Below are 56,652 nucleotides of genomic sequence, written 5' to 3' on the forward strand. Positions count from 1 at the left end.
GCGGACCTCGCGTCCGGCGCCTGCAACCCGATCGACGACGTGCGCGGCACCGCGAAGTACCGCCGCCACGCGGTCGGCATCATGGCCCGCCGCACGCTGGGCTGGACCTGGGAGCAGTACCGCGGCACCGGCCGCACGCTTGAAGGAGCTGCATAGCAATGCGCGTGAATTTCACGGTCAACGGCCGTAAGCAGGAAGCGGACGACGTCTGGGAGGGCGAGAGCCTGCTTTACGTCCTGCGCGAGCGCATGGGCCTGCCGGGCTCCAAGAACGCGTGCGAGCAGGGCGAGTGCGGCTCCTGTACGGTCCGCCTCGACGGCCTCCCTGTGTGTGCGTGCCTCGTCGCCGCCGGCCAGGTCGAAGGCCGCGAGGTCGTCACGGTCGAGGGCCTCGCCGACTTCGCCAAGCAGCGCGAAGAGGGCTGCGCCGGCGGTGCCTGCGGCTCCGGTGGTACGTCCCTCCAGGAAGCCCAGCAGTGGCAGGCCAAGGGGACCGACTCGCAGACCGGTGAGGGCGAGGAGCTGGCCCCCATCCAGCAGGCGTTCATCGACGCCGGCGCGGTGCAGTGCGGTTTCTGCACGCCGGGTCTGCTGGTCGCCGCCGACGAGCTCCTTGAGCGCAACGCCGAGCCGTCCGACGGAGACATCCGCGAGGCGCTCTCGGGCAACCTGTGCCGCTGCACCGGTTACGAGAAGATCCTGGACGCGGTGCGCCTTGCCGCCGCTCGCCAGGAGCGCCAGGAAGAGCAGGTCTGATCATGGGTGTTACCGGTACCCCCACCAACATCAACCAGGGCACGAAGACCAAGGGCGGCATCGGCGAGTCCACGCTCCGCCCCGACGGCACCCTGAAGGTCACCGGCGAGTTCGCGTACTCCTCGGACATGTGGCACGAGGACATGCTCTGGGGCCACACGCTGCGCTCCACCACCGCGCACGCCGAGATCCGGTCGATCGACACGTCCGAGGCCCTGGCCATGCCCGGCGTCTACGCCGTGCTGACGTACGACGACCTGCCCACCGAGGTGAAGAACTACGGCCTGGAGATCCAGGACACCCCGGTTCTCGCCAACGGCAAGGTCCGCCACCACGGTGAGCCGGTGGCCATCGTCGCCGCCGACCACCCGGAGACGGCCCGCCGCGCCGCCGCCAAGATCAAGATCGACTACGTCGAGCTCCCCGTCATCACCGACGAGGCCTCGGCGACCGCGCCCGACGCGCTGCTGATCCACGAAGGCCGCGACGACCACCACATCGGTCACGTCCCGCACCCGAACATCGTGCACCGCCAGCCGATCATCCGCGGCGACGCCGACGAGGCCGCCAAGCGCGCCGACGTCATCGTCTCCGGCGAGTACGTCTTCGGTATGCAGGACCAGGCCTTCCTCGGCCCCGAGTCCGGCATGGCCGTACCCGGCGAGGACGGCGGCGTCGACCTGTACGTCGCCACCCAGTGGCTGCACTCGGACCTCAAGCAGATCGCCCCCGTCCTCGGCCTGCCCGAGGAGAAGGTGCGCATGACGCTCTCCGGCGTCGGCGGTGCCTTCGGCGGTCGCGAGGACATCTCGATGCAGATCCACGCCTGCCTGCTGGCGCTGCGTACGGGCAAGCCGGTCAAGATCGTCTACAACCGGTTCGAGTCCTTCTTCGGTCACGTCCACCGCCACCCGGCGAAGCTCTGGTACGAGCACGGCGCGACCAAGGACGGCAAGCTCACGCACATGAAGTGCCGGATCGTCCTGGACGGCGGCGCCTACGCGTCGGCCTCCCCGGCGGTCGTCGGCAACGCGTCGTCGCTCTCCGTCGGCCCGTACGTCGTCGAGGACGTCGACATCGAGGCCATCGCGCTCTACACGAACAACCCGCCCTGCGGCGCCATGCGCGGCTTCGGCGCGGTCCAGGCGTGCTTCGCGTACGAGGCGCAGATGGACAAGCTCGCGGCGAAGCTGGACATCGACCCGGTGAAGTTCCGCCAGATCAACGCCATGGAGCAGGGCACGCTCCTGCCGACCGGCCAGCCGTGCGACTCCCCGGCGCCCGTCGCCGAGCTGCTGCGCCGCATCAAGGCCATGCCGTTGCCGCCCGAGCAGCAGTGGCTGGCGGCCGGCGAGCAGGCCGACGTACGCGCGCTGCCCGGCGGTCTGTCGAACACCACGCACGGCGAAGGTGTCGTACGCGGCATCGGCTACGCGGTCGGCATAAAGAACGTCGGCTTCTCCGAGGGCTTCGACGACTACTCGACCGCGCGGGTGCGCATGGAGGTCATCAACGGTGAGCCGGTCGCGACCGTGCACACCGCGATGGCGGAGGTCGGCCAGGGCGGTGTCACCGTCCACGCGCAGATCGCCCGTACCGAGCTGGGTGTCACGCAGGTGACGATCCACCCGGCGGACACCCAGGTCGGCTCGGCGGGCTCCACGTCCGCGTCCCGCCAGACGTACGTCACGGGTGGCGCGGTCAAGAACACCTGCGAGAACGTCCGCGAGAAGGTCCTGGAGATCGGACGGGCCAAGTTCGGCTCGTACCACCCGGCCTGGGCGACGGCCGAGCTGCTGCTCGAAGGCGGCAAGGTCGTCACCGACGGCGGAGAGGTGCTGGCCGACCTGGTCGACGTACTCGAAGGCGAGTCGGTCGACCTGGAACTCGAGTGGCGTCACCGCCCGACCGAGGCGTTCGACCTGCGTACGGGACAGGGCAACGGCCACGTCCAGTACTCCTTCGCCGCGCACCGCGCGGTCGTGGAGGTCGACACCGAGCTCGGCCTGGTCAAGGTCATCGAGCTGGCCTGCGCGCAGGACGTCGGCAAGGCGCTCAACCCGCTGTCCGTCGTCGGCCAGATCCAGGGTGGAACCACCCAGGGCCTGGGCGTCGCGGTCATGGAAGAGATCATCGTCGACCCGAAGACCGCGAAGGTGCGCAACCCCTCCTTCACGGACTACCTGATCCCCACCATCCTCGACACGCCGACGATCCCCGTCGACGTACTCGAGCTCGCCGATGAGAACGCGCCGTACGGTCTGCGTGGCATCGGCGAGGCCCCCACTCTCTCGTCGACTCCGGCCGTCCTCGCGGCGATCCGGAACGCGACGGGTCTGGAACTCAACAGGACCCCGGTACGCCCCGAGCACCTCACGGGCACCTGAGTCACCCGAGTTCCAACTGAAGCTCCCCGGGCGGTGCCGTGCCTCCAAGGAACGTCACACTTCCCCCGCCTGACACCGCCCGGGGTCTCCAAGTACCGCACCGCTCGCGGTTCTGGCAGTACCCGCAGTACCCCGCTTTTCCGCTCAGCCAGTTTTGCCCCAGTTCGTCTCGGGCCGTCCCCCGGGTCGTGCAGCCAACGCAGCATCCCAAATCCCGCGTTTCCAATCTCCATGCGGGTGCCCCTTTGAACCTTGGGAGACAGGCACCATGACCCAGCAGTCCACAGAGCCGACGACCACGGCGGAGGACGCCGGCGCGGGAACGCGCCAGCCCGCCGGCCGGTCCTGGCTCGACCGGTACTTCCACATAACCGACAGAGGATCCACGGTCGCGACCGAGGTTCGCGGCGGCATCACCACCTTCATGGCGATGGCGTACATCCTCCTGCTCAACCCGCTGATCCTCAACGGCAAGGACGTGGCCGGCAACAGCCTCAGCCAGCCCGCCCTCATCACCGCGACTGCTATCGCCGCCGCTGTGACCACCCTGCTCATGGGCTTCTGGGGCAAGGTCCCGCTCGCCCTCGCGGCCGGTCTCAGCGTCTCCGGTGTGCTCGCCTCTCAGGTCATCCAGGTGATGACCTGGCCGCAGGCCATGGCCATGTGTGTGGCCTACGGTGCGGTGATCTGCCTCCTGGTGCTCACCGGCCTGCGTGAGCTGATCATGAACGCGATCCCGCTCGCGCTCAAGCACGGCATCACCATGGGCATCGGCCTCTTCATCGCGCTGATCGGCCTGGTCAAGGCCGGCTTCGTGCACGAGAACCCGGCCCTTGGTGGCGGCCCCGTGACCCTCGGCCCGGCCGGAGAGCTGGCCGGCTGGCCCGTACTGATCTTCGCAGTCACCCTGCTGCTGATCTTCGCGCTGCAGGCCCGCAACATTCCCGGCGCCATCCTCATCGGGATCGTCGTGGGCACCGTTGTCGCGGTGGTCATCAACGCGGTCGTCGGCATCCCGGGCAAGGCCTGGTCCTCGGGCGCCCCTGAGCTGGGTGGCAGTGCGGTCTCCACCCCGGACTTCTCATTGTTCGGCGAAGTGTCCTTCAGCGGCTTCGGAGAAGTCGGCTACATCACCGTCACCATGATCGTCTTCACCCTGGTGCTGGCCGGCTTCTTCGACGCCATGGCCACCATCATCGGTGTCGGCAGCGAGGCCAAGCTCGCCGACGACAAGGGCCGCATGCCGGGCCTGTCCAAGGCGCTCTTCATCGACGGCGCCGGCGGTGTCATCGGTGGTGTCGGCGGTGCGTCCGGCCAGACGGTCTTCGTCGAGTCGGCCACCGGCGTGGGCGAGGGCGCCCGTACGGGTCTCTCCTCCGTGGTCACCGGCGCGTTCTTCGCAGCCTGCCTCTTCTTCACCCCGCTCACCGCGATCGTGCCGGCCGAAGTCGCCTCCGCGGCCCTGGTCGTCATCGGCGCGATGATGATGCAGAACGCCAGGCACGTCGACTGGAGCGACCGCGCCACCGCGATCCCGGTGTTCCTGACCGTGGTCCTGATGCCGTTCACCTACACCATCACCACGGGTGTGGCTGCCGGTGTCATCTCCTGGGTCGTCATCAAGGTGGCGCAGGGCAAGGCCCGCGAAGTGGGCGCCTTCATGTGGGGTCTGACCGCGATCTTCGTCGTGTACTTCGCGATTCACCCCATCGAGTCCTGGCTGGGCGTCGGATAGCCCTCCGAGCCCGCCCTCCACACCTCGTAAGGAGACAGTCATGCTGGACATCGCCGAAGAGCTCAACCGGTGGGTCGAGCAGGGACGCGACTTCGCCGTCGCCACGGTCGTGGCCACGCACGGCAGCTCGCCCCGGCAGCCGGGAGCGGCCCTCGCGGTCGACTCCGAAGGCACGGCGATCGGCTCTGTCTCCGGCGGGTGTGTGGAGGGCGCGGTCTACGAACTGTGCCAGCAGGCTCTGGAGGACGGCGAGACCGTCCTGGAGAGCTTCGGCTACAGCGACGAGGACGCGTTCGCCGTGGGTCTGACCTGCGGCGGCGTGATCGACATACTCGTCACTCCGGTACGCGCGGACTCTCCCGGCGGGGAGGTGTTCGCGGCAGCGCTGGCCACCGCCGCACGTGGGGATGCGGCGGCGGTCGCGCGGATCACCGACGGGCCGGCCGAAGTCATGGGCCGCGCTCTGCTCGTCCGCGCCGACGGTTCGTACGAGGGCGCCCTGGGAGGGCACCCCGAACTGGACCGTACGGCGGCGGGCGAGGCCCGCGCCATGCTCGACGCCGGACGGACCGGCACCGTCCTCATCGGCGAGGACGGCTCACGCTGCGGCCGCCCGCTGACGCTCCTCGTCGAGTCGAGCGTCCCGGCGCCCCGCATGATCGTCTTCGGCGCCATCGACTTCGCCTCCGCGCTGGTGCGCGTCGGCAAATTCCTGAACTACCACGTCACCGTGTGCGACGCCCGCCCCGTCTTCGCCACCGCCGCACGCTTCCCCGAGGCCGACGAGATCGTCGTCGAGTGGCCGCACCGCTACCTGGAGTCGACCGAGACCGACGGCCGTACGGTGCTCTGCGTCCTCACCCACGACGCGAAGTTCGACGTGCCCCTGCTGAAGCACGCCCTGCGTCTGCCGGTCGCGTACGTCGGCGCGATGGGCTCCCGGCGCACTCACGAGGACCGCAACACGCGGCTGCGCGATGTCGGCGTCACCGAGCTCGAACTCGCCCGCCTGCGCAGCCCCATCGGCCTCGACCTCGGCGCGCGTACGCCCGAGGAGACGGCTCTGTCGATCGCCGCGGAGATCGTCGCGGCGCGGCGCGGCGGCAGCGGCGTGTCCCTGACCGGCGCGCACACCCCGATCCACCATGAGGGTCCTCAGGCACCGGCCGGACGGATAGGTTCCGTCGCCTGACGGTGGTATGGACGTACAGTGTCCGCCGTGAGTGACCCACTGCACCGAGCCCGCGCCCGGACCCGCGTTCTCGCGGCCGTGGCGGCGGGCTCGACGCTGTGTGCGGGGCTCGGCGTCCGGGCTGTGGCGGGTGGCGATTTCGCCAAGTACGCGGGGGACGCGCTCTACACCGTCCTCTTGTGCACGCTCGTGTTGCTGCTCGCACCCCGGACCCGTCCGCCGTGGGCCGCCGGTGTCGCTCTCGCTCTGAGCTGGGCGATCGAATGCGTCCAGCTCACCGGCGTACCCGCCGAACTGGCCGAGCGCAGCGTCCTCGCGCGGCTGGTGCTCGGCTCGACCTTCAACGCTCCCGACCTGCTCTGGTACGCCGTCGGGGCGGGCCTCTTCCTCCTCATATGCACCGCGGTGCCCCGGTCGGGCGGCCTGCGCCACGCGTAGAGGCGGCCACCCCCGGACGCACTGCGGGCCGGCGGGCGGGGTGGAGCCCCGGTTTCGCCGGACACGCCTTGGACCACCGAATTCGACGGGGCCGCGCGGGCTGTGGGAGCGCTCCCACAGCCGTCGCCGCCCGCGACCCAGGAGTGAACCTGTGCGCAACAGAAGACCGATCCTCCGTACCGCCCTTCCCCTCACCCTGACCACCGGCCTGGCCTCGGCGTTGCTTCTCGGCGCGCCGCCCGCCACCGCCACCGAAGACCCGGTCGACGCCGCCTCCACCAGCCTCTACGCCCCCGACGCCAACCCGGCGGCGTACCGTCAGGCCGACGAGCTCGAGGGCGCCAAGCAGCCGCGCGAGGCCGCCGGACTGCGGGCCATGGCCCGTACCCCGCACGCCGTCTGGCTCGCCGGGCGCACCCCGGACGAGGTCCGCGACGAGACGCGCGGCGTCGTCCGCGACGCCGCCCGGCGCAAGGCGACGCCCACGCTGGTGCTCTACAACGTGCCCGGCCGCGACTGCTCCCTGTACTCGGCGGGCGGCCTGCGCGACACCGCCGCGTACCGGGCCTGGGTCGGCGCGGTGGCGGAGGGCATCGGCGACAGCCGCGCGCTTGTCGTCGTAGAACCGGACGCGCTGGCGCTGATCCCGGCCGACTGTCCGAGTGGCGACGCGAAGGACAAGAAGGACAAGAAGGACAAGAAGAAGGACGCGAAGGACACCGAGGCGGCCAGGGCCGCCGCGACCGCCGCACGCTACGACCAGGTCTCCGACGCCGTCACCACGCTCGGCGCGCTGCCCCGCACGAAGGTGTACGTCGATGCCGGGCACCCCGCCTGGCACACCGTGGACAGCATCGTGCCCCGGCTGGTCAAGGGCGGGATCGGGCGCGCCACGGGCTTCGCCGTGAACGTGTCCAACTACAGCACCGACGCTGCCAACGCCTGGTACGGCAAGCTCATCTCGTCCTGCCTCGCATACGTCGACAAGGGCGGGAAGGCCTCCGCCTGCCCCACCCAGAAGTGGAAGCGTGCCGACGCCCAGCGCTGGCTGGACCGGCAGGTGGGTCTCTCCCCGGACCGTATGAAGCACTTCGTCACCGACACCAGCCGTAACGGCCAGGGCCCGTGGACCCCGCCCGCCGGCAAGTACCGCGACGCGCAGGACTGGTGCAACCCGCCGGGACGCGGCCTCGGCGCCCGTCCCACCACGCGCACCGGTGACCCGCTCAACGACGCCAACCTGTGGATCAAGACCCCGGGGGAGTCGGACGGCGAGTGCCTGCGCGGCACGAAGGGCCCCAAGGACCCCGAGCGCGGCACGCTCGACCCGAAGGCGGGCGTCTGGTTCCCCCAGCAGGCGCTGGAGCTGGTCCGGCACGCGAGTCCGGCGATCATGCCCACGGAAAACCGGTTGCCCGGACACGGGCGCGGAGGTTTGATCGGAGGGTCCTGACCTGAAGACAAAGGTGGTGTTGTATGCCCCGGGCCCAGCGGAACCGTTCTCGCGACCGAGGAAGGTCTTCCGCACCGGCGACGCCTGCCAGGCGCCGCTGACCCGGTACGAGCTCCCTTGATGCGAGACGGCGTTCGAGCCGACCGCCCTTCCACGCATCACAGCAGGAGTCCTCTCCAACGATGTCTCACAAGACCCGTGACACCCGCAACACCTCCAGGCGGGCGCGCACCGAAGTGCGCGCCCAGTCCTTCCGCTGCCTCAACTGCGGCCTCGACGTACCCATGGCCGCAGTGGGCACCAGCCACCGCAATCACTGCCCGAACTGCCTGTGGAGCCGTCACCTCGACGACTCCCCGGGCGACCGGGCGGCCGACTGCGGTGCCCGGATGGAGCCGCTCGCCATCTCCGTGCGCGGGGACGGCGAGTGGGTGCTCGTCCACCGCTGCACCGGTTGCGGCGTACTCCACGCCAACCGCACGGCAGGCGACGACAACGTCCTGTCGCTGACCCGGCTCGCCGTAGGTCCACTGGCCAGACCGCCGTTCCCCCTGGAACGGCTGGGCAGTATCTGACCTGCTCACCGACCGCCGCCCCGCTCCCCGACCACACAGGGGAGCGGGGCGGCGGGCTGTGGTCACAGCCGTGAACGGCTTCCGTGTCCTGCCGGTACGCGTGAGGTGAGTTCCCGTCGCAACCGCATGAAAGCGCGTGGGCGGTTCAGGGCGAGGGCGCCGGTGGCGGTGCCGTCGGGGCGCTCGTAGACGGCGAGGAAGCTGCGCTCCTCGGGTGAGCCGTCGGTGATCCGCGCGGTGCTGTCCGGCAGCCGGCGGCCGGCGAACTGGATGCGTACGCCGTACTGGTCGGACCAGAAGTACGGCAGCGCGCCGGCCGTCTCGACCGTGCGCCCCGCGAGCAGGTTGCGTACGGCTACGGAGGGCTGCTCGGTCGCGCCGGTCCAGTGTTCGGCGCGGGTGCCGCCCACCCGCGCCACGTCGCCCACCGCGACCACCTGCGGCAGTGTGGTGACACCACCGTCGTCGCACAGCACGCCGTCGTCGAGGGCGAGCGCCGAGCCTTTCAGCCAGTGGGTGCTCGGTACGGCGCCGATGCCGACGACGACCACGTCGGCGGGCAGGAGGCGGCCGTCGGTGAGCTGTACGCCGGTCACCGCGCCGGCACCGCGCAGAGCGGCGACTCCGGTGCCGGTCACGAGCCGGGCTCCCCGGTCGGCGTGCAGCGAGGCGCAGACCCTCGCCATGGCTTCGCCGAGTTGGGGCAGGAGTGGCAGTGGCGCGGCCTCCACGACGGTCACGTGATGGCCGAGCGCGACGCAGGAGGAGGCGACCTCGGAGCCGATGAAGCCCCCGCCGACGACCACGACACGTACCGGCTGCCGCCCGGTCAGTACGGTGCGCAGCGTCCGCGCGTCGTCGAGGGTCCGCAGGGTGTGTACGCCGCTCGGCGCGGCGGCGCCAGGCAGCCGGCGCGGGGTGGCTCCGGTGGCGATGACCACGCCGTCGGCGGTGACCGTACGTCCGCTGTCCAGGCGGAGGGTGCGCCCCCTGGGGTCGAGTCCTTGGGCGCGTACGCCGAGCAGCCACTCGGCGTCCAGTTCCGCCTCCTCCTCGGCGTCGGACAGGGCGAGTTGGTCCTCGTCCATGGCGCCGGTCAGGAACTCCTTGGAGAGCGGAGGCCGGTCGTACGGCCGGTGGATCTCGTCGCCGATGATCACCAGCCTGCCGTCGTACCCCTCGGTGCGCAGGGCCCGTGCCGCGTACAGCCCGGCGAGCGAGGCGCCCACGACGGCGATCGTCTTCACGCGGCGCTTCCTTCCCTGGTGGCCGCTTCGGCCTCGGCTGCCACCAGGACGTGGACGAAGCCGCCGTCGTCGACCGAGACCCGGTGGGTGCGGACCGGGCGGCGGGCGGGCAGGCAGGTGGGCTGCCCGGTGCGCAGGTCGAAGTTGGCGGCGTGCAGCGGGCATTCGACGAAGCATCCCTCCAGCCAGCCCTCCGACAGTGAGGCGTCCTGGTGGGAGCAGGTGTCGTCGATCGCGTAGAGCGCGCCCTCGGTGCGGAACACGGCGATCGGCGGCTCGGTGGAGAGACGGACGGACTCGCCCTCGGGCAGGTCGTCGAGGTGGCAGACAGGAATCACCAGAGCCCCCAGAGTTCGCTCTTCGGTAACATGATGTTCCAGATGGCGCATCGAAGCGCGTGATGCGCAACAGATGCGGAACAGAATCCGGATCGGGGGCCGCTGCGTCAAGGCCCCCTTCGAAGACGGCCGTGAACCGGCCGCCAGGTGGTGAGAGCGGACACATGGCGAGCAAGGGCAACACACTCAAAACGGAGAAGCCCGAGGAGCCCGACGAGGCGAAGCGGGCCAAGGGAGGCGCGAGTTCCGTTCAGTCGGTGGACCGCGCGGTGAGTGTGCTGGAGATTCTGGCGAGGCTCGGCGAGGCAGGGGTCACGGAGATCGCCGACGAGCTGGACGTGCACAAGTCGACCGCGTTCCGGCTGCTCGGCGTGCTGGAGAACCGCGGTCTGGTCGGGCAGGCGAAGGACCGGGGCAAGTACTACCTGGGCGCCGGGGTGCTCAGACTCGCGGGCGCCGCCGCCGGGCGGCTGGACATCTCGCAGGAGAGCGCCCCCGTCGTGCGGGAACTCGCCGACGAGGCGGGCGAGACGGTCAACATCGCCGTCCTCGACGACGACGCGGCGGTCAACGTGATGCAGGCGCGCGGCGCGGCGTCCGTCACCGCGCAGAACTGGCTCGGCCGGCGTACTCCACTGCATGCCACGTCCAGCGGGAAGGTGCTGCTCGCGGGGCTGCCGACGGCGATGCAGGAGATCTTCCTGGCCCGCCGGCTGCCGAGGTTCACGGAGCGCACCGTGACCTCGGCCGCCGGGTTGCGGGAGCAGCTTGCGGAGATCTCGTCCGAGGGGTACGCCGTCGTGGCCGAGGAGATGGAGGTCGGGCTGAGCGCGGTCGCGGCGCCCGTGCGGGCCCACGACGGGAAGGTGATCGGAGCCGTCAGCGTGTCGGGGCCGGTGTACCGGATGGGTGAGGCGCGGCTGGTGGAGCTGGCGAAGCTGGCGGTCGACGCGGCGGGTGAGCTGTCGTACCGGATGGGGTACCGGACGTGACGCGGCGTCACCCCTGTCGGCCGTCACCCCTGGCGGGGCTTTTCCCCACCGCGCCCCTTCCCGAACCGGGGCGCTGACCCGGGCCCCGCTCCTCAATCGCCGGAGGGGCTTGATTCTGGCCGGATTGGATTTCCGAGTGCGGCCTCCGTCCCGACTCCCCCTTGACGGGCCCTCGATCGCGTTCCCACTATGTCTCTCATCGCGCAACCAGTCGTGCAATGCGCAACAAGAGAGGGGTCGGATCGTGCCTCATGAGGTCCGTGCGGTCGTCGCCACCAAGAGGGGCGCACCCGTGGAGATACAGACGATCACCGTCCCCGACCCCGGCCCGGGAGAGGTCCTGATCGGCGTCCAGGCCTGCGGGGTCTGCCACACCGATCTGCACTACCGGGAGGGGGCGATCAACGACGACTTCCCCTTCCTGCTCGGCCATGAGGCCGCCGGCACGGTCGAGGCCGTCGGCGAGGGCGTGAGTGACCTGACCATCGGCGACTACGTCGTCATCGCCTGGCGCGCGCCCTGCGGCGACTGCCGTTCCTGCCGACGCGGCCGCCCCTGGTACTGCTTCGACAGCCTCAACGCCACCCGGCCGATGACGCTGATCGACGGCACCCCGCTCACCCCCGCCCTCGGTATCGGCGCCTTCGCCGAGAAGACCCTCGTCGCCGCCGGCCAGGCCGTGAAGGTCAGCCCCGCCGCCCGCCCCGAGGCCGCCGGCCTCATCGGCTGCGGCGTCATGGCCGGGTACGGAGCCGCCGTCAACACCGGCGGGGTCGGCCGCGGCGACACCGCCGCCGTCATCGGCTGCGGCGGCGTCGGCAACGCCGCCATCGCCGGAGCCGCGCTCGCCGGAGCCCGCCGCGTCATCGCCGTCGACATCGACGACGCCAAGCTCGACGGCGCCACCCGCTTCGGCGCCACCCACACCGTCAACTCCCGTGGCACGGACGCGATCGAGGCCGTACGCGAACTCACCGGCGGCTTCGGTGTCGACGTCGCCATCGACGCGGTGGGCCGCCCCGAGACGTACCGCCAGGCGTTCTACATGCGCGACCACGCCGGGGTGCTCGTCCAAGTCGGCGTCCCCGAACCGGACATGCGGCTCGACATCCCGCTGATCGATCTCTTCTCGCGCGGCGGCGCCCTCAAGTCGTCCTGGTACGGCGACTGTCTGCCCAGCAGGGACTTCCCGATCCTCATCGACCAGTACCTCAGCCGCAAGCTCGACCTCGGCGCGTTCGTCAGCGAGACGATCGGCCTGGACGACGTCGAGGAGGCCTTCGCCAGGATGCGGCGCGGCGAAGTGCTGCGCTCGGTGGTGGTGCTCTGATGACGACGCCGGTAAGAGCCGTTCCGCGCGTGGTTGTCATCGGCGCGGGCATCGTCGGCTGCTCGCTCGCCGACGAACTCACCGCCCGTGGCTGGACCGACGTAACCGTCGTCGAACAGGGGCCGCTGCCAGCCCCGGGCGGCTCCACCTCGCACGCGCCGGGGCTCGTTTTCCGTACCAACGCGTCCAAGTGCCTCACCGACATGGCCGGTTACACCGTCGATAAGTTCAGTGCGCTGCGGACGCGGGACGGCCAGGCCTGCTTCGACCCGGTCGGCGGACTCGAAGTCGCCACCACCCCGGCCCGCCTCGCCGAACTCCACCGCAGGGCCGGACTCGCCGCCTCCTGGGGCATCGAGGGCGAAGTCGTCGGCCCCGACGAGTGCGGCAAACTGTGGCCTTTCCTCGCCCCGGAGCTCGTGCTCGGCGGCTTCCACACCCCGGGCGACGGCCTGGCCCGCGCCCTGCCCGCCTCCCGCGCGCAAATGGAGCGGGCCACCGCGCGCGGCGCCCGCTTCCTCGACCGTACGACCGTCACCGGCATCGAGCAGCGCGGCGGCCGGGTCACCGGAGTCGTCACCGACCAGGGCACCATCCCCGCCGATCATGTGGTCTCGGCAGCCGGTTTCTGGGGGCCGGTGATCGGGCGCATGGCGGGCGTGGACATCCCGCTGCTGCCGCTCGCCCACCAGTACGCGCGGACGACCCCGCTGGATGAACTCGCGTACGCCGGGCGGGAAGCCACCCGGCCCATCCTCCGCCACCAGGACCGTGACCTGTACTTCCGCGAGCACGCCGACCGCATCGGCATCGGCTCGTACGCCCACCGGCCCCTGCCCGTCGACCCGTTCACCGTCCCGCGCTACGACGACGCCCCCGTCATGCCCTCCTCGTACCCCTTCACCGAGGACGATTTCGCGCCCAGCTGGGAAGACGCGAAAGCCCTGCTGCCCGCCCTCGCCGCCACCCGCGTCGACGAGGGCTTCAACGGCGTCTTCTCCTTCACTCCCGACGGCATGCCCGTCCTCGGCGAGACCCGCGAACTGCGGGGCTTCTGGCTGGCGGAAGCCGTCTGGGTCACCCACTCCGCCGGGGTCGCCAAGGCGCTCGCCGAGTGGATGACCGAGGGCCGACCCTCCATCGACCTGCACGAATGCGAGCTGACGCGCTTCGAGACCGCGCAGCGCTCACCGGCGTACGTCGAGGAACGGGCGGCGCGGCAGTTCGTCGAGGTGTACGACATCATCCATCCGCTCCAGCCGCCCGAGCAGGCCCGCCCCCTGCGCGTCAGTCCCTTCTACGCCCGCCAGCTCCAGCTCGGCGCCCACTTCCTGGAGGGCGGCGGTTGGGAACGCCCGCACTGGTACGACGCCAACGCCCCCCTCGCCGGGACGATCACGCTCCCCACCCGTGACGACTGGTCCGCCACGCACTGGTCTCCCATCGCCGCCGCCGAGGCGAAGGCGACGCGCGAGAACGTCGCCCTGTACGACATGACGCCGCTGCGGCGTCTCGAAGTCACCGGGCCCGGCGCCCTGGACTTCCTCCAGCGGACGACCACCAACAACGTGGCCAGGAAGCCGGGTTCCGTTACGTACACGCTGCTCCTCGACGAGGCAGCGGGCATCCTCTCCGACCTCACCGTCGCCCGCCTCGCCGAGCACCACTTCCAGATCGGGGCCAACTCGCCCGCCGACCTGGACCTGTTGCTGCGGCATGCCCCCGACGACGTACAGATCCGCGACATCACCGCGGGCACGTGCTGCATCGGCGTCTGGGGCCCGCTCGCCCGCGACCTGGTCCAGCCGCTCACCCGTGACGACCTGTCCCACCAGGGCCTCGGCTACTTCAAGGCCCGGCAGACGCACATCGGCCATGTCCCGGTCACGGCGATGCGCCTGAGTTACGTCGGTGAGCTCGGCTGGGAGCTCTACACCACCGCCGACCTGGGGCTCAGGCTCTGGGACACCCTCTGGGAGGCCGGGCAGCGGCACGGCGTCGTCGCGGCCGGGCGCTCGGCCTTCAACAGCCTGCGCCTGGAAAAGGGTTACCGGGCCTGGGGCCACGACATGACCGCCGAGCACAACCCGTACGAAGCCGGCCTCGGCTTCGCCGTCCGCATGAACAAGGGTGACTTCACCGGCCGCGCGGCGCTGCTCGAACTCGACGCGCTCGGTGAGCCGGCCCGTAAACTCACCGCCCTCACTCTCGACGACCCCGCCGCCGTAGTCCTGGGCAAGGAGCCGGTGTACGTCGACGGGCGCCCCGCCGGGTACGTCACCAGCGCCGGTTACGGCTACACCCTCGGCCGCTGCGTCGCGTACGCCTGGCTGCCGCCACTCGCTCCCGGCACCCCCGTCCGCATCGCCTACTTCGGCGAGAGGACGACCGCGACCGTCGCCGAAGAGCCGCTCTTCGACCCGCAGATGACCCACATCCTGAAGTGAGCGAGGTCTCGCGAGATGCCACCCACCTTTGACGTGATCGTCGTCGGCCTCGGCGGCATGGGCAGCGCCGCCGCCCACCACCTCGCCGCGCGCGGCGCCCGTGTGCTGGGCCTGGAGAAGTTCGGCCCGGTCCACAACAAGGGCTCCAGCCACGGCGGTTCGCGCATCACCCGGCAGTCGTACTTCGAGGACCCGGCCTACGTACCGCTCCTCCTGCGCTCGTACGAGCTGTACGAGCGGCTGGAGCGCGACACCGGGCGCACCGTCGTGACCCTGTGCGGCGGCGTCATGGTCGGCCGCCCCGAGTCCCGCACCGTCGCGGGCTCGCTGCTCTCCGCCCGGCAGTGGGACCTGCCCCACGAAATGCTCGACGCGGCCGAAATGCGCCGGCGCTTCCCCACGCTCACCCCCCGCGACGACGAGGTGGCGCTGTACGAGGAGCGGGCCGGACTCGTCCGCCCCGAGAACACCGTCGTCGCCCACGTCCAGCTCGCGACCCGGTCCGGCGCCGACCTGCACTTCCAGGAGCCCATGACGCGCTGGGAGGCCCTCGAAGGCGGCCGGGGCGTTCGCGTGCACACGGCGGAGGACACGTACACGGCGGGGCACCTGGTCATCTGCCCCGGCGCGTGGGCGCCGCAGTTGCTCACCGACATCGGGGTGCCGTTCACCATCGAGCGGCAGGTCATGTACTGGTTCCAGCCCACCGGCGGCGTCGAGCCCTTCCTTCCCGAGAACCACCCGGTCTACATCTGGGAGGACGCGGACGGGGTGCAGGTCTACGGCTTCCCGTCGATCGACGGCCCGTCGCTCGGCGCCAAGGTGGCGTTCTTCCGCAAGGGCACCGTCTGCACCCCGGAGACCATCGAGCGGACGGTGCACGAGGAGGAAGTGGCGGCCATGGCGGGGCGCATGTCCCGGCACATCCCCGACCTGCCCGGCGCCTTCCTCAAGGCCGCGACCTGCATGTACTCCAACACCCCCGACGAGCACTTCGTGATCGCCCGGCACCCGGCGTACACCGATCGCGTCACCGTCGCCTGCGGATTCTCCGGGCACGGCTTCAAGTTCGTACCCGTGGTCGGCGAGATCGTCGCCGACCTGGCGCTCACCGGCGAGACCAAGCACCCCATCGAGCTCTTCGACCCCCGCCGGCTCACCGCCGCGCCCATCGCCTGAGCCGAGAGGCAGCTCCCTCATGACCACCACCGCCGCCGCCAGCCTGATCGCCACCCTGCCCGGCCACTTCTACACCGACCCGGAGATCTTCCGCAGCGAACAGGAGCGGATCTTCGAGTCGCTCTGGTTCTGCGCCGTGCGCAGCGCCGATCTCGACCGTCCGGGAGCTTTCCGTACGGTCCAGGCGGGCCGGGAGAGCGTACTCGTCACGCGTACCCGCGGCGGCGAACTGCGGGCCTTCCTCAACGTCTGCCGCCATCGCGGGGCGCGGCTGTGCACCGAGAGCGCGGGGCAGGTGCGGCGTAACCTCCAATGCCCGTACCACGCCTGGACGTACGGCCTCGACGGCACACTCGTCGCCGCCCCGAACCTCCAGAGGATGCCCGACGTCGACCGGACGGAATACGGCCTGGTGAAGGTCGCGCTGCGGGAATGGCTCGGCTACGCCTGGATCTGCCTCGCCGACGAGCCGCCGTCCTTCGAGGACACCGTCATCGGCGACGTCGTGGAGCGGCTCGGCGACACGGTGACGGTCGAGCGGTACGAGACCGAGGGCCTGACCCTGGGGCGGCGCGTCAGTTACGACGTCGCGGCCAACTGGAAGCTGATCGTCGAGAACTTCATGGAGTGCTACCACTGCGCGACGATCCACCCCGAACTCACCGACGTACTACCGGAGTTCGCGGACGGTCTGGCTGCTCAGTACTACGTGGGGCACGGCGCGGAGTTCAGTGAGGAGGCGCAGGGCTTCACTGTCGACGGCAGCGCGGGCTTCGGCAGACTGCCGGGCATCACCGACGCGCAGGACCGCCGCTATTTCGCGGTCACGATCAGGCCGCAGGTCTTTGTGAACCTGGTGCCGGACCATGTGATCGTCCACCGGATGTTCCCGCTGGCCGAGGACCGCACGGTGGTGGAGTGCGACTGGCTGTACGCCCCGGGGGTCGTCACGTCGGGGGCGGACCTGGACAAGTCCGTGGAGCTGTTCCACCGCGTGAACGTCCAGGATTTCGACGCCTGCGAACGGACCCAGCCGGCGATGGCCTCGCGGGCGTACCGCAAGGGCGGTGTCCTCGTTCCGGCGGAGCACCACATCGGGGTGTTTCACGGCTGGGTGACCGAAATGCTCGGCAAAGAGCCTGGGCAACGAAATCCGTAGGTCTAGTCCGGCTTGAAGGATGTTTACCGCTGTACGATCTTGGATTTCAGAAAGAATCCGCACTCAACCCCTTGTGTTGGTCCGGTGACCATGTGCAAGATCTGTCTTCTGCCCGAGGCAGGCATCTCACGTACATCACCGGAAAGGCGCAACCGTTGAGCAAGAGGCCCGGCTCCGAGGGGGGCGGCCTGCGGGCGGGCGCCCTGGGCACGTTCGACTCCGTCGTCATGGCGGTCGCCGGCTGCGGCCCGGCCTACACGGTCGCGGCGACGATCCCCGCGCTGGTGCTCGCCGTCGGCGTCGCCAGCCCGGCGGTGCTCCTGTACTGCGCCATCCCGATGATCGGCATCGCGCTGGCCTTCCGGCACCTGGGGCGGCTCGAAGTCAACGCCGGAGCCACGTACACCTGGGTGGCCCGCGCGCTCCACCCCTTCCTCGGATTCCTCAGCGGCTGGGCGCTGGTGGTGGCGACGACCGTCTTCCTCGTCTCCGCCACACTGCCCGCGGGCACGGCCACACTCGCGCTCATCGACCCCGAGCTGGCCGGACGCACCGCACTGGCCACCGCCGTGGGCGTCGGCTGGTTCCTGCTCATGGCGACCGTCACCGCGCTCGGCGCCCGCATCAGCCCGCACGCCAGGACCGTCCTCACCGGTACGCAGCTCGCACTGCTGCTCCTCTTCGCAGGTCTCGCCCTGGCCAAGGACGGGAACGCCGCCGACTTCTCGTTCTCCTGGTTCGGCTTCAGCCACTTCGACGAGTCGCACACCTTCGTGGCGGGGGCGCTCATCGCGGGCGTCAGCTACTGGGGCTGGGACGTGACCAGCAACCTCAGCGAGGAGACCCGCAACAGTCGCCGCACCTTCGGCCTGGGCGGGATCGTCGGCGTACTGGTGGCCCTGGTCGTCTTCGTGGTCTTCACCATTGCCACCAATGTGCTCATCGGCTCGCAGGCCGTACGGGACAATCCGACGGGATTCCTCTCCGTACTGGGTGAGGCCGTCTGGCCGGGCTGGGGCGGGAGGCTGCTCGTACTGGCCGTGATGCTCTCCATGATCGCCACACTGGAGACGACCCTCCTCCAGGCCACCCGGACGCTCTTCGCCATGGGCCGCGACCGCACGGTGCCCGCCGTGTTCTCCCGCACCCACCGGGAGTGGCAGACGCCCTGGGTGGCCACGGCGGCGGTGGCGCTCGTCGCGCTGCTGCTCATCACGGTCTCGGCCACGGCGGGCACCGGTGCGCAGTTCGTCAGGGACGCGGTGAGCGGAATCGGCCTGCACATCGCGTTCTACTACGCGCTGGCCGGGCTCTCGGTCGTCGTGGCGTACCGCAGGGTGCTGCTGAGGTCCGTGGGCAATCTGCTCTTCATCGGCCTGTGGCCGCTCGGCGGAGCGCTCTTCATGCTGTGGATCTTCGCCAGGTCGCTCCCGGAGCTGAGCGGCAGCGCCCTCGCCATCGGTCTGGGCGCCCTGGTCCTGGGCCTGGTGCCGATGCTCCTGTCCTGGTTCCAGGGCAGCTCGTACTACCGGCCGAGGCCGCTGGACCCCGAGCAGGCGGACGCGGCGGACGAGTTCTACGGAGGGCAGGGCGCGGAGCCGGCGCCCGCGGCCGCCCGGCGCCGGGACGAGATCCTCACGGACTTCTGACGTACCCCGCTCCATACCCGCGCCCGACCAGAGAAGGAATCCACCCATGGCAGCCTGGCTGCGCCGCCGTTCCGGAGCACCGCTCTACGACCAGGCGTTCGGTGACCGAGCCCTCGCGGAGGGCTGCCAGGACATGGTGATGGGCCGCTGGGAGGGAGCCCGCGACCTGCTCGCCGAGCGCCCCCGCGACGACTGGGACCGGCGCGCGCACCGCCTGCGCCTGCTCGCCGACGCGGCCGCGAACCGGCGCACCGTGGACGTCTGGCAGGCCTCCGACCCGGCGAATCCGGACGCGGCCGTGCTGCGTGCGGAGACCGAGGTGATGCGGATGTTCGCCGGGGCGCGCACCGGGACGCTGCCCGGGAAGGAAAGCCTGGACCGGGCGGCCCGCATGTGTCTCCAGGCCTCCGATCTGGCCCCCGAGGACCCGCACCCGTACGTCTCGCTGGTGGCGCTCGGCAGGCTGTACGAAGGCGGCGACCCGTACATGGGCCAGTGGTGGAAGGAACTCAGGGACCGGGACCTGCACCACCGCGAAGGGCACCACCAGGCGCTGCGCTACCTCTCCGCCCGCTGGCACGGCTCGCACGGCGAGGCGAACAACTTCGCCTGGGAGGCCGCGTCGTACGCTCCGGCCGGCTCGGCGCTCGCGATCCTGCCGCAGGTGGCGCGGGCGGAGCAGTACCGCTTCCAGACGGAGGCCGAGGGCCGGACGGCGATCGGGCTCACCTTCCACTGGAACGGGGACCGGGCACGCTGGGACCTGCGTACGGCGCTGGAGAAGTGGATCAGCCACCGGACCGTCCCGCAGGCACAGGACGTCGCCGACCTCAACTACCTGGCACACGGTCTGGTCCACGCGGGGATGGAAGGGGAGGCGACCGTCGTTTTCCGGCTCCTGGACAACCGGGCGACCCGGATCCCGTGGTCGTACAGCGGCGACGCGGAGAGGCTCTTCGTCCGCTGGCGGGACAAGGCACTGGCCTGAAGGCTCCGGTCTGCAAGCACCCCGTCACGTCGGAGATGGAACGGCACAAGTCCCTGGGGGTCGTGACCTCGTGACCTCGTGACCTCGTGACCTCGTGGGCCGCCGAGCCGCTGCGGCGACTGCGCGGTCCGGACGATCCGGCGGGCGAGGCGGAGGAGGAAGGCGGCGAGGCGCCCTGCCTGCTGCACCGCGTGTGCCCCGACTGTGGCCGTATCGCGGAGGATCGCGAAGCCCGGTACTGCGGCGGGTGCGGCAACCCGCTGCCCTCCTTGGCCGGCCCCGGCGTATCAGACACCCGCTGAAGCCTGCGGTCCGGCCGGTCTCCAGTGGGGCTGCAGGAGGATTCGTCAGGGTGGGGCGCAGTCGCGCGGCCACGAGGGCGGCGCCGCGAGAGGAGTTGCCATGCCTCAGCCGGTCGGGGCACTCCGGTACCAGATTACCGGGGATGTCCACGCCGAGGTCCTGACCTTCTACGCCCAGCAGATGCGCCGGGTCGACGCCCTCGACATCGAGGGATTCGCGGACACCTTCACCGAGGACGGTGAAGTCGTGCACGCCGGTGGTCAGCGCCAGAGCGGAAAAGCAGAGATGGTCGCCGGGATGCGGGCAAGTCTGCCGCGCTACCGGGACATCGCCGTACGCCACTGGTTCGACCACGTGTTGATCGAGGCCGACGGAGCGGACGCGGATGCTCTGCGGGTCTCGTACTACACCCTCGTGACCCAGACCGACCGCGAGGGCAACGTCACCTTCCAGCCGACGTTCACCGTCGACGACGTGCTGGTCCGGGTCGACGGCCGGCTGCTCACCAGGTCGCGGGTCATCCACCGCGACACACCGGCCGACCCGCCCGCCGCTTCCTGATCGCGGCGCACCACAGCCCCCGTGCACGAACCCGACCGGGTTCGTGCACGGGGGCTGTGGTGCCGGACGACGACTGGGGGAGGTCAGTCGATGCCACGGCAGATGTGCGGCTCGCTGCCGTCGTCCGGGTCGCCTGCCAGGAGCAGCACCCCCGGCCAAGCGGGCTCGGGTGCGGGGGCGGTCGTCGGTGGGGCGTCCTCCACGGGCCGGTTCAGCTGGGTCTCCGTCATGGACGGCTCCTCTCGTCGTCTGTCGTGCGCGTGTCAGGCATGGCAGGCGGGCAGTCCGCCGTGGTGGGCGACCATCTCCTTGAAGGACGTCAGTACGTCGATGCGCGCCCCCGGGGCCAGCCCGTCCAGTTCGGCGTAGGCACGGTGCAGGTTGCCGACGAGACGCTCCGAGTCGACGAGCGTGGCGAACTCGCCCATCTCCGCACCCTCCGCCGCGCGGAGCGGACTGATCCCGCGTCGTACGCCGTCCTCGGCCAGCCGTTGAACCCATCGCAGGTACGCGTCGGTCGCGTCGATCAACTCGGTGCCGCCCACCGGGCCGTGACCCGGCACGACCGTCGTGGCCCCGAGCGCCCGCAGCCGGTCCAGCGCCCGCAGCGAACCCGTGATCGACCCCATCAGGACGTACGGTGTGACGCCGGACCACACCACATCGCCGGTGAACAGGACCGAGCGCTCGGGTACCCACACGACCACGTCGTCGGCGGTGTGCGCGGGCCCGACGGACAGCAGGTGAACGCTTACGTCCCCCGCGTGCACCGTGAGCGAGTCGCGGAACGTGAGCGAGGGCAGCGTCAGCGGTGTCTCGCCCCACTCGACGTCCGGCCACAGTTGGCGCAGTCCCAGCCCCGCCTCCGCGATGTCGCTGCGGCACCCCTCGTGCGCGACGATCACCGAGCGCGGCGCGAACTGCCCGTTGCCGAAGGTGTGGTCGCCGTGGAAGTGCGTGTTGACCACGTAGTCCGGGCCGTCCGGTACGAGCCGTTCGACCTCCTTCCGCAGGTGCGTGGTGCGGGCCTCGGTCGCCGCCGTATCGACCAGGACGCTGCGGTCCGAACCGACGATCAGGCCCGCGTTGTTGAGGCACCAGCCGCCGTCCGGCTGGACGAAGGCGTGCACGCCGGCCGCCACCGGCCGCAGCGTGCCCGGCGCGGCGGGCGCGGCGGGCAGCGGGGCGGCAGGGGCCGTCATGAGCCCGCCTCCGCCCGGTCGAGGGGCAGCCGGGTGAAGCCACCCTGGTGGAACACGAGCGGCTCCGGGGCGCCGTCGGCGACGGTGAGCGCCACCACGCGGCCGACCAGCAGGGTGTGGTCCCCGGCCGCGTACTCCGCGTGCAGCACGCACTTCAAGGACGCCTCAGCCGTGGGCACGACCGCGTTGCCGGTGCCTCCCTCGACCGCGCCGAGGAGCCGCATCGCTTCCACGCCGGCCTCCCGGTCGGGACGGCAGAACGCCTGGGCCAGGCTCTGGTGCCGCAGGCCCAGCACATTGACGGCGAAACTGCCGGCCCGTACGACCCGCGGGCGCATCCGGCCGTCCGTCTTGACGGAGACCAGAACGAGCAGCGGGTCCAGGGACACCGAGGTCAGGCTGTTCAGCGTGATCACATGCGTGCTGTCGCCGGTGCCCACGGTGAGCAGCGTGACACCCGTGGGAAAGCGGCCCATGGCCGCGCGGAACACACCCGCGTCCGGCTCGGCGAGCAGTGCGGTGGCGGATCCGATGGCAGATTCGGTCATGGTGTGGACCTTTGTCTCTGTCGGCATCAGTAATTGCCCAGCCCGCCGCAGACGTTGAGCGCCTGTGCGGTGATCGATGCCGCCACGTCGGAGACGAGGTAGCCGACCAGCCCCGCCACCTCCTCGGGCTTCGAGTAGCGGCCGAGCGGGATCTTCGCGTTGAACTGCTCCTGGATCTCTTCCTCGCTGACGCCGTAGTGAGCGGCGTAACCCTGCCTGACGCGCTGGGCCATCGGGGTCTCCACGTAACCGGGGCAGACCGCGTTGACCGTGATGCCGGTACGGGCGAGCTCCTTGCCCACGGCCTTGGTGAAGCCGATGACCCCGTGCTTGGACGCGGAGTACGGCGCGGCCAGCTCGACGCCCTGCTTGCCGCCGGTGGAGGCGATGCTGATGATCCGGCCCCACTCGCCGTCCCGCATCAGGCCGGTGGACAGCACCTCACGGGTGACGCGGAACGTACTGTTCAGGTTGGTCTCGATCACGTCGTCCCACAGGGAGTCCTCGATCTCGGCGGTCACCCCGCCGCCACCGCGCCCCGCGTTGTTGACGAGGATGTCGATCCGCCCGTAGGCGGCCACCGCCTCCCGTACCGCGGCACCGATCTGCGTCACCGAAGTGACGTCGCAGACCGTGCCGGAGACCTCAAGCCCCTCCGCGCGCAGCCGCTTCACCAGCGTGCGCACGTCCTCCTCGCCCCGTGCGACGCCGAACACGGCGATACCCTGCCGGGCCAGCAGCTCGGTCACGGCGAGGCCGATCCCGCTGGTCGCACCGGTGACGAAAGCGACCCGTCGTCCCGTCTTGGTCATTGAGCTCTCCTGTCGGTCGTCGTCAAAGTGGGATCGACCGTGACCACCGGGCCTTGCGCTCCGCTGGACTCCGCCTCGAAGAGGCGCCGTTCGAGCCGCCGTCGACGAAGGGTTGAGCAGGTGGCGAGAGGGTGGGCGGGACCGGACAACGTGATGTGAGCGAGGAGGCCCCGTGTCGGAGCAGACGATTGCGGACGTACGGAAGTCCGTGGCAGTGCCGGCCACGCCCGAGCAGAGCTTCGAGGTGTTCACCCAGCGGCCCGCCGACTGGTGGCCGCCGTCGCATGTCCTGCTCAAGAAGGAGCGGGCGGGCCTGGCCTTCGAGGGTGGCGTGGGCGGGCGCTACTACGAGTGGGACGTGGAGGGCAACGAGATCACCTGGGGGCGCATCCTGGAGTGGGAGCCGGGGCGCCGGCTGGTGATGACCTGGCGGCTCGACGGCAACTGGCAGTCCATCCCGGACGACGAGCGCGCGAGTGAGATCGACGTGTCGTTCGTACCGGACGCGCAGGGTGGCACCGTTGTGGAGCTGGCGCACATCAAGCTGCACAAGCACGGTGAGGGCGCCGAGCGGATCTTCCGGGCGCTGGACGGGCCGAGCCCGGGGGAGACGCTGGAGCGGTTCGCCGGGCTCTTCTGAGCTGCGGCTTCTCTCACTGGTTTGTTCGTACGCCACCAACGCTCGGCCGGGTTCCCCTCGGCCGGGCGTTCCGCGTAGCCCTCCCGGCTCGGCTTCAGGATGCGCGGACCGTTCTTGCGGGCTCCGTACGGCCTGACTCGTTCACAGCCATGTGGTCCTCCGTTGCCGGCTGCCCGGCCGGGTGGCCGGACGAGCATGTCCTTCGACGTGCGACGGGTAAGACCCTGCACGCCGCGGCATGAGTCACGGCGTAGGACCGGTCGTACGCCGCACGAGCACGGGGTGAGGCGGCGGGAGGCCCCGGCTGGTCCAACGACCTGCCCCGGGCGCGCAACCCGCACATCTCCTTCGGCCACAGCCTGCACCACTGCCTGGGCAAGCACACTCGGCCGCATGGAGATGGAGATCGCCCTCGAAGGTCTCGTACGCCGCTTCCCCGACCTGCGGCACGCCGTGCCGGCCGATGAACTCCCCTGGCACAAGGGAGAAGCCCGGCCGACTGGAAGGTCCGTATCGAGGCGAGCTGGTAAACGCTGCCGAGGAACGCGGGCAGGGTGCGGCCGGGAACTCGATCGTCACTCGAGTCGGGGTGTGGACAATGACGGATATGCCTTCGATCTCCCGCCGCGTCCTCAACAGGACGCTGCTCGACCGCCAGTTGCTGTCGGACCGCAGTGCCCGCACCGCCCTCGACGTCGTACGGCACCTCGTCGCCGTACAGAGCCAGGAGCCCAACTGGCCTTACGTTGGCCTGTGGACGCGCATGGAGAGCTTCACCCACGACGAGCTGACCGCGCTGCTGAACGGCCGGCGGGTGGTGCGCTCGACCGTGCTGCGCTGTACGCAGCATCTGGTGGCCACCGACGACTTCGGCTGGCTGCGGCCCACCGTCCAGCCGGTACTGGAGCGCACACTGCGTGCCGCGTACTACGCCAAGGAGACGGCCGACCTGGACCTCGGTGAACTCGCCTCCCTCGGCCGGGGCATCGTCGGCGACCGGACCCTGCCACGGCGTGAGCTGAGCCGGACGCTCGCCGAGCGCCGCCCCGGCCACAAGGGCGCCGTACTGGCGGGCGCGGTGGAGTTGCGGGTCCCGCTGGTGCATCCGACGCCGGGCGGCACCTGGGGTACGTGGGGGACCCGGGGCGCGATGCCGATCGCCCTGGCCGAGGCCTGGACCGGGCGGCCCCCCGGGCCGGCGTCCGTCGAGACGCTGATCGACCGCTACCTGGCGGCTTTCGGGCCCGCGAGCGTCAAGGACATGCAGGCGTGGTCCGGGCTGACGCGCCTGCGCGAGGTGCTCGCCGGGATGGGCGCCCGGCTGCGGGTGCTCCACGACGAGCAGGGCGCCGAGCTCTTCGACCGGCCGGACGCCTCCCTCGCCGACGCCGACGCGGCGGCCCCGGTGCGTTTCCTGCCGGCGTACGACAACATCCTCCTCGGCCACGCCGACCGGACACGGGTCATCAGCGACGAGGACCGGAAGCTGGTGATGCCCGGGCAGGCGCGGGTGCTGCCCACCTTCCTCGTCGACGGATTCGTGCGCGGGACCTGGGCCCTGGAGGAGTCCCGGCTGTGGATCGCGCCGTTCCGGGCGCTGTCGAAGGCGGACGGGGCCGCGGTGGCCGAGGAGGCGGCACGGCTGCTGCCGTTCCTCGTCGAGGACACCACCGGATACGACATCGCTGTGCGCTGACGGGCCTTCCCCGGCCTTGTCCGATCTGCCCTCGAAACGCGTCCGCCACCGGGGCACCGTGGCGCCCCCGCTCGACCCGCCCGCGACCGGGCGTCGATCCCCGACCCCGAGCGTCCCCGCATGACCGCTGAGACTGTGCGCCCATCCCACGCCGCCGCCGAGACCGGCGGACGACGCCTGCGGCTGATCCTCGTCGCGTGCTGCCTGGGCCAGTTCATGAACGTGCTCGACGCCTCGGTCGTGAACGTGGCCCTGCCGGTGATCGGCGCCGACCTGGGCTTCGCCGCCACCGGTCTGAGCTGGGTGAACAACGCCTACACGATCACCGTGTGCGGCTTCCTGCTGCTCGGCGGCAGGCTCGCCGACCTGTTCGGGCAACGCCGGGTCTTCCTGGCGGGAGTCGCCCTGTTCACCCTCGCGAGCAGCGTGGGCGGCCTGGCCGACGACCCCCTCACCCTCGTACTCGCCCGCGCCTTCCAAGGGCTCGGCGCGGCCGTCATGACCCCCGCCACCCTCACCGTCCTGGGCACCACCTTCACCGACCCCGCCGCCCGGGCGAAGGCGTTCGGACTGTGGAGCATGGTCTCCGGCGCCGCCGGGGCGGTCGGCGTCCTGGTCGGCGGACTGATCACCGAGTGGTTCTCCTGGCGCTGGATCCTCCTGGTGAACGTGCCCATCGGACTGCTGCTGCTGGCGCTCGTACGCGGGGTGGTCCCCGAGACACCTGGCCGGTCGGCGAGCCGCCGCGGCCTGGACGTGCCCGGCGCGGTCACCGTGACCGGCGGGCTGATGGCGCTGGCGTACGGGATCGCCGAGTCCCACACGTACGGCTGGGGCTCGCCCCGCGTCCTGGGCGGCCTGGCCGCCGGAGCCGTCCTGCTGACGCTCTTCGCCCTCATCCAGGCGAAGTTCGCGACCTCACCGCTCGTGCCGCCGGCCATCTTCCGCAACCGGGGAGTGAGCAGCGCCAACCTCGTCGCCTTCTTCAGCATCGCCGCGCTGTTCAGCACCTTCTACTTCTTCACGCTGATCCTCCAACAGGTCCTGGGCTACAGCCCGATGCGTACGGGCGTGTCCTATCTCCCACTGACACTGGGCATCGCGTTCGGCGGCTGGGGCGCGTCGTCACTGGTGACCCGCACCGGCCCGCGCCCGGTGCTCGTCACCGGCCTGGCCATGTCCGCCACCGGCCTGCTGTGGCTCTCCCGGGTCGACGAGCACTCCGGCTTCACCGCCGATGTACTGGGCCCCACGCTGCTGCTGGGCTTCGGCATGGGCGCCGTACTGAACGCCACCACGAACGCCGCCACATCGGGGCTGCCGCCCGAGCAGGCCGGCCTGGCCTCCGGGCTGCTCAACACCACGCGCCAACTCGGCAGCGCCATCGGACTGGTGAGCCTGGCGACCCTGTCCGCCGCACGGGCGCAGACGGAGCTCGACGAGGGAGGCACAGTGCCGCAGGCGCTCGCCTCCGGCTACGGGACGGCCCTGGTCGGAGCGGCCCTGTTCGTGCTGGCGGGACTGCTCGCCGCGCTCGCCGTACCCGCCCGACGACCGGCCCGGAGTGGGTCCAGAGGCCCTCGAGGCGACACGGAGACGCTGGCCGCCGCCTGAAGAGAGGCCGGACATCCCGGCGGACAACGACGTACACCACGACGTACAGGAGAGCGACCGAGCATGACGACAGCCGCCGAGCACCAGGACTTCAAGGACTTCAAAGTCGCTGATCTCTCCCTCGCAGAATTCGGCCGCAAGGAGATCACGCTGGCCGAGCACGAGATGCCCGGGCTGATGTCGATCCGCCGCGAGTACGCGCAGCGGCAGCCGCTGGCCGGCGCCAGGGTCACCGGCTCGCTGCACATGACCGTACAGACGGCCGTCCTCATCGAGACGCTGGTCGCCCTGGGCGCCGACGTCCGCTGGGCGTCCTGCAACATCTACTCCACCCAGGACCACGCGGCCGCAGCGATCGCCGCCGCCGGGATTCCGGTCTTCGCCTGGAAGGGCGAGACGCTGGAGGAGTACTGGTGGTGCACGGAGCAGGCCCTGACCTGGCCGGACACCGCCACCGGCGGCCCGGCTGTGTTCGGCCCCAACATGATCCTCGACGACGGCGGTGACGCCACCCTCCTCGTCCACAAGGGCGTCGAGTACCGGAAGGCGGGCGAGGTCCCGGACCCGTCGACGGCCGACAACGACGAACTCCGTGTCGTACTGGAGCTGTTGCGAAGCAGCAGCCTGGACTGGCCGGCGCTCGCGGCCGGGATCCGTGGTGTGACGGAGGAGACCACCACGGGTGTCCACCGCCTGTACGAGATGCACCGCGACGGGGCTCTGCTCTTCCCGGCGATCAACGTGAACGACGCCGTGACGAAGTCGAAGTTCGACAACAAGTACGGCTGCCGCCACTCCCTGATCGACGGCATCAACCGGGCGACGGACGTGCTGATCGGCGGCAAGGTCGCGGTCGTCTTCGGTTACGGCGACGTGGGCAAGGGCTGCGCGGAGTCGCTGCGCGGCCAGGGCGCGCGGGTGATCGTGACGGAGATCGACCCGATCTGCGCGCTGCAGGCGGCGATGGACGGCTACCAGGTGGCAACGCTCGACGACGTGGTGGAGACCGCGGACATTTTCGTCACCACGACCGGCAACAAGGACATCATCATGGCCTCGGACATGGCCAGGATGAAGCACCAGGCGATCGTCGGGAACATCGGCCACTTCGACAACGAGATCGACATGGCGGGCCTGGCGAAGGTCCCGGGGATCGTCAAGGACGAGGTCAAGCCGCAGGTCCACACCTGGAAGTTCCCCGACGGCAAGGTCGTCATCGTGCTGTCCGAGGGCCGACTGCTGAACCTCGGAAACGCGACAGGCCACCCCTCCTTCGTCATGTCGAACTCCTTCGCCGACCAGACGCTGGCCCAGATCGAGCTCTTCACGAAGCCGGAGCAGTACCCGACCGATGTCTACGTGCTGCCGAAGCACCTGGACGAGAAGGTCGCCCGCCTCCACCTCGACGCGCTCGGCGTGAAGCTGACGACGCTGCGCCCCGAGCAGGCCGCGTACATCGGCGTCGATGCCGAAGGCCCGTACAAGCCCGACCACTACCGCTACTGACGCGTCCGTCAGATCGGCACGCACCGGACCACCGGACCACCTATCCCAGGGAGTGCGTATGTCCCGCCGTCTGTTCACCTCGGAGTCCGTGACCGAGGGCCACCCCGACAAGATCGCCGACCAGATCAGCGACACCGTCCTCGACGCACTGCTGCGCGAGGACCCCACCTCCCGCGTCGCCGTGGAGACCGTGATCACCACCGGCCTCGTGCACCTGGCGGGAGAGGTGACGACCAAGGCGTACGCGCCGATCGCGTCCCTCGTCCGCGACAAGATCCTCGAGATCGGCTACGACTCCTCGGCCAAGGGCTTCGACGGCGCTTCGTGCGGTGTCTCGGTGTCCATCGGCTCGCAGTCGCCGGACATCGCGCAGGGCGTCGACACGGCCTACGAGAAACGGGTCGGTGGCGAGTCCGCCGACGACCTCGACGCACAGGGCGCGGGCGACCAGGGCCTGATGTTCGGTTACGCCTGCGACGAGACGCCCGAGCTGATGCCGCTGCCGATCCACCTGGCGCACCGGCTCGCGCGCCGGCTGGCCGAGGTCCGCAAGAACGGGACCGTGCCGTATCTGCGGCCCGACGGCAAGACGCAGGTCACCATCGAGTACGACGGCGACAAGGCCGTCCGCCTCGACACGGTCGTCGTCTCCTCGCAGCACGCGTCGGACATCGACCTGGACTCGCTGCTCGCCCCCGACATCCGCGAGTTCGTCGTCGAGCACGTCCTGGCGCAGCTCGCCGCCGACGGCATCAAGCTGGAGACCGAGGGCTACCGTCTCCTGGTCAACCCGACCGGGCGTTTCGAGGTCGGTGGCCCGATGGGCGACGCGGGCCTGACGGGCCGCAAGATCATCATCGACACGTACGGCGGCATGGCCCGCCACGGCGGCGGCGCCTTCTCCGGCAAGGACCCGTCCAAGGTCGACCGCTCGGCGGCGTACGCGATGCGCTGGGTCGCCAAGAACGTCGTCGCCGCCGGTCTCGCCCGCCGCTGCGAGGTCCAGGTCGCGTACGCGATCGGCAAGGCGGCGCCGGTCGGCCTGTTCGTCGAGACCTTCGGGACGGAGCTCGTACCCGCCGAACGCATCGAGAAGGCCATCACGGACGTCTTCGACCTCCGTCCGGCCGCGATCATCCGCGACCTCGACCTGCTCCGGCCCATCTACGCCCAGACCGCGGCGTACGGCCACTTCGGCCGCGAGCTCCCCGACTTCACCTGGGAGCGCACCGACCGGGTCGAGGCCCTGAAGAAGGCAGCGGGGGTCTGACATGCGCGTCGCCGTCACCGGTTCCATCGCCACCGACCATCTGATGGCCTTCCCCGGCAGCTTCACCGACCAGCTGCTGGCCGACAGCCTGAGCAAGATCTCGCTCTCCTTCCTCGTCGACGGTCTCGAAGTCCGGCGGGGCGGAGCCGCCGCCAACATCGCGTACGGGCTCGGCGGGTTCGGTCTCGCTCCGGTCCTGGTCGGTGCGGTCGGTGACGACTTCGCCGAGTACCGGGTACGGCTCAAGGAGCACGGCGTCGACACGGACGCCGTCCACGTCTCCGCCACCCGGCAGAGCGCGCGCTTCATGTGCATGACCGACCGGGACATGAACCAGATCGCGGCCTTCTATCCGGGCGCCATGAGCGAGGCCCGGGAGATCCGCATCGAGCGGATCGTCGAGCACGCCGACGCGCTCGACCTGGTCCTCGTCTCGCCCAACGATCCGGAGGCGATGGTCCGGCACACCGAGGACTGCCGTGAACTGGGCATCCCGTTCGCCGCCGACCCGTCGCAGCAACTCGCCACACTGACGGGCCCGCAGATCGAACAGCTCGTGGACGGCGCACGCTGGCTCTTCACCAACGAGTACGAAGCAGCACTGCTCCTGGAGCACACCGGATGGCAGCGCGCCGACGTACTCGGCAGGGTCGGCACCTGGGTGACCACACTCGGCGCCGACGGCGCGCGCATCGAACGGGCCGGAGAGGACCCGCGGCTGGTGCCGGCCGTACCGGCACGCGAGAGCGTTGACCCGACCGGAGTCGGTGACGCGTTCCGGGCGGGCTTCCTGGCCGCGATCGGCCGCGGGCTCCCGTCCGAGGCGGCGGCCCAGCTGGGCTGCGCGCTGGCCACCACGGTGCTCGCGGCCGTCGGCCCGCAGGAGTACGAGGTGCGGCCTGGCGCACTGCTCGCCGACATCACGGCGGTGTACGGGGCGGCCGACGCCGCTGCGTTCGCACCATGGCTCGGGGAAGGAACACCGTGAGCGCGGCCGACGCGCCCGCGCGGGTCGCGGTCCTGCGTGAGGCGCTCGCAACTCGGGTGGTGGTGGCTGATGGGGCGATGGGCACGATGCTCCAGGCGCAGGACCCGAGTCTGGAGGATTTCGAGCAGATGGAGGGCTGCAACGAGGTCTTGAACGTGACCCGGCCGGACATCGTGCGGTCGGGCGCGGCGGGCGATGGATATGGCGGATTGCTGCGCACCGAGTACCAGGGCTGTCGCTACTCCCTCGGCTACCCCGTCGGCCCCGACTTGGAGGACCGGGCCAAGCTCGCCGAGCTGCTGCGGCCCGAACGGATCGGGGTCGAGCTGCCCGAGGAGTCCAGCGCCACCCCGAGCAGTCGACGGGGACGCGATCGTCGTCCACCACCCGGGGGGCGAACTACTTCAACGCCGTTGACCGCCACCCGCCCCTGCCACCCGCTGATCAGGAAGAGCCCTCATGTCATCCGTGCCGACGCTGCGCGACGCCTTGGCCACAGGGCAGCGATCCTTCTCCTTCGAGTTCTTCCCGCCCAGGACGGCCGCCGGTGAACGCACCCTGTGGGACGCGATCCGCCGCGTCGAGGCCCTCTCGCCCACGTTCGTTTCCGTCACGTACGGCGCCGGCGGTTCGTCCCGCGACCGGACCGTCGAGATCACGCAGCGGATCGCGGCCGAGACGACCCTGCGGCCCGTCGCCCATCTCACCGCCGTCGGCCACTCCGTCGCCGAACTGCGGCACATCGTCGCCCGGTACGCGGACGCCGGCATCCGCGACGTACTCGCTCTTCGCGGCGACCCGCCCGGCGACCCCCGCGGGCCCTGGCTCCCGCACCCTCAAGGGCTGACCTACGCGGCTCAGTTGCTCGGTCTCGTCCGGAGCTGCGGCAGCTTCACCGTGGGGGTGGCCGCCTTTCCGGAGCTGCATCCGCGCTCGGTGGACTGGGAGGACGACATTCGGCACTTCGTCGCCAAGTGCCGGGCGGGCGCCGACTACGCCATCACCCAGATGTTCTTCGATCCGGAGGACTATCTGCGGCTGCGCGACCGGGTGGCGGCCGCCGGCTGCGACACCCCGATCATCCCGGAGATCATGCCGGCCACCGACGCCCGGCAGATCCGCCGCTTCGCCGAGCTGTGCGACGCGGCCTTCCCCGAGGACCTGGCCCACCGGCTGGAAGCGGCCAGGCACGACCCGGCCGCCGCGCACCGTATCGGGGTCGACCATGCCACCGCGATGGCCGACCGACTTCTCGCCGAGGGGGCGCCCGGCCTGCACTACATCACCCTCAACCGGTCGACCGCGGCCGTCGACATCCACCGCAACCTCGGGCTGACCGCCGGACGGGCGCTCCGCCCGAGCTGATCCCGCCGCAGCCCGTCGGCACACACAGACACACCAGAGCGGGGCCCGTTCTCCAGGAGACCGGGCCCCGCCCTTCGTGCCCCCGGAGGTCACCAGCCTTCGACGGGCAGCTCCCACAGGCCCGCCAGGTCGGCGCCGACGCCCTGGCGTTCCTCCGTGGAACTGTGGCCGCCGAGCAGCTCGCAGTACTGCTCCGGTCAGCTGGCCGGCGACGTCCCGTTGCCCAGTAGGGCCGTGACGAACGACCCCCGGCCCACGCCGTGTGCGGCGTACCGCTCGTAGTCCTCGGGATCGGTCAACGGGACGATGATGTCGAGGAATTCGACGACGGAGCCGGGTCGGCCGCAGGCGCAGATCGGTCAGCACCAGGCCGTTCGCCAGGTCCGCGAGCAGGGTGATCCACGGCGCGATGTCCTCGGCGTTCGCGACGCGGCTGAGCGGGATGACCTGCACGACTCCCGCGAACAGGCCCTCGACCTGCTCCGGGCTCAGCCCGTTCGCGGCGTACGCATCGGTGCGTGCGATACGAAACCGGGGGCGACCGCGTTGGCCCGGATGCCCCGGCCCGACAGCTCCGCGGCCCAGCTCCAGGTGAAGCTGTGCAGGGCGGCCTTGTTCGCCGAGTAGACCGGAGTTGCCGGGGCAGCGTCGAGCCTGTCCTTGCGGCGGCCCGTGACGATCACGGTGGCCGCGCCCAGGCCGGCGAAGGCGAGGGCGGTCGCGCGGCCGATGCCGGTGCCGCCTCCGGTGACGACGACGGTACGGCCGTCGAACGGCTGGTCGGTCATGACGGATTGCCTCTTTCGTCGAAGGAACCTCGTTGGGGGGACGTGCCGGTCACGCGGGGACGGGGCCGCCGTACGCGAATCGGACGTCGTGCGTGGCGGAGCCGGCTGCGGCGAACGCCAGCAGCCGTACGCCCTCCTCGGTCACGGCGTCCTGATCGGCCCGGGACAGTGGCGCGAACGGCTCGACGCGGAGCGTGGCCCCGTCGCGCTCGCGCACGACGGTCCAGGTGGCCCGGACGAAGCCGTCGACCAGTACGGTGGCGCGGATGATCCCGTTACGGGTGAAGACCGCCGACCGGGGCAGATCGCCGAGGACGCGGGCCCGGTCGGCGTGCGACAGCAGGATGTTGTCGAACTCCGGCAGGAACCGCACCGGCGCCGGCGTGTCCGCGTCCGGCAACGGGCCGTCCGGTACGTCGAAGAGCTCGCCCCCTCGCTCGTCGCGGAACGTCCGCAGCCTCGGCCGGAGCCGGTCCACGACCTCGCGCAGCCGGGTCAGTCCGGACCAGGTCTGCACGTCCTTGACGGACGCCGGGCCGTAGGCCCGCAGATAGCGGGTCACCATCGTGTCCAGCGCCGCCCGGGACGGTGTCGTCCCGATCGGCCGGCCGAGCCAGGACTCGGCGGCCGCGTACCGGGTCCGGCCCCCCTCGCCCCAGACACCGCGCGGCGGCACCTGCACCACCGGCAGCAGATTGCGCACCGCGTACGCCAGCCCGGCCGGGTCCCGCTCCGGCCGGCTGCGGCCGAGCGCGGCCCCGAGCTCCGCCGGGGTGAGCGGCCCGTCCGCCAGCGCGGCGCGCCCGGCCTCCCGCAGCAGCTCGGGCGCCAGGCCCTCGGACGCCGCGGCATACCGGGTCGCTCCGCGCAGGTCCCGGTCGAAGGCCGGCTGGAGCAGCGGACGCAGGGTCAGGCAGTCCTCGGCGGTGACCAGATGGACGGTGGCACGCAGCAGGGCGAGGCGTACCGCTTTCCGCTCCGTCAGGAGACCGGCCAGCTCCTCGTGCCGGAACCGCGCCAGCCGGGTCCACAGCCCGATGTACGGAGGATCCGGTGCCTGCGCCTGCATGCCGACCAGATGGCCGACCGCTTCGGCGGCGGTCATTTCATGGCGCCGCAGCAGCAACTGGCGTTCTGCCAGGGCGCGGTTGAGCGCGCGGCGCTGAAGTGTGGACATGCCGGGCAGTGTGGTCCGCCGCGCTCGGGCCGCCCTTGAGGACCGCCTTGGGGGCCGGGGGAGGGAGCCCGAGAAGGGTGCCTGGCTTGAGGAGTTCTGTAGGCCCGCTGCCTACCGTGCCCGCATGCTGATCACGCACCGTGAGGACGTAGGGCCCGGCGGACCGCTCGACGGTCTGCGGGTCGTCGAACTGGCCGGTATCGGCCCGGCCCCCTTCGCCTGCATGCTCCTCGCCGACCTGGGCGCCGACGTCGTACGGATCGACCGCGCCGACGGCGAGCGTTCCTTCGGCGCCTGGCACCAGGTCCTGGACCGGGGCCGGCGCTCGATCTCCCTGGACCTCAAGCACCCCGACGGCGTCGAGTCCGTACTGCGGCTCGTGGACCGCAGCGACGTACTCGTGGAGGGATTCCGGCCGGGCACCACCGAACGGCTGGGCCTCGGACCGCAGGCGTGCACCGACCGCAACCCGGCACTGGTGTACGCCCGGATGACCGGGTGGGGCCAGGACGGGCCGCTGTCCCGGGCCCCGGGCCACGACATCAACTACATAGCCCTCACCGGCGCGTTGCACGCCATCGGCCCGGCGGACGGCCCTCCCGTGCCGCCCGTCAATCTGCTCGGCGACTTCGCCGGCGGCGGAATGTTCCTCGTGGGCGGCATCCTCGCCGCCCTCTACGAACGGCAGCGCTCGGGGCTCGGCCAGGTCGTCGACACGGCGATCGTGGACGGCACCGCGTCCCTCCTCGGCATGCTCCTCGGCATGGCCGGCGCCGGTGAGTGGGAGCACGGCAGGGGCCGCAACCTGCTGGACGGCGGCGCGCCGTACTACGGCGTGTACGCGTGCGCGGACGGGGCGTACGTGGCGGTCGGGGCGCTCGAGGACCGTTTCTACGAGGCGCTCATCGACGGCCTGGGTCTGGCGGACCGGCCGCTCCCCGACCGGTCGGACCGTGCCAACTGGCCGGCGCTGCGCGAGGTGTTCACGGCCCGGTTCGCCACCCGCACCCGGGACGCCTGGGCGGCGCACTTCGACGGTACGGAGGCATGCGTGAGCCCGGTGCTCTCCGCCACGGAGGCGGCCGGCCACCCCCACCACAGGGCCCGCGGCACCTTCGTGCCCACCCCCGGGGGGACACAGCCCGGCCCCGCGCCCCGCTTCGGCCGCACGGCCGCGACGATGCCCGCGCCCGCCCCACGTCCCGGCGCGCACACCAGGGAGCTTCTCGCCGAGTGCGGCTGGTCCGCCACGCAGATCGACGGGCTCCTTCGCGCGGGCGCGGCCCGGGACGCGGCGACCACCCGCGCTTGAGCGAGACCCGACTGCGCCACCACACATTGCGGGCACCGGGACGACGGACCGTCCGACGGAACTGATGGAGGCTGACCCACCCATGACCACCTATGTCTGGGACTACCTGCCGGAGTACGAGACCGAGCGGAAGGACATCCTCGACGCCGTCGAGACCGTGTTCGGCTCCGGCCAACTCGTCCTCGGAAAGAGCGTGCGGGGCTTCGAGGAGGAGTACGCCGCCTGGCACGGCGTACGGCACTGCACCGGAGTCGACAACGGAACCAACGCGCTGAAACTGGCGCTCCAGGCCCTCGGCGTCGGACCGGGCGACGAGGTGATCACCGTCTCCAACACGGCCGCGCCGACCGTGCTGGCGATCGACGGGGCCGGTGCCACACCCGTCTTCGTCGACGTCCGCGAGAGCGACTTCCTCATGGACACCGACCTGGTCGCCGCGGCCATCACCCCCCGCACCAAGGCCCTGCTGCCGGTGCACCTCTACGGCCAGTGCGTGGACATGGCACCGCTGCGGCGGCTCGCCGAGCAGCACGGCCTGAAGATCCTGGAGGACTGCGCCCAGGCGCACGGCGCGCGCCACCACGGGGCTCTGGCCGGGACCCTGGGCGACGCGGCCGCGTTCTCCTTCTACCCGACCAAGGTGCTCGGCGCGTACGGCGACGGCGGAGCCGTCGTCACGGACGACGAGGCCGTCGACAGCAGTCTTCGCCGACTGCGCTACTACGGCATGGAGAAGACGTACTACGTCGTCGAGACCCCCGGCCACAACAGCCGCCTCGACGAGGTCCACGCCGAGATCCTGCGCCGCAAGCTGCCCCGCCTGGACAGTTACGTCGAGGGGCGGCGCGCGGTGGCCCGCCGCTACGAGGAGGGACTCGCCGACCTGGCCGGCCCCGGCGGGCTGATCCTGCCCTCGACGAACCCCGGCAACGAACACGTCCACTACGTGTACGTCGTCCGCCACCCGCGGCGCGACGAGATCATCGAGGCGCTGAAGCGCCACGACATCTGCCTCAACATCAGCTACCCGTGGCCGGTCCACACCATGACCGGTTTCCAGCACCTCGGTTACCTCACGGGTTCCCTTCCGGTCACCGAGCGGCTCGCGGGCGAGATCTTCTCGCTGCCGATGTACCCCTCGCTGCCCCCGGAGACCCAGGACCGGGTCATCGGTGCTCTGCGTGAGGCGCTGACCGCGCTCTGAGGAGGTCTGACGACGATGAAAGCACTCGTGTTGGCCGGAGGGGTCGGCAGCAGGCTGCGCCCCTTCAGCCACTCCATGCCCAAACAGCTCATGCCGATCGCCAACAAACCGGTTCTCGTCCATGTGATGGAGAGTCTCCGTACGCTCGGAATCCGGGAGGTCGGACTGGTCGTCGGCGACCGGGGACCGGAAATCGCCGCCGCGCTCGGGGACGGTTCCCCGCTCGGCGTACGCATCACCTACATCCAGCAGGACCACCCGCGCGGGCTCGCCGACTGCATCGCGATCTCCCGGGACTTCCTCGGCGCCGACGACTTCGTGATGTACCTCGGCGACAACGTACTGACCGACAGCGTCAAGGACATCGCGGACGAGTTCCGTGCCGCGCGCCCCGCCGCCCAGGTCGTGGTGCACTCCGTGCCCGACCCGCGCGCCTTCGGCGTCGCGGAGATCGACGCCGAAGGCCGGGTGCTGCGGCTCGTGGAGAAGCCACAGCGGCCGCGCAGCGACCTCGCCGTGATCGGCGTGTACTTCTTCACCCCGGCCATCCACGAGGCGGTCGCCGCCATCGAGCCCAGCGCCCGCGGCGAACTGGAGGTCACCGACGCCATCCAGTGGCTGGTCTCGAACGGTCACGACGTTCGGGCCCGCACCTACCGGGGGTTCTGGAAGGACACCGGCAGGGTCGAGGACGTCCTGCACTGCAACCGCACGCTGCTCGACGGCCTCAAGCCGTCCGTCGCGGGAGAGGTCGACGGCGCCAGCGTGCTGATCGGCGCGGTCGTCGTCGAGGAGGGCGCCCGGATCGTACGGTCCAGGATCACCGGCCCCGCGATCATCGGAGCGGGCACCCGCGTCGAGGACAGCGCCGTCGGCCCGTACACGGCGATCGGCCGGGACTGCGTGCTCGGGGCCGCCGGCATCGAGGACTCCATCATGCTCGACGGCGCCCAGGTGCGGCGGGTCACCGGCGTGCACGGCTCGGTGATCGGCCGGGACGCCACGCTGTCCTGCGACGCCGACGCGGGCCGCAGCCGGCTGGTTCTCGGCGACCACTCCAGCGTGGTGGTCGCATGAGGGTCTTCGTGACAGGCGGCGCGGGCTTCATCGGCTCGCATTACGTCCGAACGCTTCTCGCGGGCGGCTACCCGGGCTTCGAGCAGGCCCAGGTGACGGTCCTGGACAAGCTCACGTACGCCGGAAACCGCGCCAATCTGCCTTCCGACCACCCGCGGCTCACCTTCGTACGGGGTGATGTGTGCGATCGCGGGCTGCTGTTCGACCTGCTTCCAGGACACGACGTCGTCGTGCACTTCGCGGCCGAGTCGCATGTCGACCGGTCGCTCGTCGACGCCTCCGACTTCGTCCGTACCAACGTCGCCGGCACCCAGACCGTGCTGGACGCCTGCGTCGCCGCGGGGGTCCAGCGGGTGGTGCACATCTCCACCGACGAGGTGTACGGCTCCATCGACGAGGGCTCCTGGACCGAGGAATGGCCGCTGCTGCCCAACTCCCCGTACGCCGCGACCAAGGCGGCCAGTGACCTCGTCGCCCGCTCCTACTGGCGCAGCCACGGTCTCGACCTGTCCATCACCCGGTGCTCCAACAACTACGGCCCCTATCAGCACACGGAGAAGCTGATCCCGCTGTTCGTCACCAATCTGATCGAGGGAGAGCCGGTCGGTCTCTACGGGGACGGCAGCAACGTCCGCGAATGGCTCCATGTGGACGACCACTGCCGGGCGGTGCAACTCGTCGTCACCCGAGGACGGCCCGGCGAGATCTACAACGTCGGGCGAGGCAACGAGCGCACCAACCGCCAGATGACGGACCTGCTCCTGAGCCTGTGCGGCGCCGACCCGGACCTCGTACGGGCGGTCCCGGACCGCAAGGGGCACGATCTGCGCTACTCGCTCGACGACGGCAAGATCCGGGAGGAGCTGGGCTTCACGCCCCGGGTGCCGTTCGAGCAGGGCCTCGCCGACGTAGTGGCCTGGTACCGGGACAACTCCCTGTGGTGGCGGCCGCTCAAGCACGGCGACCGGCCGCTGCCGGTCGCCCCACGCTGAGCACTACCGGCACAAGGGGCCCCTCCGCCCCTTCCGCCCCCTCCGCCACCTCCCTCCGGAGGGAGCGGAGGGGGCGGACGCGTCCGGGCCCCGCCCGCCCGCCGTGTCGACCACCGCTCCAGGTCCCTTCGAGCCCGCCGCCGGACGGTGGCCGGACCAGAGTCGCGGTGTGACGGGCATCGGCGGCGCGAAAGAGGAGGGGCGATGGCCGAGGAGAGCCTGCAGCTCTACGACACGACCCTGCGCGACGGCAGCCAACAAGAAGGCATGGTGCTCAGCGTCGACGAGAAGCTCGCCGTCGCCCGCCATCTGGACGCCCTCGGAGTGGGATTCATCGAGGGAGGCTGGCCGGGGGCGGTGCCGAGAGACACCGAGTTCTTCCACCGGGCCCAGACCGAACTGCATCTACGACATGCCGAGTTGGTGGCCTTCGGTGCCACCCGCAGGCCCGGTGTCGTAGTTTCCGTCGACCCCCAGGTGCGCGCCCTGCTGGCGGCCGGGACATCAGTCATCACCTTGGTCGGCAAGAGCCACACCGGGCATGTGGAGCGCGCACTGCGCACCACACTCGCCGAGAACCTCGCCATGATCGGCAGCACCGTACGGCACCTCGTGCACGCGGGCAGGCGCGTCTTTCTCGACGCCGAGCACTACTTCGACGGGCATCGCCTCAACCGCGACTACGCCCTCGCCGTCGTCCGCACCGCCGCGGAGGCCGGTGCGGAGGCCGTCGTACTGTGCGACACCAACGGCGGGGCCCTGCCCGACGAGGTCGCCGCGGTGGTCGCCGACACCATCGCCATGACGGGTGCCGCGGTCGGCATCCACTGCCACGACGACACGGGTTGCGCCGTCGCCAACACCATGGCCGCCGTCGACGCCGGAGCCGTACACGTCCAGGGGACCGCGCACGGTTACGGCGAACGCTGCGGCAACGCCAGCCTGTTCACCGTCATGGGCAACCTCGTCCTCAAGCGCGGCCGGCAGGTGGTCGCCCCGGCGCTGCTCGCCGGCCTGGCCGCCACCGGACGCTCCATCACGGAGATCACCGGCGTCGCCCCACGCCCCGCCGCCCCCTACGTCGGCGCGTCCGCGTTCACGCACAAGGCGGGACTGCACGCCTCCGCCCTGCGCGTCGACCCCGACCTCTACCAGCACATCGACCCGGCCCTGGTGGGCAACGTCATGCGGACACTGGTCTCCGACATGGGCGGCCGGTCGTCCGTCGAACTCAAGGCACGGGAACTGGGTTACGACGTCGCCGCCGGCTCACCGGCGGTGGCCCGCGCCGCCGCCCGCGTCAAGGAACTGGAGAGCGACGGCTACAGCTTCGAGTCCGCCGACGCCTCCTTCGAGCTGCTGCTCAGCGAGGAGCTGGCCGGCAGCGCGGCGCAGCCGCCGTTCCAGGTCGAGTCCTGGCAGGTCTCCGTCGCCGGACAGCGCGACGGCGAGGTGAGCACCGAGGCGTCCGTACGACTGCGGATCGACGGCGTCCCGCTCGCCGCGACCGGCCACGGAAACGGACCAGTCAACGCGCTCGACCGGGCCCTGCACCAGGCCCTCGACCCGTTCTTCCCACAGCTCGCCCGCCTGGAGCTGGTGGACTACCGGGTGCGCGTCCTCACCGGCGAGACCGGCAGCGGCGCCGCCGCCCGCGTGATGATCACCTACCGGGACGGCGAACGCCACTGGGGCACCGTGGGCGTGGACCAGAACACGGTCACGGCGAGCTGGCGGGCCCTGCTCGACGCCGTCCACTACGTGCTCCTCGACGACGCGCGCCCCGGGCGAGGCCCCATGCCCCTCGCCACCGCCTGCGTGGGCTAGGTGGCGGGTTGTCCAGGATCACGCAGAGCGGGGCGCCGTCCAGACGGGCTGTCCTGATCGACTTCAGTGCGGCCAGGGAGTTCACAGCGCCCCTGCGGGCCCGCGCACGCGTCGCGGGCCGGATTCTGGCTGGTGGGCGTGCGTACACGGGCCCGCTTGCGCGGTGTGCGGTGCGTGCGCCCATCGCTGTCGCATGTCGTCTCTGCGGGGCGGGGCCTTCTGTGCGCCCGCGGGGTCCAGCACGGATGCAGCAGGTCTCGAGACAGGTGCGGAAGGCTCGTGGCGCGGACGGACCGGCCGGGCCATTCGGCCCGTTGCCGCGTCACCGTTGGACCATCGACCACCCCGTACCCGCTCTATCAGCCAGGAGGTCACGAGGATGCCTGCCGACAAACAGCCGGACACCGGGACGGCCCGAGCCGCCGAGGCTTTGCGTGTCCTCGCCGCTCGGCATGCCGCCGACGCCGACAGCAGCCGCAAGCTCGCCCGGGAGGTGGCGGACGCTGTCCGTGAGGCCGGCTTCCCGCGCCACTTCGTGGCGCAGAAGTGGGGTGGCGCCGAAGGCTCGTTCGCCGAACTGACCCGCGCCGTCGTCACCGTCGGACAGGGCTGCGCCTCGACCGCGTGGTACGCCTCGCTCGCCGCCTACTCCGCGCGGTTTGCCGCGCACCTTCCCCATGAGGGGCAGCAGGCCGTGTGGGGCGAGAGTCCCGACACGGTGATCGCGACAGCCCTCATGCCGGCCGGCCGGGCCACCCTGACGGACGATGGATGGCGGCTCAGCGGACGCTGGGGATACGTCAGCGGGATCGACGTCGCCGACTGGGCGCTGGTCTGCGCGATCGTTCCGGGCGCCGACGGCCCGCCGGCCATGCGGTTCTTCGCCCTGCCGTGGGGCACCTGGACCGTCGAGGCCACCTGGGACAACGTCGGTATGCGGGCGACCGGAAGCCACACCGTCACTGTCAACGACGTACTGGTGGCCGAGCACTTCTCCTTCGACCGCCAGGAACTGCTCACCGGCCGCAACAGCTCCTCGGACCTTCCCGTCCACAACGTGCCGCTCCAGGCGGTCAGCGGACTGCCGTTCATCGCACCCGTGGCCGGTGCCGCGGCAGGTGCTTTGGAGGCCGCCGCAGCTACCGTCACCGGGCGCCGCAGGACGCCCGCCAAAGAGGTGAAGCTGGTCCGTGCCGCCGGCCGGATCGACGCGGCCCGGCTGCTCATCGAACAGAACGCCGATGCCGCCGACACCCACCGGTTCACCCGCGAGCTCCTGGCCCGCGGCGAGCGCAACGCGACCTTCGCAGCCGAGACGCTCCAGGACGCGGCCGCACTCCTCGTCTCCGTCGCCGGCACCGGCGGCCTCGGCGAGGCCCACGACCTCCAGCGGCACTGGCGCGACATCACCACGGCGACCAGCCATGTGGCGTTGCAGTACGAGACGTCCGCGGCCAGGAACTACGCGGCGGTCCTCCTCGGCCCGGTGGAGGACTGACCCCATGTCCACGGACGTACTGCGGGTTCCGGCTCCCGAGGAGACCGGTCCCGGGAGCGTGACCGGGACCGGTCCTGGTACCGGCCCGGCCCGGCGGCTCGCGCGTTCTGCCGCCGTCACCGGGGCAGGCAGCTGGATGCGTACCGCCGAGGTGGCCGACTGGCTCGAACAGCGGCGTCTGGCACACCACTTCGCCGTACACCGCATCCCTTTCGCCGGCCTGGCCGGCTGGTCGTTCCAGCCGGGCACCGGGAACCTGGGCCATGACAGCGGGCGGTTCTTCACCGTCGAAGGGCTGCGGGCGGCCGTGGAAAGCGGCCCCTACCGCACCTGGCAGCAGCCCGTTGTCCACCAGCCCGAAGTCGGCGTACTGGGCATCCTGGCCAAGGAGTTCGACGGGGTCCTGCACTTCCTGCTGCAGGCCAAGATGGAGCCCGGCAACCCGAACCTGCTGCAGCTCTCCCCGACCGTGCAGGCGACCCGCAGTAACTACACCAAGGTCCACCGGGGCGCGGACGTGCGCCACCTCGACCGCTTCCTGCACCCGGAACGCACCGGCGGGCGGGTGCTTGCCGACGCGCTGCAGTCGGAGCACGGCTCCTGGTTCTTCCGCAAGAGCAACCGGAACATGATCGTCGAGGTGTACGACGAGATCCCGGCACACGACGACTTCCGCTGGCTCACACTGGGGCAGATCGGTGAACTGCTGCGCCAGGACAACGTGGTGAACATGGACGCCCGCTCCGTGCTGGCCTGCGCTCCCGTGACCGGCCCCGAGGACGCCCCGGCCCATGCCGCCCTGCACTCCGGCACCCGGCTCCTGTCATGGTTCACCGCCGAACGCTCCCAGTACGTCCACGCGGAACGCGTGCCGCTCGACGGCCTGGAGGGCTGGCACCGGGGTGGCTGGTCCCTGGAACGCGACGACGGTCGCTTCTTCCGGGTTGTCGCTGTCTCCGTCGAGGCCGGAAACCGCGAAGTGAGTGGCTGGTCGCAGCCGTTGATCGAGCCGGTGGGCCGGGGGGTCACCGCCTTCCTCGTACGCCGGTTCCACGGGATCCCGCACCTGCTGGTGCATGCCCGCGTCGAGGCCGGGCTGTGCCACGGGGTGGAGCTGGCGCCGACGGTGCAGTGCGTCCCCGAGAATCACGCGCATCTGCCCGCCGTGCACCGGCCCCCCTTCCTCGACCTGGTGCTCGGCGCGACCAGCGCCGACGGTCCGGCGGGTGGCGACGGTTCGGAGGGGCGCATCGTCTACGAGGCCGTGCATTCCGAGGAAGGCGGCCGCTTCCTCAACGCGGAGAGCCGCTACCTGATCGTCGAGGCGGCCGGAGGCCCTGCGGCCCCCGACGTCCCGCCGCCCGGCTACTACTGGGCCACCGCGGCCCAGCTCGGCTCACTGGCCGAGCACGGCTACTACCTGAACGTCCAGGCCCGCAGCCTGCTGGCGGTCCTGGGTACCGGCGCCGCCGGTCCGGCACTGAACCCCCGAAGTCCGTACGGAGGACACTGATGACAGAAGCCGCCACACCCGCCGACCCCCTGCGCAGGGCAGGTAGACGGGAATGGATTGGACTCGCTGTCCTGGCCCTGCCCACGCTGCTGATCTCGATGGACGTGACCGTCCTGTACCTGGCGGTCCCGCAGCTCAGCGCCGACCTGGCGCCCAGCAGCTCCCAACTGCTGTGGATCCTGGACATCTACGGGTTTCTCGTGGCCGGATTCCTGATCGCCATGGGCACCCTGGGCGACCGGATCGGCCGCCGCAGACTGCTGCTCATCGGCGCCGCGGCCTTCGGCGCCGCGTCGCTGCTGGCGGCCTGGTCGACCAGCGCCGAGATGCTCGTCGCGACCCGGGCCCTGCTGGGCATCGCCGGCGCGACGCTGATGCCGTCCACGCTGGCACTGATCCGCAACATGTTCCACGTACCGTCCCAGCGCACCGCCGCCATCGCCGTGTGGATGTCGAGCTTCACCGTCGGCATGACGATCGGCCCGCTGGTCGGCGGCTCGGTGCTGGAGCATTTCTGGTGGGGCGCGGTGTTCCTCCTCGCCGTGCCCCCGATGGTGCTGCTCCTGGTCGTCGGGCCGGTGCTGCTGCCCGAGTACCGGGACCCGAAGCCCGGCCGGCTCGACCCGGCGAGCGTCGCGCTGTCCGTCGCGGCCATGATCTCGCTGGTGTACGGGGTCAAGGAGCTGGCCAAGGACGGTTTCGCGCCGGTGCCGCTGGTGGCCCTGGCGGCGGGGCTCGTCCTCGGAGTGGTGTTCGTGCGGCGTCAGCGCGGATCGGCCGATCCGATGCTGGATCTGCGGCTGTTCTCCAACCGTGCGTTCAGCGCCTCCCTGGCGACCCTGACCCTGACCCTGTTCGCGATGTCGGGGCTGTTCTTCTTCCTGTCCCAGTACATGCAACTGGTGCTCGGTCTCTCGCCCTTCGAGGCCGGGCTGTGGACGCTGCCGCAAGCGGGCGGCATGATCCTCGCCGCGTCGGTCACGCCGGCGCTGGTGAAGTTCGTCCGCCCGTCCTACGTGATGGGCGGCGGCCTGGTGGTCGCCGCGGTCGGCTTCCTGATGTTCACCCGGCTCGACGGGTCCGGAGACCTGGCGACGATGGTGGCCGGTTCCATCGTGTTCGCGGTTGGTGTCAGCCCCATCTCCATCATGGGTGTGGACATGATCGTCGGAGCCGCGCCGCCGGAGCGGGCGGGGGCCGCGTCGGCGATCTCGGAGACCAACCAGGAGTTCGGGATGGCGATCGGCGTCGCCGTCCTCGGTAGTGTGGGTACCGGCGTCTACCGGGCGGTGCTGTCGGACACCATGCCGGCCGGTGTGCCCGGTCCCGCCGTCGAGACCGCGCGCGACACGCTCGGCGGAGCGCTGGAGGTCGCCGGCACGCTGCCCGCGGAGACCGGGGCGCGGCTCGTGGACGCCGCCCGGCAGGCGTTCGTGGACGGACTGCACGTCAACGCGGTGATCGCTGCGGCACTCGTGCTGGTCGCGGCCGTGCTGGTGGTGGTGCTGCTGCGGAACGTGCGGCCCGGCGACGCCGAGGCCGCGGTGTACGGCGACGGGAAGGACGCCGACGCCCCGGCGGCGGCCGGCCCGGAGGCGGGCGCGGACGCCGGTCCGGGTGCGGAGACGGGTGCGGTCTCGGGTACGGGATCGGGTGCGGTCTCGGGTACGGGATCGGGTGCGGAATCCGGGACGGCGGAGCATTCCCGTACCGCTGTCTGAGCGCACTTCTCGGCCCCGGCCCGGTCATCCCGGGCCGGGGCCGTCCGGCGTCCCCGCCCGGTGTCTGGCCTCCGCGGTCACCGTGACCCGCTTGGTGCGCAGGGTGCGCCCTTCGGCGTCCTGTACGAGGGAGACACCCTCGCTGGTGAACGTGGACCCGCTCAGCGCCGCCCGCTGGTCGATGTCCACCCAGCCCGCGCAGTGACCGTCCTGGTCGTAGAGGGGCTCGGCGATCCGGTAGGTGAACGCGCCGGGGCCGGTCGGCTCCCAGTGGCCGGCGCCGCCGCCCGCCAGGAAGACACGGCCGTCCCGGGTGAAGTGGAAGACGTTCTCCGAGGTCTCGGACTCCCTGCCGATGCGCGCGGTCCACGCGCCCGCCGGTCCGTCGCGGTGTGGGGTGTCAGCCATGCGGCCACCCTGCGCCCACCGCCTCGAAGACCTGTCGAGCACGCGTCGAACGCGACGGAAGCCGGGCAACCGCTTCGGCGGCGGCCCGGCTTCCCGTGGTCCGGCTCGGGTCTTCCTACAGCGGCTGACGCGAACGCTGGTACTCCTTGAGGTCGAAGCCCTGGCGCGCCACCTCGTCGAGGGTAGGGCGGGCGGCGTCGTCCCCGGCCAGCAGCCGGCGTGTGATCATGTGGTCGGCCGCCCGGTTGACCGACTCCGTGCCGAGCAGTCTGCCCTCGCGGAAGCAGAAGACCGAGAACCGGCCCTCCGCCACGTCCCCGGTCACGACCGTGCGGTCGTACCCGGACGTTATGCCCGCCATCTGGACGCGCAGACCGTACTGCTCCGTCCAGAACCAGGGCACGGCGCTGTACGGGCGCGGGCTGCCGCAGATCGCGTCGGCCACGCAGCGCGCCTGGTCCGAGGCGTTCTGCACCGACTCCAGGCGCAGCCGGCGGCCCGTCGCGGGGCTGGGGAAGCGGGCGCAGTCCCCGATGGCGTACACCGGGCCGGCCGCGCGCAGCGTCCGGTCGACCAGGATGCCGTCACCGACCGGCAGGCCCGCGTCCGCGGCGAGTTCGGTACGGGGGTGCACGCCCACACCCATCACCACCAGGTCCGCCGCCACGCGTTCGCAGCCGTCGAGCTCCGCGATCCGTACGTGTCCCGAGGCGTCGCCGCGCAGCGCGAGCACCTCCCGGCGGAGCAGGATTCTGGTGCCCCGCGCACGGTGCTCTGCGGTGAGCCGGTCGGACAGGGCCGCGGTGGTGGCGCGCTCCATAATGCGCGGTCCCGCTTCGACGACCGTGACCTCCAGGCCCAGCAGGTGGGCCGTCGCGGCCAGTTCGAGCCCGACGAAGCCGCCGCCCACGATCAGCAGGTGCGCGCCGGGCCGCAGCCCGGCCCGCAGCGTGTCGGCGTCGCCCAGGTCCCGCAGGGTGTGGACGCCGGCGAGGTCCGCGCCGGGCAGCGGGAGGCGGCGCGGGCGGGCTCCGGTGGCCAGGACGAGGTGGTCGTACCCGATGGCCGTGCCGGTCGCCAGGATGACCCGTCCGCCGCCGCGGTCGACCTCGGCCACCGACGTGCCGGTGAGCAGACGGATGTCCTGGCTCTCGAAGAACGACCGTGGCCGGAGGGTGAGTTCGTCCTGCGAGGCGACGCCGGCGAGGTACCCCTTCGACAAGGGCGGACGCTGGTACGGAAGGGCCTCCTCCGTACCGATCAGGGTGATCCGCCCGTCGAAACCGCGGCCGCGCAGCGCCGCCGCGGTCTCCAGGCCGCCCTGCCCCGCGCCCACGACGACGACCGAGCGAGCCGACGGCCCGGCCATCAGGACTGGCTCTCCGGGAGATGCACCAGCAGGCCGTCCACGGCTTCGGTGACGGGGAGCTGGCAGCTCAGCCGGCTGGTGGCGCGCCGAGGGCTGGCCGTGCCGTACAGCACGTCGTCCTCCGACTCGTGCATCGGCGGCAGGGGCAGGGTGTTGGCCTCGTCGACGTAGACGTGGCAGGTGCCGCACTGGGCCGAGCCGCCGCACTGCGCCTCGATGCCGTCGATGTTGTTCATCTTGGCGCCGCGCATCACGCTGTTGGGTGCGGCGACGTCGACGACGGTGTCGGTGCCGTCCGGGCTCCGGTAGGTGATCTTGGCCATGGGGTGTCCTCCTCGGGCTGTGTCGGTCTGGGCCGGGGGGTGGTGGCGTCCGGGCTGTGGTGGGGGCCCGGGGCTGTGGTGGCGGTCCGGCCGTCTCACCAGGCGACCGGCAACTCCCACAGGCCGTAGATGACGGCGCCCTCCTTGCGCGGTATCTCCGCGAAGGGCTTCGCCAGCCGCAGCGTCGGAATGCGCTCGAACAGCTTGCTCCACACGATCTCCAGCTCCAGCCGCGCCAGGTCGGCGCCGATGCAGTGGTGCACCCCGTGGCCGAAGCCCAGGTGCTTGCGGCTGCCCCGGGCGAGGATGAGCTTCTCCGGCTCCGGGAAGACCTCGGGGTCGCGGTTGGCGGCGAGACCGAGGCACAGGATGCCGTCGCCCTTGCGGATCACCTGGCCGCCGATCTCGATGTCCTCCAGGGCGACGCGCGGCACGGCCGTGTCCCCGATGGTGGCGATCCGGATGAGCTCCTCCACGGCCGGCTTGACCAGCGCCGGGTCCGCCTTGAGCAGCTCCAGCTGCTCGGGGTTCTCCAGCAGGCAGGCCGTGCCGAGGGAGATCTGACTCGCCGTGGTCTCGTGACCCCCGTTCATCAGCAGCCGGACCATGTTGAACAGGTCCCGGTCGGTGTACTCCTCGCCGGACGACTCGTAGTCGGCCATCGCCCTGCTGAGCAGGTCCTCGCCGGGCTCGCGCTTCTTGAGCTGGATCAGTTCGTCGACGTACGCGTTGACCTCGACGATCGCCGCCTGGCGCTCCTCGGCGCTGCTGTGCCCGCCGAGCAGGGCCGTGCCGTGCTTGATGAAGAAGTCGTGCTTGTCGTGCGGGATGCCCAGGAGTTCGCAGATGACCGTCATCGGAACCGGCAGGGAGAAGGCGTGGTGCAGGTCGACGGGCGGCGACATCGTCAGCATCCGGTCGAGGTGCTCGTCGACGATCTGCTCGATCCTCGGCCGCAGTTTCTTCACCTGGCGGCTGGTGAAGGTGAGAGCGGCCTTGCGGCGGGTGGTCGTGTGCGCCTCGCCGTCGTACCCGATGAAGGACGTCTCGGTACGGAACTCCGGCGGCGCGATGAAGTAGAAGGGGAAACCGGCGTGCTTGCGCGAGGCGCTGACCCGGGGGTCGGTGAGCAGCCGGCGGATCGTCTCGTAACCCGTCACCGTCCAGATCCGCAGCCCGGAACCGGCCAGCGTGACCTGCGAGACGTCCTTCTCGATCATCTCCGGGTACTCGGCGGGCATGGAGAACGGGCAGCCGCGCTGGTACGGGAAGGTCTTCTGCTCGGCGTCGGCGTCGGCGCCGGACGGGCTGGTGCTGGTGCTTGTGCTGGACGTCATGATGGTCCCTTCGGTCGGCGTGGGCCGCGAGGTCAGCAGTGTCGCCATGCCTCCTCAGTCCCGGATGGAGTCACGCTCAAGGCCCCCTGCAGACGGCGTTCCCGGCCTCACCGACCGGCCCGGCGGCCGGTACGAGGACGCCAGCGCCGAACCCCGGCCGGCACCCCCGTGAAGTGCCGGCCGAGGCCGGGCCGAGCGAGAGCGATCTCGTACGGGATCCAGTACGGTCCGGCCGCCCCGCGCCGCCTACGCGCAGGCGGCCGGGTCCACCGAGCCAGTCCGTACCGCGGTGATCTTCACCGGGACCTTGCTGTCGACCGTCCCGTCCGGGCGGTACACGGTGGACACACCGGAGCTGGAGAAGGACGACCCGTTGGGCATCGTGCCTGCCTGATCGATGTCGACCCAGCCCTCGACGGCGCCGCCCGCGTCGTACCACATCTCCCGTATGTGGTAGTCGAACGTCCGCTCTCCCTGTCTGCCCCATGTGCCCTTGCTCGCACCGGCCGGCGAGACCAGGCACACCTTCCGGTCCAGGCCGAAGGACATCTGTACGTCGTAGACGGCGCCCTCGCGGGTCACCGTCGCCCGCCAGTCGCCCACCGGGCTGTAGAAACCCGGTGCGCTGGCGGCCTCCGCTGTTCCGGCGGCCAGCGGGGACAGCAGGCCGAGCGCGGCCGCACAGACGACGGCCCGGCGCGACGGGCTGGACATCACGTTGTTCCTCTTCAGCCATTTCGGCCTCATCCGATTCATGACACGGAGTGTTGCCCCGCGTCCTCTCACCGCACTCGACCGCTGCTGTAGGGCACCGCCCTAGCGTCTGCGCGAAACGAAACAAGCCACGGAGGAGGCACCGGATGAGCTCAGCCATCGAGCCCTACCGGGCGGACGTTCCGGAGACCGGTCTTGACGATCTCCGCGCCCGGCTGAGCAACACACGCTGGCCGGACAAGGAAACAGTGGACGACTGGACGCAGGGCGCACCGCTGGAACAGGTGAGGGAGCTGTGCCGGTACTGGGCGCGGGACTACGACTGGAGGGCCACCGAGCGCAGGCTGAACGCGATCCCGCAGTTCACCACGGAGATCGACGGGCTGGAAGTTCACTTCCTGCACGTACGCTCGCCCCACCCCGGGGCCGTACCGCTGCTGCTGACGCACGGATGGCCCAGTTCCGTCGTCGAGTTCCTCGACCTGATCCCCCGGCTCATCGACCCGGAGGACCCGGCCGACGCCTTCCACGTCGTCTGCCCGTCCCTCCCGGGACACGGCTTCGGCCCCCGGCCCACCGGCACCGGATGGACCGTCCGGCGGACCGCGGGCGCCTGGGCCGAGCTCATGGCGCGCCTCGGGTACGACGGTTACCTCGCTCACGGCGGCGACTGGGGATCGTGGGTGTCGGCGGCGCTCGGCAGCATCGACGCCGAGCATCTGCGGGGCATCCACCTGACCATGCCGGTCGCCGGGCCGCCCGGGCGGCAGGTCGAGCTGGACGAGCGGGACCGGGCGGCCATGACCCGGATGCAGGGCTTCGGTAAGAACCGCTCCGGATACGCGGCCATCCAGGCAACCCGCCCCCAGGCCCTCGGGTACGGGTTCGCCGACTCGCCGGCCGCCCAACTCGCTTGGATCGTCGACCGGTTCTGGCAGTGGGCGGACCACGACGGCGACCTGGAGAAGGCGATCCCGCGTGACCGGCTGCTGGACATCGTGTCGATGTACTGGCACAGCAACACCGGGGCCTCGTCGGCCCGGCTGTTCTGGGAGAGCTTCGACAAGGAGCCGATGGCGCCGACGGACGTCCCGACCGGCTGCTCGGTGTTCCCCAAGGACGCCTGGCTGCCCCGCGCCTGGGCCAGGGAGCGTTTCACCGATCTGCGGTACTGGCGGGACCTGCCCGACGGCGGGCACTTCCCGGCTCTGGAGCGGCCCGACGTCCTGGCCGCCGAACTCCGCGCGTTCCACCGCACCCTGGGCTGACCGGCCCCGGGTGGCAGACCGGTACCACCACGCCTTGACCGTAGACAAGAGAGAGGACCCGGCGGAGATGACCGTGCGGAAGAGCAACTACAGGACCAGGTTCGTACTCCCGGCGGCCGTGGGGCTCGCCCTGACCGCGGCCCTGACCGCCCCGGCCGGCGCCACGGCCGCGCCCGCCGGATCCGGCCACGAGGTGGCGAGCGGGATCGCGATACGCACCAGCACCCCGGTCGGGAAGTGGGAGGGCACGGTGGAGCACGCCCAGGGGTCCGGCAACGTGACGCTGTCGTTCCACCGCAACGGCGTGATGTGCCTGGCCTCCGGCGGCGGTCCGGAGGGCGGTGGCTCGGGCAAGGGCGCGTGGAAGCGCACCGGCAAGAACACCTTCGCCTTCCAGGTCAAGGAGCGGCTGTACGAGGCCGACGGGACCACGGTCGGTTACGTCGACGTCAACCAGCGGGCCGTGCAGCAGGGCGCCGCCTTCGCGAGCTCGGGCATATCGAAGATCTATGACGCGGACGGCACGTATCTCTCGTCTGCGGAGGCGAAGGTCAAGGTGAGCCGCGTCTCCACCACTCCGGGGGCCTGCTGACCTGTCCACGCTGCGCCCGTCCACCGCTCCAGGACACCACCCCGCGTGTTCGAGCCCGGGTCGAGCAGGCTGACGCACCCTCGGCGGACAGACCAACCACTCCCCGAGGAGCGTTCGAGGTGAATCCTTTCGACAACCGGGACGGGCAGTTCGACCTGGTGGTGAACGGCGAGGGCCGGCACGCGCTGTGGCCGGCCCCGCTGAACCGGCCCGAAGGATGGCGGTCCGTGCACAGCGGGAGCCACGCCGACTGCCTGACGTACGCGTCGGAGCACTGGACGGACATGCGCCCGCAGGGCCCGGCCGGCCCGCACCCGGCGGGCCCGCGGCACGTGTCGGCCGCCGAGCTGTTCGAGCGGAGGGCGGCGCTGGTGCCCGACGCGACCGCCGTCGTCTTCGAGGACACCGAGATCGGTTACACCGAGCTCAACGCGCGGGCGAACCGGATCGCGCACCGCCTGATCGAGCGCGGCATCGGCCCCGAGGACGTCGTCGCGCTCCTGCTGCCCCGCTCGGCGGAGCTGGTCGTGACGCTGCTCGCGATCCTCAAGTCAGGGGCGGCGTACATGCCCGTCGACACGGAGTACCCGCAGAAGCGCAAGGAGCTGATGTTCCGGCTGGCCCGCCCGTCCTGCGTGATCGACGCGGACTTCCTGGCGGGGCTTGAGCAGGAACGGGACGGCGGCGCTGAGCGCACCGGCGCGCGCCGCAACCCCGTCGACGCCGACCGGACCCGGCCGCTGACCGCCGACAGCGCGGCCTACCTCGTCTTCACCTCCGGATCCACCGGCACCCCCAAGGGCATCGTCATGCACAGCGGCGGGCTGACGAACCTGCTGCGCTGGCAGCACGGCAGCCTGCCGGGCGGTCCCGGTGTGCGCACGGCCCAGTTCGCCGCCATCGGCTTCGACGTGTCGGTCCAGGAGATCCTGTTCGCGCTGGTGTCGGGCCGAACCCTCGTCGTCCCCCGCGACGGCATCCGCCGCGACCCCGAGGCCGTCGTCGACTGGCTGGAGCGGCAACGGGTGAACGAGCTGTTCGCGCCGACCGCCGTACTGGACGCGCTGCTGACCTCCGCCGCCGAACAGGGCAGCACACTGCCCGCCCTCACCGACGTAGTCCAGGCCGGCGAGGCCCTCCATGTCGACGGCGGGCTGCGGGAGTTCGGGCGCCGTACGCCCTTCCGGCTGCACAACGAGTACGGCCCCGCCGAGACCCACGTCGTCCTGGCCCACAGCCTGTCGGCCGAAGCCGGCGGATGGCCCGCGGCGGTGCCGGTCGGCACCGAGGTCACCGGCACGCGGTCGTACGTCCTCGACGAGTCGCTGCGGCCCCTGCCCGACGGCTCTTCCGGCGAGCTCTACCTCGCCGGGGCCCAGGTCGCCCGCGGCTACTGGGACCGCCCGGACCTCACCGCGCAGCGCTTCGTGCCCGACCCGTTCGGGGGCCCGGGGGCGGTCATGTACCGGTCCGGGGACCTGGTCCGCCGGGGGCCCGGAGGAGTGTTCGAGTTCCTCGGGCGCGCCGACGACCAGGTGAAGATCCGCGGGTACCGCGTGGAGCCCGGCGAGGTCGAGGCGGTGCTGCTCGGTCACCCCGCGGTGGCGCAGTGCGCCGTGGTGGCCCGTCAGGACCCGGCGGCCGGGCCCCGGCTGGTGGCGTACACCGTCGGCGCGGCGACCGAGGAGGAGCTGCGGTCCCGGCTGGCCGACCTGCCGGACTACCTGATGCCGTCCGCCTTCGTACGCCTGGAGAGCTTCCCGCTGTCCCCCAACGGCAAGATCGACCGCAAGAACCTGCCCGCGCCGGGCCGGGCGCCCGACCCGTCGGCCGGACACCGGACCGAGACCGAGGCGCTGTTCTGCGAGATATTCGCCGAGGTGCTGAAACTGCCCGACGTCGGCCCGCACGACGACTTCTTCCGGCTCGGCGGCCACTCCCTGCTCGCCACCCGGCTCACCGCGAAGATCCGTCAGCGGACCGGCCGGAGGGTGCCGGCGCGCCGTGTGTACGACGCTCCGACACCCTCCGCGCTGTCCACGCTGACCGAGGAGCTCCTCGTCAGCCCCTGACGGACGACTGGGCTGTCAGGAACTCCAGCACGTCCCGTGCGAACTGCGGGTTGTTGAAGGTCCCGATGTGGCCGGCGCCCTCGTAGACCACGAGCCTGGCGTCCGGCAGCCCCTCCGCCGTACGACGGCAGACCTCGGGCGGGCAGGCACGGTCCTGTCCGCCCGAGATCACCAGCGTGGGTACGTGGATGTCTTGCAGCCGGTCTTGTACGTCGAAGGCCGCTTCGGCCCGGACGAACGCCACCATGTCGGCGGGCTCCTTGGGCCGGACGAACGGGTCCGCCAGCCACATCAGCGGCGCGACCACCCGGGCCAGAGCCGCGCTCTTGAAGGAGATCCGCGCCGTGTGGTGCAGGGCGCGCCGCCCGGCCTCGGACGCCTCGGCGTACCGCATCTGGGCGTCGCGCGCCTCGTCGCCCATGGTGTGGCCGGCCATGGCCAGCACCATGCGCTTGAACACCTCGGGATGGTCCGCGGCGAGCTGCATCGCGACCGAACCGCCCGAGGAGGTGCCGAGGATGTGCACCGGCCCGGCGAACCGTTCGGTGAGGGCCTCCGCGTGCTGCTCGGCGATCTGCGCCATGGTCGTGCCCGGGGCCATGCCCGGGGCACGGTTGACGGCGTAGACCCGGTAGCGCTCGGCCAGCGGCGCGAGCTGCTTCAGCTCGACGCCTCGCTCCCAGCCCCCCGGGTTGGTGTGGCTGTCGGTGAACCAGCGCAGCACCACCAGGGGTTCGTCGCCCGTGCCGAGCGCGCGGTAGGGGAGCCCGTGCTTCAGGGTCCCCTCCTCCACGTTCAGGTGTGCGAACTTGTCCTTCTTGTCCTTGTCAGCCATCGGTGTTTCCTCTCCTCAACAGGAGGTCTCGGTGGGGGGTGTGTCAGGCGGCGGGAGCGGGCATGTCGACGAGGAACTCCAGGACCGCGACCGTCCAGACGAAGCCCGCGGTGGCCCCCATCGCGATCAGCAGGTCGCCCTTGCGCGGGGCCCGCTCGGCCACGACGTGGTCCAGGCTGATCAGGTGGTCCCCGGCGCCCATGTGCCCGAGGTCCCGCGCCCACTCGTAGGTGGTCGTGGCCGGGTCGACACCCAGGGCTTCGTGGTAGGCGAACTGCACGGTCGGCAGGTTGATGTTGGGGTGCACAAAGAATCGGGTGCTCGCCAGGTCCGTACCGGCCTCCTTGAGGGCGTCCTCCAGCACCCGGACGCTCATCGAGCCGATTTTCTCGCCCATGACGTCCAGGTTGTCCTCGTTGTGCGTCATGTAGTCCCGGACCCTGGTCCGCAGGTCCACCGGCTTCCCGTCGGCGAACGGCGCGGGGGTCCAGCCCCGGGTGCCGCGCAGGAACGGCTCCAGCGACGGATCGCCGTACGACACGGTGGCCCGCAGCCTGGCGAAGCCGCCCTGATTGCTGAGGACCACCGCGCCGGCGCCGTCGCCGTGCGCCAGGGCGTCGTCGGAGTTCCAGCGGTCGAAGTACGGCAGGCGGTGCGCGTCGCCGGCGGTGACCAGGACGGCGCCCGGCGCGGGGCGGGCGGCGAGGTGCGAGGCCGCCATCTCCAGGGAGAACAGGCCGCCGTTGGAGTTCTGGAGGATTTCCACCGCCGGGGCGGCGCCGCCGACCGTCTCGTTCTGGACGTAGCTGGCCGGGGTCCACACCTCCTGGCCCTGGTGCAGCACATACGAGTGGACGGTCAGGCCGAAGTCCTCGGATTTCAGGCCGGAGGCGGCCACCGCGCGGCGCCCGGCTTCGGCCGCCATGACCGGCCCGGTCTCGTCCGGGCCGGCCACGCGCACCGCGCGTATGCCGTGGGCGGCGCACTCCCCGGCGTCGGCCAGCCCTTCCGCGACGGCCTGGTCGGCCGTCTGGATCTGCTCCGGCAGGTACGAGCCGGTGCCTGCCACGTAGATGTTGTCCCAGCGCATGTCGTTCCCCTGTGGTCGCTCGCTGTTGGTTCTGTTCTGTTCTCTGTCGGTCTGTGTGTCTGAAGACGTGCCGCCCCCGCGGTCCGTCCAGCCGGTCTCAGCCCTCGGGGACGGCGGGGCGCGGCTCGCCCGGTACCCGGGTCTCGCTGTCGCCCGGCAGCTCCCCGTCCAGCAGGTAGCGGTTGACGTGCGCGTCCACCGCCGCGTTGCCCCCGAGGGCGTAGATCTCGTGCCCCCCGGAATCGACCACCCGGATCAGCCGGTACCCCAGCCGCGCCGCCATGGCCCGCCCGCCCTCGTGGTGGTCCAGCGGGTCGCCGTCCGCCTGGACGACGAGGCCCGTCGGCCCTCCGCCGTGCCGCAACCGCGTGGCCGGCTCCGGAGGGGTGAACGTCCGGAAGGTGCCGACCCAGGGCTGGGCGCGCATCACGCCGAGCCCGTACGGGCAACGCTCCCGGAAGTCGCGCATGTCCCGCTCGTAGACCGTGAGATCCACCGGCCAGTCGGTTTCGCTGGTGACTGCCTCCAGCACCGCCTCGCGCCGGGTCCCGGCCGGGCGTCCTGGGCGCCACTCCGACTGGCCGGACAGCAACTTCCCGGCCATCGCCGTATCGCCCGACTCCGCGGCAGCCAGCAGATCCCCGATCAGTCGGCCGAGCCGGTCCCACCGGGACCGGTTCGCGGCCAGGGTCCCGACCACGGTGTCGAAGGAGGTACGCAGGGCTCGGCCGCCGGCCGGCGCGGCGAGGGCGGACGCGGTCCGTTCCACTGAGCCGATCACGGCCGCGGCGTCCGCGCCCAGACCGAAAGCGGACGGCCGCCGGCCGGTCCACCGGGCCCAGGCGTCCACGTTCTCCCGGGTCGCCTCCGCCTGGGACTTGAACTGTTCGCGCCAGTCCCAGTCGGGGTGCACGGACGAGTCCAGGACGCTGCGGTCGAGACGGTCGCCGAACATCGTGCCGTACACCGCGCCCAGCAGCGTCCCGTACGCCCAGCCGACGAAGCTCAGCTTCTCCTCGCCGAGCAACGACCGGATCAGGTCCATGTCGCGGGCGCTGTTCCGGGTGGAGACGTACGGGCGCAGCTCGCCGCCCGCGCGCCGGCAGCCCTCCTCGCGTTCCCGCATGTCATCGGCCAGCGCGGCGAAGACGGCGTCCGGCGGCCGG

51 protein-coding genes and 2 pseudogenes (2 of these 53 running past the window's edge) are annotated in these 56,652 nt (G+C 71.2%); 37 read left to right on the plus strand and 16 right to left on the minus strand.

Going from position 1 to position 56,652, the window contains the following annotated elements; genetic code table 11:
• The 8 genes from AC1P0E_RS27095 to AC1P0E_RS27130 form a co-directional block, all read left to right on the plus strand.
• Positions 1 to 156: the final stretch of an FAD binding domain-containing protein gene (locus AC1P0E_RS27095; RefSeq protein ID WP_482744719.1), read on the plus strand. Its footprint begins 735 nt before the window's first position; the window shows 156 of its 891 coding nt (coding positions 736-891); its start codon lies beyond the left edge, outside the window; it ends in the stop codon at positions 154 to 156.
• Between the two features lie 2 nt (positions 157 to 158).
• Positions 159 to 755: a (2Fe-2S)-binding protein gene (locus AC1P0E_RS27100; RefSeq protein WP_482744720.1), complete on the plus strand. Its 597-nt coding sequence runs from the start codon at positions 159 to 161 to the stop codon at positions 753 to 755.
• A 2-nt stretch (positions 756 to 757) separates the two neighbouring features.
• Positions 758 to 3,142: a xanthine dehydrogenase family protein molybdopterin-binding subunit gene (locus AC1P0E_RS27105; RefSeq protein ID WP_482744721.1), complete on the plus strand. Its 2,385-nt coding sequence runs from the start codon at positions 758 to 760 to the stop codon at positions 3,140 to 3,142.
• Between the two features lie 268 nt (positions 3,143 to 3,410).
• On the plus strand, positions 3,411 to 4,877 hold the full coding sequence (locus AC1P0E_RS27110) for an NCS2 family permease (RefSeq protein ID WP_482744722.1): 1,467 nt from the start codon (positions 3,411 to 3,413) through the stop codon (positions 4,875 to 4,877).
• Positions 4,878 to 4,917: 40 nt separating this feature from the next.
• Positions 4,918 to 6,069 carry an XdhC family protein gene (locus AC1P0E_RS27115; RefSeq protein ID WP_482744723.1) on the plus strand — a complete coding sequence of 384 codons (1,152 nt, stop codon included), beginning with the start codon at positions 4,918 to 4,920 and terminating at the stop codon, positions 6,067 to 6,069.
• Between the two features lie 27 nt (positions 6,070 to 6,096).
• On the plus strand, positions 6,097 to 6,507 hold the full coding sequence (locus tag AC1P0E_RS27120) for a ribosomal maturation YjgA family protein (protein ID WP_482744724.1): 411 nt from the start codon (positions 6,097 to 6,099) through the stop codon (positions 6,505 to 6,507).
• A 151-nt stretch (positions 6,508 to 6,658) separates the two neighbouring features.
• Positions 6,659 to 7,960, plus strand: coding sequence for a glycoside hydrolase family 6 protein (locus tag AC1P0E_RS27125; protein ID WP_482744725.1), 1,302 nt, complete (start codon positions 6,659 to 6,661; stop codon positions 7,958 to 7,960).
• 182 nt (positions 7,961 to 8,142) lie between these two features.
• Complete coding sequence (locus tag AC1P0E_RS27130; RefSeq protein WP_482744726.1) at positions 8,143 to 8,535, plus strand: RNHCP domain-containing protein; 393 nt, start codon at positions 8,143 to 8,145, stop codon at positions 8,533 to 8,535.
• A gap of 62 nt (positions 8,536 to 8,597) precedes the next feature.
• On the opposite strand, the gene AC1P0E_RS27135 is transcribed toward AC1P0E_RS27130, so the two are convergent.
• Entirely contained in the window at positions 8,598 to 9,782 is a 1,185-nt protein-coding gene (locus AC1P0E_RS27135) for an NAD(P)/FAD-dependent oxidoreductase (RefSeq protein WP_482744727.1), read from the minus strand.
• Positions 9,779 to 10,120: a bifunctional 3-phenylpropionate/cinnamic acid dioxygenase ferredoxin subunit gene (locus tag AC1P0E_RS27140; protein WP_482744728.1), complete on the minus strand. Its 342-nt coding sequence runs from the start codon at positions 10,118 to 10,120 to the stop codon at positions 9,779 to 9,781. The genes AC1P0E_RS27135 and AC1P0E_RS27140 overlap by 4 nt, the downstream gene beginning before the upstream one ends.
• A 164-nt stretch (positions 10,121 to 10,284) precedes the next feature.
• On the opposite strand from AC1P0E_RS27140, the gene AC1P0E_RS27145 reads away from it, so the two are divergent.
• The 9 genes from AC1P0E_RS27145 to AC1P0E_RS27185 all read left to right on the plus strand — a co-directional run bounded on the left by AC1P0E_RS27145 (position 10,285) and on the right by AC1P0E_RS27185 (position 20,728).
• Positions 10,285 to 11,112, plus strand: coding sequence for an IclR family transcriptional regulator (locus AC1P0E_RS27145; RefSeq protein ID WP_482744729.1), 828 nt, complete (start codon positions 10,285 to 10,287; stop codon positions 11,110 to 11,112).
• 244 nt (positions 11,113 to 11,356) lie between these two features.
• Positions 11,357 to 12,442, plus strand: a complete 1,086-nt coding sequence (locus tag AC1P0E_RS27150; RefSeq protein WP_482744730.1) for an S-(hydroxymethyl)mycothiol dehydrogenase — start codon at positions 11,357 to 11,359, stop codon at positions 12,440 to 12,442.
• Positions 12,442 to 14,889: a GcvT family protein gene (locus tag AC1P0E_RS27155; RefSeq protein WP_482744731.1), complete on the plus strand. Its 2,448-nt coding sequence runs from the start codon at positions 12,442 to 12,444 to the stop codon at positions 14,887 to 14,889. The genes AC1P0E_RS27150 and AC1P0E_RS27155 overlap by 1 nt, the downstream gene beginning before the upstream one ends.
• A 15-nt stretch (positions 14,890 to 14,904) precedes the next feature.
• Positions 14,905 to 16,068, plus strand: coding sequence for an N-methyl-L-tryptophan oxidase (gene solA, locus AC1P0E_RS27160; RefSeq protein ID WP_482744732.1), 1,164 nt, complete (start codon positions 14,905 to 14,907; stop codon positions 16,066 to 16,068).
• A gap of 19 nt (positions 16,069 to 16,087) precedes the next feature.
• A complete protein-coding gene (locus AC1P0E_RS27165) occupies positions 16,088 to 17,227 on the plus strand; it encodes an aromatic ring-hydroxylating oxygenase subunit alpha (RefSeq protein ID WP_482744733.1) in 1,140 nt (379 codons plus the stop codon).
• A gap of 155 nt (positions 17,228 to 17,382) precedes the next feature.
• Entirely contained in the window at positions 17,383 to 18,876 is a 1,494-nt protein-coding gene (locus AC1P0E_RS27170) for an APC family permease (RefSeq protein WP_482744734.1), read from the plus strand.
• A gap of 46 nt (positions 18,877 to 18,922) precedes the next feature.
• Positions 18,923 to 19,864 carry a hypothetical protein gene (locus AC1P0E_RS27175; RefSeq protein WP_482744735.1) on the plus strand — a complete coding sequence of 314 codons (942 nt, stop codon included), beginning with the start codon at positions 18,923 to 18,925 and terminating at the stop codon, positions 19,862 to 19,864.
• An 86-nt stretch (positions 19,865 to 19,950) separates the two neighbouring features.
• Positions 19,951 to 20,166, plus strand: coding sequence for a hypothetical protein (locus AC1P0E_RS27180; RefSeq protein ID WP_482744736.1), 216 nt, complete (start codon positions 19,951 to 19,953; stop codon positions 20,164 to 20,166).
• A 100-nt stretch (positions 20,167 to 20,266) separates the two neighbouring features.
• Positions 20,267 to 20,728, plus strand: a complete 462-nt coding sequence (locus AC1P0E_RS27185) for a nuclear transport factor 2 family protein (RefSeq protein WP_482744737.1) — start codon at positions 20,267 to 20,269, stop codon at positions 20,726 to 20,728.
• 83 nt (positions 20,729 to 20,811) lie between these two features.
• Here the strand turns inward: AC1P0E_RS27185 and AC1P0E_RS27190 are convergent, their stop codons facing one another.
• The 4 genes from AC1P0E_RS27190 to AC1P0E_RS27205 are packed head-to-tail and all read right to left on the minus strand — an operon-like array spanning position 20,812 to position 23,290.
• On the minus strand, positions 20,812 to 20,958 hold the full coding sequence (locus tag AC1P0E_RS27190) for a hypothetical protein (RefSeq protein WP_482744738.1): 147 nt from the start codon (positions 20,956 to 20,958) through the stop codon (positions 20,812 to 20,814).
• Positions 20,959 to 20,991: 33 nt separating this feature from the next.
• Positions 20,992 to 21,930 carry an MBL fold metallo-hydrolase gene (locus tag AC1P0E_RS27195; RefSeq protein WP_482744739.1) on the minus strand — a complete coding sequence of 313 codons (939 nt, stop codon included), beginning with the start codon at positions 21,928 to 21,930 and terminating at the stop codon, positions 20,992 to 20,994.
• The gene (locus AC1P0E_RS27200) at positions 21,927 to 22,478 is read right to left on the minus strand and encodes a flavin reductase family protein (protein ID WP_482744740.1); all 552 of its coding nucleotides are present in this window, start codon (positions 22,476 to 22,478) and stop codon (positions 21,927 to 21,929) included. Before AC1P0E_RS27200 ends, AC1P0E_RS27195 begins: the two co-directional genes overlap by 4 nt.
• A 26-nt stretch (positions 22,479 to 22,504) precedes the next feature.
• On the minus strand, positions 22,505 to 23,290 hold the full coding sequence (locus tag AC1P0E_RS27205) for an SDR family NAD(P)-dependent oxidoreductase (RefSeq protein WP_482744741.1): 786 nt from the start codon (positions 23,288 to 23,290) through the stop codon (positions 22,505 to 22,507).
• 172 nt (positions 23,291 to 23,462) lie between these two features.
• Between AC1P0E_RS27205 and AC1P0E_RS27210 the strand changes: the two genes are divergently transcribed.
• The 9 genes and pseudogenes from AC1P0E_RS27210 (at position 23,463) to metF (ending at position 32,369) form a co-directional block, all read left to right on the plus strand.
• Positions 23,463 to 23,930 carry an SRPBCC domain-containing protein gene (locus AC1P0E_RS27210; protein WP_482744742.1) on the plus strand — a complete coding sequence of 156 codons (468 nt, stop codon included), beginning with the start codon at positions 23,463 to 23,465 and terminating at the stop codon, positions 23,928 to 23,930.
• 607 nt (positions 23,931 to 24,537) lie between these two features.
• Positions 24,538 to 25,626 (plus strand): winged helix DNA-binding domain-containing protein, encoded by a 1,089-nt coding sequence (locus AC1P0E_RS27215; RefSeq protein ID WP_482744743.1) that lies wholly within the window; start codon positions 24,538 to 24,540, stop codon positions 25,624 to 25,626.
• 120 nt (positions 25,627 to 25,746) lie between these two features.
• On the plus strand, positions 25,747 to 27,240 hold the full coding sequence (locus tag AC1P0E_RS27220; protein ID WP_482744744.1) for an MFS transporter: 1,494 nt from the start codon (positions 25,747 to 25,749) through the stop codon (positions 27,238 to 27,240).
• 63 nt (positions 27,241 to 27,303) lie between these two features.
• Complete coding sequence (gene ahcY / locus AC1P0E_RS27225; protein WP_482744745.1) at positions 27,304 to 28,746, plus strand: adenosylhomocysteinase; 1,443 nt, start codon at positions 27,304 to 27,306, stop codon at positions 28,744 to 28,746.
• Positions 28,747 to 28,804: 58 nt separating this feature from the next.
• On the plus strand, positions 28,805 to 30,016 hold the full coding sequence (gene metK / locus AC1P0E_RS27230; RefSeq protein ID WP_482744746.1) for a methionine adenosyltransferase: 1,212 nt from the start codon (positions 28,805 to 28,807) through the stop codon (positions 30,014 to 30,016).
• A gap of 1 nt (position 30,017) precedes the next feature.
• Entirely contained in the window at positions 30,018 to 31,004 is a 987-nt protein-coding gene (locus AC1P0E_RS27235; RefSeq protein WP_482744747.1) for a carbohydrate kinase family protein, read from the plus strand.
• Positions 30,980 to 31,186: pseudogene (locus tag AC1P0E_RS27240) on the plus strand (homocysteine S-methyltransferase family protein); the annotation flags it as partial. The gene AC1P0E_RS27235 and the pseudogene AC1P0E_RS27240, both read left to right, overlap by 25 nt.
• Complete coding sequence (locus AC1P0E_RS27245; protein WP_482745915.1) at positions 31,178 to 31,555, plus strand: vitamin B12 dependent-methionine synthase activation domain-containing protein; 378 nt, start codon at positions 31,178 to 31,180, stop codon at positions 31,553 to 31,555. The pseudogene AC1P0E_RS27240 and the gene AC1P0E_RS27245, both read left to right, overlap by 9 nt.
• Positions 31,464 to 32,369, plus strand: coding sequence for a methylenetetrahydrofolate reductase [NAD(P)H] (gene metF, locus AC1P0E_RS27250; protein WP_482744748.1), 906 nt, complete (start codon positions 31,464 to 31,466; stop codon positions 32,367 to 32,369). The genes AC1P0E_RS27245 and metF overlap by 92 nt, the downstream gene beginning before the upstream one ends.
• 488 nt (positions 32,370 to 32,857) lie before the next feature.
• Here the strand turns inward: metF and AC1P0E_RS27255 are convergent, their stop codons facing one another.
• Together AC1P0E_RS27255 and AC1P0E_RS27260 are read right to left on the minus strand one after the other, a co-directional pair.
• Complete coding sequence (locus tag AC1P0E_RS27255; protein WP_482744749.1) at positions 32,858 to 33,157, minus strand: SDR family NAD(P)-dependent oxidoreductase; 300 nt, start codon at positions 33,155 to 33,157, stop codon at positions 32,858 to 32,860.
• A gap of 49 nt (positions 33,158 to 33,206) precedes the next feature.
• Entirely contained in the window at positions 33,207 to 34,334 is a 1,128-nt protein-coding gene (locus AC1P0E_RS27260) for a winged helix DNA-binding domain-containing protein (protein ID WP_482744750.1), read from the minus strand.
• A gap of 124 nt (positions 34,335 to 34,458) precedes the next feature.
• Between AC1P0E_RS27260 and AC1P0E_RS27265 the strand changes: the two genes are divergently transcribed.
• The 8 genes and pseudogenes from AC1P0E_RS27265 to AC1P0E_RS27300 all read left to right on the plus strand — a co-directional run.
• Positions 34,459 to 35,646, plus strand: a complete 1,188-nt coding sequence (locus AC1P0E_RS27265; protein WP_482744751.1) for a CaiB/BaiF CoA transferase family protein — start codon at positions 34,459 to 34,461, stop codon at positions 35,644 to 35,646.
• An 82-nt stretch (positions 35,647 to 35,728) separates the two neighbouring features.
• On the plus strand, positions 35,729 to 36,850 hold the full coding sequence (locus AC1P0E_RS27270) for a DegT/DnrJ/EryC1/StrS family aminotransferase (protein WP_482744752.1): 1,122 nt from the start codon (positions 35,729 to 35,731) through the stop codon (positions 36,848 to 36,850).
• Between the two features lie 15 nt (positions 36,851 to 36,865).
• The gene (locus tag AC1P0E_RS27275; protein ID WP_482744753.1) at positions 36,866 to 37,927 is read left to right on the plus strand and encodes a glucose-1-phosphate thymidylyltransferase; all 1,062 of its coding nucleotides are present in this window, start codon (positions 36,866 to 36,868) and stop codon (positions 37,925 to 37,927) included.
• The gene (gene rfbB, locus AC1P0E_RS27280) at positions 37,924 to 38,919 is read left to right on the plus strand and encodes a dTDP-glucose 4,6-dehydratase (protein ID WP_482744754.1); all 996 of its coding nucleotides are present in this window, start codon (positions 37,924 to 37,926) and stop codon (positions 38,917 to 38,919) included. The genes AC1P0E_RS27275 and rfbB overlap by 4 nt, the downstream gene beginning before the upstream one ends.
• Positions 38,920 to 39,123: 204 nt before the next feature.
• The gene (cimA, locus tag AC1P0E_RS27285; RefSeq protein ID WP_482744755.1) at positions 39,124 to 40,746 is read left to right on the plus strand and encodes a citramalate synthase; all 1,623 of its coding nucleotides are present in this window, start codon (positions 39,124 to 39,126) and stop codon (positions 40,744 to 40,746) included.
• A 379-nt stretch (positions 40,747 to 41,125) separates the two neighbouring features.
• The gene (locus tag AC1P0E_RS27290) at positions 41,126 to 42,244 is read left to right on the plus strand and encodes an acyl-CoA dehydrogenase family protein (protein ID WP_482744756.1); all 1,119 of its coding nucleotides are present in this window, start codon (positions 41,126 to 41,128) and stop codon (positions 42,242 to 42,244) included.
• 4 nt (positions 42,245 to 42,248) lie between these two features.
• Positions 42,249 to 43,757 (plus strand): NDP-hexose 2,3-dehydratase family protein, encoded by a 1,509-nt coding sequence (locus AC1P0E_RS27295; protein WP_482744757.1) that lies wholly within the window; start codon positions 42,249 to 42,251, stop codon positions 43,755 to 43,757.
• Positions 43,757 to 45,271 (plus strand): annotated as a pseudogene (locus AC1P0E_RS27300) (MFS transporter); the annotation flags it as partial. The gene AC1P0E_RS27295 and the pseudogene AC1P0E_RS27300, both read left to right, overlap by 1 nt.
• Positions 45,272 to 45,502: 231 nt before the next feature.
• Here AC1P0E_RS27300 and AC1P0E_RS27305 read toward each other — a convergent pair.
• From AC1P0E_RS27305 to AC1P0E_RS27325, 5 genes are all read right to left on the minus strand, one after another.
• Positions 45,503 to 45,886 (minus strand): hypothetical protein, encoded by a 384-nt coding sequence (locus AC1P0E_RS27305; RefSeq protein WP_482744758.1) that lies wholly within the window; start codon positions 45,884 to 45,886, stop codon positions 45,503 to 45,505.
• 115 nt (positions 45,887 to 46,001) lie between these two features.
• Positions 46,002 to 47,255, minus strand: coding sequence for an NAD(P)/FAD-dependent oxidoreductase (locus tag AC1P0E_RS27310; RefSeq protein ID WP_482744759.1), 1,254 nt, complete (start codon positions 47,253 to 47,255; stop codon positions 46,002 to 46,004).
• Positions 47,255 to 47,578, minus strand: coding sequence for a 2Fe-2S iron-sulfur cluster-binding protein (locus AC1P0E_RS27315; RefSeq protein ID WP_482744760.1), 324 nt, complete (start codon positions 47,576 to 47,578; stop codon positions 47,255 to 47,257). The genes AC1P0E_RS27310 and AC1P0E_RS27315 overlap by 1 nt, the downstream gene beginning before the upstream one ends.
• Before the next feature lie 95 nt (positions 47,579 to 47,673).
• Complete coding sequence (locus tag AC1P0E_RS27320; RefSeq protein WP_482744761.1) at positions 47,674 to 48,915, minus strand: cytochrome P450; 1,242 nt, start codon at positions 48,913 to 48,915, stop codon at positions 47,674 to 47,676.
• A gap of 246 nt (positions 48,916 to 49,161) precedes the next feature.
• Complete coding sequence (locus AC1P0E_RS27325) at positions 49,162 to 49,629, minus strand: hypothetical protein (RefSeq protein ID WP_482744762.1); 468 nt, start codon at positions 49,627 to 49,629, stop codon at positions 49,162 to 49,164.
• A gap of 146 nt (positions 49,630 to 49,775) precedes the next feature.
• On the opposite strand from AC1P0E_RS27325, the gene AC1P0E_RS27330 reads away from it, so the two are divergent.
• From AC1P0E_RS27330 to AC1P0E_RS27340, 3 genes are all read left to right on the plus strand, one after another.
• Entirely contained in the window at positions 49,776 to 50,897 is a 1,122-nt protein-coding gene (locus AC1P0E_RS27330) for an epoxide hydrolase family protein (RefSeq protein ID WP_482744763.1), read from the plus strand.
• Positions 50,898 to 50,931: 34 nt separating this feature from the next.
• The gene (locus AC1P0E_RS27335) at positions 50,932 to 51,489 is read left to right on the plus strand and encodes a hypothetical protein (protein ID WP_482744764.1); all 558 of its coding nucleotides are present in this window, start codon (positions 50,932 to 50,934) and stop codon (positions 51,487 to 51,489) included.
• 119 nt (positions 51,490 to 51,608) lie between these two features.
• Positions 51,609 to 53,561: an amino acid adenylation domain-containing protein gene (locus tag AC1P0E_RS27340; RefSeq protein WP_482744765.1), complete on the plus strand. Its 1,953-nt coding sequence runs from the start codon at positions 51,609 to 51,611 to the stop codon at positions 53,559 to 53,561.
• On the opposite strand, the gene AC1P0E_RS27345 is transcribed toward AC1P0E_RS27340, so the two are convergent.
• The 3 genes from AC1P0E_RS27345 to AC1P0E_RS27355 form a co-directional block, all read right to left on the minus strand.
• Positions 53,551 to 54,396, minus strand: a complete 846-nt coding sequence (locus AC1P0E_RS27345; RefSeq protein ID WP_482744766.1) for an alpha/beta fold hydrolase — start codon at positions 54,394 to 54,396, stop codon at positions 53,551 to 53,553. The genes AC1P0E_RS27340 and AC1P0E_RS27345 overlap by 11 nt on opposite strands.
• Before the next feature lie 43 nt (positions 54,397 to 54,439).
• Positions 54,440 to 55,486, minus strand: coding sequence for a ketoacyl-ACP synthase III family protein (locus AC1P0E_RS27350; protein WP_482744767.1), 1,047 nt, complete (start codon positions 55,484 to 55,486; stop codon positions 54,440 to 54,442).
• A gap of 97 nt (positions 55,487 to 55,583) precedes the next feature.
• On the minus strand, positions 55,584 to 56,652 hold the 3' portion of the coding sequence (locus AC1P0E_RS27355) for an alpha/beta fold hydrolase (RefSeq protein WP_482744768.1). The gene runs 365 nt beyond the window's last position; 1,069 of the gene's 1,434 nt are visible here — the last part of the coding sequence; its start codon lies off the right edge, out of view; its stop codon occupies positions 55,584 to 55,586.

It is taken from the genome of Streptomyces sp. TRD_SC_5, assembly GCF_056836825.1.

Bases quoted from the DNA above. Each gene is read 5' to 3' on its own strand.
- AC1P0E_RS27185 (WP_482744737.1), top strand. From the start codon at position 20,267: ATGCCTCAGCCGGTCGGGGCACTCCGGTACCAGATTACCGGGGATGTC.
- AC1P0E_RS27205 (WP_482744741.1), bottom strand. From the start codon at position 23,290: ATGACCAAGACGGGACGACGGGTCGCTTTCGTCACCGGTGCGACCAGC.
- AC1P0E_RS27270 (WP_482744752.1), top strand. From the start codon at position 35,729: ATGACCACCTATGTCTGGGACTACCTGCCGGAGTACGAGACCGAGCGG.
- AC1P0E_RS27275 (WP_482744753.1), top strand. From the start codon at position 36,866: ATGAAAGCACTCGTGTTGGCCGGAGGGGTCGGCAGCAGGCTGCGCCCC.
- metK (WP_482744746.1), top strand. From the start codon at position 28,805: ATGTCCCGCCGTCTGTTCACCTCGGAGTCCGTGACCGAGGGCCACCCC.
- AC1P0E_RS27235 (WP_482744747.1), top strand. From the start codon at position 30,018: ATGCGCGTCGCCGTCACCGGTTCCATCGCCACCGACCATCTGATGGCC.
- AC1P0E_RS27330 (WP_482744763.1), top strand. From the start codon at position 49,776: ATGAGCTCAGCCATCGAGCCCTACCGGGCGGACGTTCCGGAGACCGGT.
- solA (WP_482744732.1), top strand. From the start codon at position 14,905: ATGCCACCCACCTTTGACGTGATCGTCGTCGGCCTCGGCGGCATGGGC.
- AC1P0E_RS27290 (WP_482744756.1), top strand. From the start codon at position 41,126: ATGCCTGCCGACAAACAGCCGGACACCGGGACGGCCCGAGCCGCCGAG.
- AC1P0E_RS27145 (WP_482744729.1), top strand. From the start codon at position 10,285: ATGGCGAGCAAGGGCAACACACTCAAAACGGAGAAGCCCGAGGAGCCC.
- ahcY (WP_482744745.1), top strand. From the start codon at position 27,304: ATGACGACAGCCGCCGAGCACCAGGACTTCAAGGACTTCAAAGTCGCT.
- AC1P0E_RS27320 (WP_482744761.1), bottom strand. From the start codon at position 48,915: ATGACGTCCAGCACAAGCACCAGCACCAGCCCGTCCGGCGCCGACGCC.
- AC1P0E_RS27190 (WP_482744738.1), bottom strand. From the start codon at position 20,958: ATGACGGAGACCCAGCTGAACCGGCCCGTGGAGGACGCCCCACCGACG.
- AC1P0E_RS27200 (WP_482744740.1), bottom strand. From the start codon at position 22,478: ATGACCGAATCTGCCATCGGATCCGCCACCGCACTGCTCGCCGAGCCG.
- AC1P0E_RS27100 (WP_482744720.1), top strand. From the start codon at position 159: ATGCGCGTGAATTTCACGGTCAACGGCCGTAAGCAGGAAGCGGACGAC.
- AC1P0E_RS27215 (WP_482744743.1), top strand. From the start codon at position 24,538: ATGCCTTCGATCTCCCGCCGCGTCCTCAACAGGACGCTGCTCGACCGC.
- AC1P0E_RS27295 (WP_482744757.1), top strand. From the start codon at position 42,249: ATGTCCACGGACGTACTGCGGGTTCCGGCTCCCGAGGAGACCGGTCCC.
- AC1P0E_RS27165 (WP_482744733.1), top strand. From the start codon at position 16,088: ATGACCACCACCGCCGCCGCCAGCCTGATCGCCACCCTGCCCGGCCAC.
- AC1P0E_RS27105 (WP_482744721.1), top strand. From the start codon at position 758: ATGGGTGTTACCGGTACCCCCACCAACATCAACCAGGGCACGAAGACC.
- AC1P0E_RS27130 (WP_482744726.1), top strand. From the start codon at position 8,143: ATGTCTCACAAGACCCGTGACACCCGCAACACCTCCAGGCGGGCGCGC.
- AC1P0E_RS27155 (WP_482744731.1), top strand. From the start codon at position 12,442: ATGACGACGCCGGTAAGAGCCGTTCCGCGCGTGGTTGTCATCGGCGCG.
- AC1P0E_RS27315 (WP_482744760.1), bottom strand. From the start codon at position 47,578: ATGGCCAAGATCACCTACCGGAGCCCGGACGGCACCGACACCGTCGTC.
- AC1P0E_RS27195 (WP_482744739.1), bottom strand. From the start codon at position 21,930: ATGACGGCCCCTGCCGCCCCGCTGCCCGCCGCGCCCGCCGCGCCGGGC.
- AC1P0E_RS27350 (WP_482744767.1), bottom strand. From the start codon at position 55,486: ATGCGCTGGGACAACATCTACGTGGCAGGCACCGGCTCGTACCTGCCG.
- metF (WP_482744748.1), top strand. From the start codon at position 31,464: ATGTCATCCGTGCCGACGCTGCGCGACGCCTTGGCCACAGGGCAGCGA.
- AC1P0E_RS27265 (WP_482744751.1), top strand. From the start codon at position 34,459: ATGCTGATCACGCACCGTGAGGACGTAGGGCCCGGCGGACCGCTCGAC.
- rfbB (WP_482744754.1), top strand. From the start codon at position 37,924: ATGAGGGTCTTCGTGACAGGCGGCGCGGGCTTCATCGGCTCGCATTAC.
- AC1P0E_RS27175 (WP_482744735.1), top strand. From the start codon at position 18,923: ATGGCAGCCTGGCTGCGCCGCCGTTCCGGAGCACCGCTCTACGACCAG.
- AC1P0E_RS27255 (WP_482744749.1), bottom strand. From the start codon at position 33,157: ATGACCGACCAGCCGTTCGACGGCCGTACCGTCGTCGTCACCGGAGGC.
- AC1P0E_RS27220 (WP_482744744.1), top strand. From the start codon at position 25,747: ATGACCGCTGAGACTGTGCGCCCATCCCACGCCGCCGCCGAGACCGGC.
- AC1P0E_RS27310 (WP_482744759.1), bottom strand. From the start codon at position 47,255: ATGGCCGGGCCGTCGGCTCGCTCGGTCGTCGTCGTGGGCGCGGGGCAG.
- AC1P0E_RS27345 (WP_482744766.1), bottom strand. From the start codon at position 54,396: ATGGCTGACAAGGACAAGAAGGACAAGTTCGCACACCTGAACGTGGAG.
- cimA (WP_482744755.1), top strand. From the start codon at position 39,124: ATGGCCGAGGAGAGCCTGCAGCTCTACGACACGACCCTGCGCGACGGC.
- AC1P0E_RS27110 (WP_482744722.1), top strand. From the start codon at position 3,411: ATGACCCAGCAGTCCACAGAGCCGACGACCACGGCGGAGGACGCCGGC.
- AC1P0E_RS27325 (WP_482744762.1), bottom strand. From the start codon at position 49,629: ATGTCCAGCCCGTCGCGCCGGGCCGTCGTCTGTGCGGCCGCGCTCGGC.
- AC1P0E_RS27115 (WP_482744723.1), top strand. From the start codon at position 4,918: ATGCTGGACATCGCCGAAGAGCTCAACCGGTGGGTCGAGCAGGGACGC.
- AC1P0E_RS27305 (WP_482744758.1), bottom strand. From the start codon at position 45,886: ATGGCTGACACCCCACACCGCGACGGACCGGCGGGCGCGTGGACCGCG.
- AC1P0E_RS27260 (WP_482744750.1), bottom strand. From the start codon at position 34,334: ATGTCCACACTTCAGCGCCGCGCGCTCAACCGCGCCCTGGCAGAACGC.